This window comes from Paenibacillus humicus NBRC 102415, from assembly GCF_004000905.1.
Taxonomy (GTDB): Bacteria; Bacillota; Bacilli; order Paenibacillales; family Paenibacillaceae; genus Paenibacillus_O; species Paenibacillus_O humicus.
Map to the genome: position 1 here is coordinate 1 of NZ_BIMD01000043.1, position 42658 is coordinate 42658.

Sequence of the window (42658 nt, forward strand, 5' to 3'; positions counted from 1 at the left end):
CCTCCGCCGCCGAAGCCTTTTCCGCCGCCCCCGGGGCCGCGGCCTCCGCCGCCGCCGCCAAATCCGCTCGGCGCCGTCGTGACGCCGGACTCGTTGACATAGGTGACCTTGTCGCCGAGGGTGAAGCTCACGACCTTGGTGCCTACGCTGTAGGCGCCGCTTTCATAGAGGCCATCCTTCTGAGCGGCGTCGGAGCTGCCGCCGGTGCTGATCGTGTAGCTTTCTCCCGCCTTCAGCTCCGGCGCCGAGATGACGATGCTCTGGATCGCCTTGGCCAGGGCGAAGGTCGCGACGGACTTGCCCGCGCTGTCGGCCAGCGTCACCAGCGTGCCGGCCTGGACTTGGGCCGGGAAGGTCATCAAGACAGCGCGCTGGGAGGAGGTCTCGGATGGCGCCTGCGCCATGCCGGAGCTGCCCGCGGCGATCAGCAAGCCTCCGGATTGCTCGAACGTGCCGTCGTAGTCAAGAGCGCCGTTGCCGTCCATCGTCGGCCCGTTCACGAGCACCGTGCCTCCGGACATCGTGATCGAGCCGTTGGAGTCGAGTCCGTCGCCAGCCGCGTCGACCGTCATATACCCGCCGCTGATGGCCAGCAGGGCGTTGCCTGCCGCCTCGCCGGGGCCTCCCATGCCTCCGCCGCCCTGGCCTGCCTCCATGCTCTCGCTGGAGCCCTCGGAGGCGTTGACGCCGTCGTCGCTGGCGACGATATGGATCTCTCCGTCCGAAATGGCGATGCTGGCGCTCTCCAGCCCTTCATAGCAGCCGGTGATGTTGATCTTCCCGCCGCTGATCGCCAGCGAAGCGTCCGCATGGATGCCGTCGTCACCCGTCGCGATGCTGAAATCTCCCCCGGCAATGGCGACGGCGCCGTTGCTGTGAACGCCGTCATCGGCGGAATCGAGCTTGAACACGCCGCCCGCCACCGAGATGCCTGTCGATGCCTTCAGCCCCTTGGCGCTGGCCGACTCCGTGCCGGCTGCCTCCGTCGTTCCCGACTCCGTGGCGCTCGGCGTCCGGGCCGACGCATCGCCGGACTGACCTTGCTGCGTGCCGTTCGGATCTTCCGGCATCGTGCCGCCCTGCCCCTGCTGTCCGCCCCACTGTGGAGGGCCTTCCTGCTGATGCGGCTCGGCATTGGCGCTGCCGCCGCCGGTGGCGACTTCGAACGAGCCCCCTTCAATCACCAGCGAGCTGGCGGCCTGAATGCCGTCGTTCTCCGACACGATGGAGAACGTTCCTCCCGCAATCGCCACATAACCTTTGTCGGCATCCGTATCGTTGGTCGACTTGATGCCGTCGCCGCCGGCCTTCACCGTAATGCTGCCGTCCTTGACCGCGGCCAGATCCTTGCCGACGAGGCCGTCGTCCTTGGACTCCACGGCGATCGTGCCGCTGACAATCTTGAGATCGTCCTTGCTCGTGATGCCGTCGTTGTTCAGCGCCGTCACGCTCAGCTTGCCCGTGCCGTTGACCGTCAGGTCATCCTTGCTGTAGATCGCCGCCGTCGGCGTGTCGTCTGCGGTCGTATAGCTGTCGGCGTACTTCTCGCCGTCGGCCGCCGCATTTTCCGTGCCTTCCTGGAGGGTGAGCACCGTCTTGCCCGCCGCCTTCACATAGATGGCGGGTCCGCTTGCATTGACGATCTCCGCGCCGTTCAGCACGATATGCACGATGCCGTCGTCCTTCGAATCGACGACAACGCCGCCCTCGAGCTTGCCGCTCAGCACATACGTCCCCGCCGCCGTAATGGTCACGGTCCCTCCATCGGCCGCGGCCCCGGAGCCCTCGACGCTGGCGCTTGCTCCGCTCAGCTTGACCGCGGTCGAGCTCGCCGCGTCCCATGCCGCGGAGATGTCGTCGTCATCGTACTTGACGACATCCGCCAGCTTGAGCCCGGCCAGCTTGGCGACGGCCGCAGCCGTATTCGCCGAGGCGTTCACGGCCGTGCCGCCGCTTGCATCGGCAGCCGAATCCGTCGAATTCGCATTGCTGCAGCCCGCAGCCACAAGCGACGACAGGAGAACCAGCGCAGCCAGCTTCGTTTGATAGGGATGTTTCATCGTCATCGACCTCTTTTCGCTTAGTATTCCTGCACGACGGGACTCATCGTGAGGGTAATGTCCAGATTGCCGTTGCGGGTGCGGACGGCATCGAGAAAGTCCTTCGGGTTCGTTTCCGGCCCCATTTTCACCGAATACACGAGTTCATACAGGCTGCCGAGCTCCGTCGTGCGCACCTTCTTGAGCTCATACCCGACGTTGAACTTGCGAAACACTTCGTGGAAAGCTTCTTCATACCCGAGATTTTCGGGAATCGTCACCTTCAAGGTTTTCATGGCTTCCTTATGGGAGCCGAAGTTCACGAATTTCAGGACGAACATGAGCCCGCACAGGATGATCGTGAACAGCACCGCGTAGCCGAGAGCCCCGACGCCGCAGGCGAGGCCTGCCGCCATGGAGAACAGGACATAGGAGATGTCCTTGGCATCGCCCGGAGCGCTGCGGAAGCGGATGATCGAGAAGGCGCCCGCAAGGCTGAAAGCCCTGGCGATATTGCTGCCGATGAGCAGGATGATGATGGCGACGATGACGGGCAGCACGATCATCGTGAGCGTGAAGCTCTGCGAGTACGCGGGCTGGGTCCTCATGTAGGTCAGGCTGATGACGGCGCCGACGGCGATGGCGATCAGGACGGTGAGCAGCGCGTGAGGCAGCGTCAGCGTCGTGTCGGTTGCTGTGGAGGCAAAGATGGATTCGATCATAAAACGATTCTCTCCCTTTCGATCTGCGGTGCGTTTGCATGGCGGATGGATTGTTTATATTCGTTGCCGTATTTGGAAAAGCTGGTGCGGTACATGCCGAGCTCCGACAGCAGCTGCGCGAGCCAGACGGGAATCGTCTTCTGTGCCTTCACTTCCATCAGCCACTGTCCCCGCTCCATCAGCTGCTCCCCGTAATCGCCCTTCTCGAGCAGCAGGTCATGCCGCCGGGAACGGATGTTCGTGTCGAACGTGATCCGCAGATCGCGGCTCTCCTTGCTGAACATTGCGATCCGGTCGTAGGCCAGATACGTCATCGGCTGCAGCTCGTACCGGCTCAGGAAATAGTCGATTTCATTCATCACCTGCCGGTTCATTCCTGGCCGCCAGACCGGCTGGCAGCCTGTCCGGACGAATTCGTAGGCTTCGCTCAGCTTCATCGCCGACCTTCTTTTGTTGACGAGGCCGAACACTTTTTTCTTGAGCTCCAGGTAGACCTTGGCGTCGCTCCCCGGCACCCCGTAAGCGCGGATGCGCAGCTTCTCCCTGTACTTCGGCTTCGAGAGGCTGGTGCGGATGAGCGAGTGATGCTCGGTATCATAGTAGAGATTGCTGATGGAGTAGAACTTGTCGTCGCGGTTGTATTCATCGAGCTCCATGTATGCCATCAGGCGGTTGTAGATGCCGTAGAAGGCTTTTGTATCCATCAAATACTTGTTTTCGTACCGGTTGAACACTTCGATCGCCACTGGGCAGCGCCCCTTTCCAAGTCATGTCGGGCGATGGCCTCGCCCCTTCATGTCTGTAGCTTAGTGGGTCAACCTTTAACGAAACTTAAACAATTGACGGAGAGGAAAAATAGAATGCTTTGACGTTCAAGGACTTTCCCTTCCACAGACCCTGCCCGTCCAGCGGAATCCGGAATTTTAGGGCTTGGGTGCATGTCCGCCCGAATGCTACGATTAAGGTTGATTAAAGGTTCGCTTCCTATAATGGGCGTGCAAGGCGGCTTGGAGAGGAAGAGACGGAGGGGACTTGGCTCATGCGCATATTGATAGTCGAAGACGAAGTGCATCTGGCAGAGGCGCTTTCTCAACTATTGAAAAAAAACCATTATTCGGTGGACGTCGTGAACGACGGCCACGCGGGACTCGATTACGCGCTCAGCGGCATCTACGATCTGCTTCTGCTGGATATCATGCTTCCCGGCATGGACGGGATGACGCTGCTCAAGGCGATCCGGGCGGAAGGCATCGCGGCGCCGGTCATCATGCTGACGGCCAAGGGCGAAGTCACGGACAAAATCTCGGGCCTGGACCATGGAGCGGACGATTACATCGCCAAGCCGTTCAACACCGACGAGCTGCTGGCCCGCATGCGGGCGGCGCTGCGGCGCAAGGGCGAGGTCGTGCCGGAGGACGGGCTGCGGTTCGGCAATATCGAGCTGAACACCTCGACGCTGAGGCTTTCCTGCCAGGGCAAGGAGCTCAAGCTCATCCTCAAGGAAAGCGAGCTGCTCGAGCTGCTCATCACGCGCAGGTCGGCCGTGACGTCCAAGGAGCAGATGATCGAGAAGCTGTGGGGCTTCGACTCCGAGGCGGAGCACAACAACGTGGAAGTGTATGTTTCGTTCCTGAGGAAAAAGCTGGCGTTCCTGGACGCATCGGTCCGCATCAATACGATCCGGGGCGTCGGGTATGTACTGGAGGCGACGGAATGATCTTCAATCGGCTGCGCAACCGGTTCCTGATGATGAACATGGTGATCATCTCGATCATCATGCTCGTCGCCTTCGGGTCCATCTACACGATCACCTATCAGAATACAAGCCATGACATCGACATGGAGCTCGGGCGCGTCTCCGATTTCTTTCATCAAGGAGGTCCCGGCCAAGGCGGCCCCGGCGGCGGCATGAAGACGCCGACGGGCGGCGGTGGCGGCAGAGGAATGAATCCGCCTCCCGAGCGCTCCGTCTCGTTCGCTCTGCGGACGGATGCGGAGTGGAACCTGCTGGCCAAGGACTCGCGCTTCGACATGGACGACGAGTTCTATGAGCTGGCCAAGGAGCGCGCCGTCGCGAATCCGGTCGAGAACGGCCGCTTTACGCTCGACGGCACCGACTGGGCGTACAGCACGCAGCGTACCGCGGAAGGCTATACCGTCGTTTACCTGGACGTGACCGCCCAGCAGAAAATTCTCACCACGATGATCTACACGTTCTCTCTGGTCGCTCTCGTCATGCTCGCCGTCATCTATTTTGTGAGCCGGTACTTCGCAGGCCGCTCCATCGCTCCGGTGCGGGAGGCGTTCGACAAGCAGAAGCGCTTCATCGCCGATGCCTCGCATGAGCTGAAGACGCCTCTGGCCGTCATCAACACCAACGCCGACGTGCTGCTCGCGAACAGCGACGACACGATCGCCGCTCAAGCCAAGTGGCTGCATCACATCAAGTCGGAAACCGAGCGCATGAAGACGCTGACGAACGACCTGCTGTACCTGACCGAGATGGAGGATGCCCGCGACCGGGTGCTCCAGGTTCCGTTCAACCTGAGCGAAGCGGTGGAAAGCGTCATTTTGACGATGGAGGCGGTCATCTACGAAAAGGACCTGGAATTCTCGTATGAGATTCAGCCCGGCCTGACTGCCGTCGGCAGCAGCGAGCAGATCCGCCAGGTCGTCATGATCCTGTTGGACAACGCCGTGAAATACACCAACAAAAAAGGCTCCATCAACGTCGAGTTGATGAAGCAGCATAACCAGATTCAGTTGAAGGTGTCCAATACCGGGGATGGAATCCCCCCCGAGCATCTGGAGAAAATATTCGACCGCTTTTACCGGGTCGACGCCTCCCGCTCCCGCAGCGGCGGCGGCTACGGGCTGGGGCTGGCGATCGCGAGGTCGATCTTGGAGCAGCATGGGGGACGGATCTGGGCGAAGAGCGAGCCCGGCAGCTCGACGTCCTTTTATTTCATGGTGCCCTCCGTTTTTTAAGCTTTCGAACATCCAAATCCAAGGCCGTCTTCCCCGTGCACAATGAGGTGGAATGACGGTGCGTAGCGCTCTCTATGACTGAATCAGAAAGCCATGCCAAAAACGCAGGAAGCGTCTCGAAAGAGCGCCTCCTGCGTTTTTTCTTTTCCATCCCTGCGTCAGTTCAATTCCACCGTCTTGTTCAAATCCATATGCTCCTGCTTGCCCGTCATCTTCTTGAACAGCTGGGTCACCATCTTGGCCTTGCTGCCGGTTTCCCAGTATTCCGCCGTCTCGGCCTTCACCTTGATCAGCACCAGATCCGGATCGTCGCTCGACATGCCGAGCAGCTTCTCGTAGGTCGGATTCCAGATCTCCTTAATCTTGGCCCGGTCGTTCACCAGCTCGGCTTCGCCGCGGACCGACACATACGATTTGCCGACGTAGGCGACGTTGACGTTGCGATTATGCTGAAGCTCCTCGAACTTGTCCGTTTCCTTTGTGGTGATGAACCACAGGTCTCCGTCGAACTCGACCTCCTGGGTCTGCATCGGACGGGACACCAGACCTTCGTCCGTTACCGTCGTGAGCATCGCGATATCGATTCCTTTGATCAGATCCCGGACCTTCTCGACAGCCTCTTGGCTTGCGGTATGTTGATTCGACATGCTGGTCACCTCATTCATTTAGTTTGATTTCCGTTGCTGCTCCGACAAGCGGATTCGGCCTGCACTCTACAAGCCTTCCCAAGTGATATCTTCTTAAACGAAATGAAGGACAGCCAAACCAGCCGTCTCCCCCGCTGCATGGAAGGATTTACATCCTTTTGGATATGCAATAGACTTTACGAGAACCTCATTTACATATTCTTAACCATTCAAAAGGAGAGATTCCTACCTTGTCCAATCCTCTCAAGCGCAGCGCCAAGCTCCTTCTCGGCCTCGCGCTGTCAGCCGCTGCTCTTGCTGCACCGCTTACGGCTCCGACCGCTCACGCGGAGGAGGCGGCAGCCGATACGACGACGATCTCGCTGCTCGGCACCTCCGACATTCACGGCCGCTTCATGCCTTGGGATTACGCCCTGGACGGTCCCAACCCCGCGGGGAGCATGACCCAGCTGTACACGATGATCAAGAAGGTGCGCGCGGAGAATCCCAATACGATTCTGCTCGACGCTGGAGACATGATCCAGGACAACTCGGCCGAGCTGTTCAACGACCAGCCGCAGTCTCCGATGATGGTCGCCATGAACGAAATGAACTATGACGCCTGGGTCATGGGCAACCATGAATTCAACTTCGGCCTCGACGTGCTGGCGAAAATTTCTTCCCAATTCCACGGCCAGCCGCTGGTCGGCAACATCTACAAGGAGAACGGCGAACGCTACATGCCGGCCTACACGATCATCGAGAGAGGCGGCGTGAAGATCGGCGTTGTCGGCATGAACACGCCTATGATCACGGAATTCGAGAAAGGAACCAACCATCTGGACGGCGTCGTCGTCAAGGATCCCGTGGAAGAGACAAAAAAAGCCATCGCCGAGCTCGACGGCAAGGTGGACGCCATCGTCGGCCTCATGCACATGGGCCTGGAGAATGAGAATGGCAAGCCCGGCACAGGCGTGAAGGACGTGGCCAATGCCAATCCGCAGCTCGCCGCCATTTTCGCCGGACATATGCATACGCTCGTCGAATCCGAGACGGTGAACGGCGTCATCATCTCGGAGCCGAACAAGTACGGCTCCCATCTGTCCCGGATCGACCTTACGTTCGAGAAGCAGGGAGACAGGATGGTGCTGAAGGAAAAGCAGGCGTTCGCGCTTCCGGTGAAGGCGGCAGACGGCACGTTCGCCGTGTCCGACCCCGGCCTCGAAGGCAAGCTGCAGTCCTTCCATGAGTTCGCCCGGGCGGATGCAAACACCATCGTGGCCCAGCTGAAAGGGATGAACATGGTCCCGGCCGACGAGATCAAGGGCATTCCGGCCGTTCAGGTCCAGGAGACGCCGCTGTCGGACTTCTTCAGCGAAGTGATGCTCCATTACAGCAAGGCGGATGTCGTCGCCCATCAGATCGACAACGACAAGGCGAAGCTCGACGTCGGCCCGATCAAGAAGAAGGACATCGCCTTCAACTATCAGTTCGCCCTCGGCGAAGTCACCGTCTACGAGGTGACCGGCAAGGATCTGAAGGACTACATGGAGTGGGCGGCAGGCTACTTCAACTCCACCCGTCCGGGCGACGTCACGGTCAGCTTCGACAAGAAGCGGCGCGCCTCCAAATACAGCACGAACGATTTCTTCGGCGGCGTGACCTATGAGATCGACCTGACCGAGCCTTACGGCAGCCGAATCAAGAATCTGGCCGATCTCAAAGGCAACCCCATCCTGCCAGGCGATACGCTGAAACTAGGCATGAACGCCTACCGCATGGATGCTCTGAGAGCTCCTGGAGGAGCGCTTGCAGGCCGTACCTTCAAGCAGCTGTGGTCTTCCAAGGATGCGACCGCATTCGGCGAGGACAAGGGCACGATCCGCAACCTGTCCATTTCTTACCTGAAGGAAGTCCAGAACGGCGTGTATGAGCCGCAGCCGGCCCAGCATTGGAAAATCACCGGCGTCGATACGGCCGCTCCGGTCCGCGCCGACATCGTGGAGCTGATCAATGCCGGCATTTTGCCGGTTCCAGCGACGGATGACGGCAAGTATACGAATGTGGCCTCCATCAACGTCCGGGATGCCGTCAGCGCGGATGAAATCGCCCAGCTGTCCGCCAAAGCGGGCGTGAGCAAAGCTCTGTTCGAAGGGCTGAAAACCAAAGGCGAGTTCTATCAAAGCCTGAACAAAGCGCGGAAGGATGCCGCGAGTCCGGCTCCGACCAACCCGCCTGTCGTTCCGTCCGTCTCGCCGACGCCTTCTCCGGTGAATCCCGCGACTCCGGCTCCGACGGCTACGGCGGCTCCTAGTCCGGCGACTCCGACTCCGACGGCTGCAGCGACTCCGGCTCCGACTCCGGCGGCTACAGCAGCTCCGGCTCCGAAACCTCCACTTGCGGTAAAACCGGGCAAGCCGGCAACGGTGAAGCCCGTCCCATCACTTCAGAAGAAAGCCAAGGTGACCGCCGCTTTCCTGAACGTGCGCGCCCAGGCGTCCTCGAAGGCGAAGATTTTGGCCACGGTGCCAAAAGGTACGGTGTTCACCGTTACGGGCTGGAAGCAGGGCTGGATCGAGGTAAGCTACAAAGGAAACAAAGCTTTCGTATACGGCAAGTACGTCGCCGTCATCAAGTAAATCGGTAGGATTCAAAAAGGCTGCCCTAGGGGGCAGCCTTTTCTCATGCAAGGAGGGTCTATCCGCGACGATCACAGCCTGCAAAACGCATGGAAGGAACTTGCCTTTCAAGCAATCCATCTTCCGGGCGCTTATCTCTGCCTCAGCCGCTCTAGGCATAAGCCAATAGCCGTTACCTTATCCATCGCCGCTGCTTGACCATGAGCGGCTTCAATCGCATCTCCCGCTATATCGGTGAATATGTGGATAAACCCGTTCATAAACTCGCCGTCTCGAATATCCACATGTGGATATCTCCTTAACTCAAGCTACCTCTCTTATCCACAGCCGGACTCTGGTTGGATTCCATCGCCATCCACAGAAAAAAGCCTCTCTCCCGCCTGGGGAAAGAAGCTCTTCGGAACGTCCCGCCCTGCCGGCAGTCCGTGCGGCCTTACAATCTCATCCGGATTATACGATCAAGAATTCCGCTTTCTCTTCGCACAAGTCACATTTCACCGGCGGGTCCCAATTCGCAAAATGCGTTTCATTCAGATTCACCATATCCGGCGCATCCTCGTACTCATCCACGAACTTGTCCAAAGCCAGCTCAATATGCTCCTTGCACACGCAATACATTCGATGACCTACCCCGCTTCGTATCTTGTAAGTTTACCTTCGTCCCTACCATTGTACCACATCCCCGGCAGAGGCATTCAATCCCCTGCTTCCGGGAAATAAAAGAAAATCCGGCCTGCAGGCTGCAAGCCGGATCGATCCCACGTTCTCTATCGCTCCAATCACGCTACTCGTCGTCGTCCGCCTTGTCCTGGAGCTTGAACGTGACGCTCTCCTGCTTGGAGTCGCGATAGAACGTCACCTTGATCTTGTCGCCGATCTGCTTCTTGCCGTACAGGTACTTGCGCAGCTCCATCGTGCTGCTGATCGGCTGATCGTCCAGCTGCACGATGACGTCGTTGAACTGCAGCCCCGCATCCAGGGCGGGACCGACCGATTCCAGGACGATGACGCCCTTTTTCACCTCGGCGGGAAGCTTCGGACCGGAGCCCTCTGCCTCGCCGTCCGATCCCTGCGCGGAGCCTTTGCTGCCCGGCAGGCTCTGCTGTGCGAAGTAGGAAGCCAGATCCAGCGTGTAGACGCCGAGATACGGACGCGGAACCTTGCCGCTTGCCATCAGCTGGTCGACGATCGGAATGACGTTGTTGACCGGAATCGCGAAACCGACCCCTTCAACCCCGACATCCGCGATCTTCATGCTGTTGATGCCGATTACTTTGCCCTGCATGTCGATGAGCGGACCGCCGCTGTTGCCCTGATTGATGGAAGCATCGGTCTGGATGACCTCCTGCTCCCAATCGTAGTTGCCGTCCTGGCTCAGCGAGACGGGAATGATCTGCTTCGTCTTGCTGACGATGCCCATGGACAGGGAGTCGCCGAGGCCGAGGGGGTTGCCGATCGCCATGACCATCTCTCCGGACTGGAGCTTGGAGGAATCGCCGAGCTCCGCCACGATGTCGATGCCCTTGCCGTCGATCTCCAGCACAGCCAGATCCGTAATGTAGTCGCTGCCCACCAGCTTGGCGGGACGCGATTCGCCGTTGATACGGACGGCCTTCAACGCCGATGCGCCTTCCACGACGTGGTTGTTCGTGATGATGTACGCCTTGCCGTCCTTCTTGGCGAAGATGACGCCGCTGCCGACGCTGGCCGGCTGCAGCTCGCCTTCCGGCGCGTCCTCTGCCTGGCCTTCCGGCGTATCCGGCTGCATCGCGCTGCCCCCGTCTGCATTGTCCGCAGACCCGCTGCCGCTCTGGCTGCGGTCGGGAGCCGCCTGCTCGTTGACGATGCTGACGACGGCCGGACGCACCTTGGCGGATGCGGCGACGGTCTGCTGGATCGCGTCGCCGGGAGCGACCAGTCCGGCCGCTGGCGGCGATGCCGCTTCGCTGACGGCGGCAGCCTGAGTGCCGCCGCTGCCGATGGCAAGCGTCAGCACCAGGACGATGACGGCCCCGCTGGCGGCCGATACGGCGACGAGCCGGCCCGCTCCCCAGCTTCTGCGGCTGCGCAGCGGGAACCCGGAGATTGGCTTGCGGTTTTTTTTGCTTGTGCGCCGGGATACTGCTGTCGAATAAAACTCATCGTCGAACAATCCCACTGTAACCCGCTCCTCCCGTGATATGCGCACGCGGTAACTGCCATATAGTTAAGCATACGTGCCTGCCTGATTTTCAACTACAGGATGTTTTTTCTCTACTTGGAATGATTTCGGAAGATTCGTCTAGAATAATAATAGAGAGCCGGTCTGCCTGTTACCTATTCAACGACCTCAAGGCACCGAATGTTGCAGGTCCGCTCCAATCTTGGTCAAAGGAAGAGTGATTCCGACATGGATATCAAGCTTGTTCAACCGCCGGCTGGAGTCCCTAACGCCTGGGACCAGGTAACCCTGCACGCCAAGATGGGAGATCTGGCCGACAACCAGTACCGCACCCTCCTCGCGCTGAGCGCCATGCTGGAGCTGCTCGTCGAGAAGGGCCTGCTTACCCGGCAGGAGCTGGAGGCCAAGTCGGCTCAGCTGGAAGCCGCGGACAACGAGCCGCTCAAAGCGCTTTCCGCTTTATTTGATCCCATGGAGTAGGCTGGTCGGGATACGTTCCGCGCAGCGGATGCTCGTCCTGCCGGAAGAAATGTCCCTTGTCCTCCATGACCTGGTTGACCGTCAGCCTGGCCAGGTCCGGCATGTTGTGGTTCAAGCTGAGATGAGCCAGGTATACCCGCCTCGTCCGGTCCGTCATGAGCTCGCACAGCGCCTCTCCGGCGGCCTCGTTGGACAAATGGCCGATATCGCTGAGAATCCGGCGCTTGATGTTCCATGGGTACCGGCCCATGCGCAGCATCTCCGGATCATGGTTCGATTCCAGGACGAGCACGTCGGAATCGATGATGTTGCGGCGGACGATGTCGCTGACATAACCGAGGTCCGTCGCCAGACTGAGCTTGTAGCCGTCATCCGTGAACGTATAGCCGACCGGCTCGGCCGCGTCGTGGGAGATCGGATACGAGCGCACTCCCATGCTGCCGAACCGGATCTCCTCGCCGGTGCCCATCACGATGCGCCTCTCTTGCGGGACGTTGCCCGCATGCCGCTCCAGAGCCGCCCAGGTCGCCTCGTTGGCGTATACAGGCAGCTCATATTTGCGCGCCAGCGCGTTCAATCCCTTGATATGGTCCGAATGCTCGTGCGTGATCATCAGCGCGTCCACGTCATGCCCTGTCACGCCTTGAAGATACATGAGCTCCTCCAGCTTCTTGAGGCTGAGCCCCGCATCCACCATCACCGTCTTGTCCCCGCTCTGCACCAGCGTCGCATTGCCCGTCGAACCGCTCGCCAGCACAGTGAATCTGAATTCCATTCCGCATGTTCCTTCCTTACGCTCCAGGCGTTGCTCCTGCAGGCCTATCCGCTCTATCGCATGAAGCAGACGGCCTCATGCCGCTGCAGAGCCTCTCGGCTCGCCATTTCACTATGAAAACCTATTGTACCATACCAATGACGGCATGCCTTTCCAAGGAAAAGAAAATTCCGGCCGAAAGGAATGTGCGTCCCGGCGAAAGCCCCTTGGCCTCCCATGCTTCGCGGGATGCCGGTCCTCGTGCCGCGGCCGCCGTTGGCGCCAGCCATAACGCCTTGTCCAGAGGCGGCCGCCTCTCTATTTGCCGGTGCCCGGCGAGGAAGGCGGCTGCGGCTGAGCCGCGTCCGTCAGCACCTCTCCGCTGTACGCCTGAAGGTAGATGACGCTGCCGTCCTCCATCAGAATTCTCCAGGACGGCGTGGATACCTGCGTCTCGGAGTCGAACAGCTGGCCTTCCTTGTAGCCGAGCCGAATTTCCTTGATGACGGCATGCTCGGGAACGTAGCGCTCGATGATTTCCGTGCGGATGACCTTGGAGGCGGGCAGGACGGACTGCGGCGGGCTCTGCTGCTCCGAGGGGAGCAGCTCGATCCGCTGCTGCCGGTAGCCGGTAATCCGCTGATTGCTGTAATAGAGCTCCAGCCGGACGTTGAACATCGGCCTTCCTTCCGCCATCCGGTACAGCACGAACTTGCGGTCGTCATATACCGCCGTGTCCAGATCGTATTTGCCGATTTCGGGAATGACGCCTCCCAGAGCCTTGCTCAGCTCCTTGGGGTCGAACACGACGCGGCTGTCTACGGGGGTCTGAAGCTCCGTGATCTCGCCGCCCTGCGCCTCTCCCCCAGAGGCGTCTCCATTCTGCTCGTCCGCATCCATGTCTACATAACGATAGGTCAGGTTTTGCAGCTCCGGCGTTTCCTTCGGAATGCCGCCTGTCAGCTCGATGCCTTTGCTCTTCATCGCTGCCAGCGTGTCGGGGGACAATCCAGCCACCGTATTGTTCGGCTGCAGCCGCTCGCGCACATCCATCCAGAGCTGATAGCCGAGCAGCATGTTAAGCAGCAGAAAAGCTAGAATCAGAACGCTTTTCGCCCTTCCCCAATCCATCAGCCGCTTCCCCCTTTCCCGGCGCCGGCAGCGGGATCCGCGGCCGCGCCGCCATCAGCGGTGCTGCCGCTTGCCAGCGGACCCTGGAGCCCTTCGGAGCCGCCCGGGGATGGCGTCGGGCTGGGGGTCGGCGTCGGCGCAGCCGCCGAGAGATCGGTTCTCGTTAGATCCGATCCGTCGTAGCTCTCCGCGAGCGGCCCGATCAGCGTCTGCTCCGTGCCGTCCTTGAGACGGACGGCCCACACCGGGGTGAACCGGATGCTGCCTTCATCGGCTCGATACGCCTTCACCGCCGGGTACAAGGAACGAATCTCCGAACGGCGCTCATACCCCGAGATCGCGGCCTCCAGCGAGCTTCCGCCGGGCAGCCAGCGCACCGCCTTGCGTGTCGGCGAGCCGCTGAGGGTGATCAGCGAGCGCTCATAAGCGGTGACATTCCCTTGCTGGACCGTCAGTTGAATATAGCCGAAGCGGAACTCCGGCGACGGAACGATCGGCAGAATCCGGTTCTCCCCGAAACGGAAGTACTGGCGGAACAGCAGGAAATGCTGATCCGCTCCGGCGCTTGAGCCGTTCGCCGCGCCGCTACCGCCCGGCTGAGGCGTGCGGTCCGGCCTTCGGGGCTCGGTCATCCCCTCGAGCTGATGCAGGCCGTCCCAGCCGCCATGCTGGTTGACGAACAGCACCGAGCTTGAGATGCTGCCGGCCGGAGTCGTCCGGCTTGCGCCCGTCCCGGCTCCGCTGAGCGGCGCGGCCGGATCCGTATAGCTGATCCACTGCCCGTCCTGCTCGACCTGCAGCGTCCGCTTGCCGTCCGTATACACCTGCGAGCCCGTCCGGTCTTTGCGGCTGCGCGTCATGCCGGGGTCGAAGAACAGATTGCGCTGCAGCAGATCCGGTGAGTACGTCTGGTAATTCGTCTCCGCCTCGGCCGCTTCAACCGGCTGCTGCGGCAGGTAGACGCCGTAGATATTAGGCTTGTAGGGAGTCCAATATTCGCCGAGGCCGACATCATCCTCCACATCCCGCACGGTCAAGTCGGCTTGAGTCGCCTCATACGCTGCGCTGCCGTCGGTGCTGAAGAAGAACGTCCTCACTTCCTCGCTGCCGGCGCTGCGGAAGATCCAGATCCGGTCGATCGTGTCCGACTGGAAGGTGCCGTCGCTGCTTTCCAGCTGAAGCATGCGCGAGAGCAGCTGAACCGGAAGCCCGCTGCCGAGCCTCAGCTCGATGCCGAGGTTGCGGTCGCGGATTTCCAGCCAGTTCACGATCTCGGCGCTCGTCCGCTGGAAGCCGCCGAACTGGCGGCCCTTCAATTTGCTCATGATCAGGCTGTAGAAAGGGAGATCGCCCGGATTGAGCACCGTATGGTTGCCGTTGCCGAAATGCAGGATCATCTGCTCAGGGAACAGCACGTCCTCGGTTTTGCTTTCCGGTCCCATCTGCTCCGTATTGACGTAGTTCTGCGGCGTCCGCACGGCAGTTCCCGGCACGCTGTAGGAAAGCATGTAGCTCTGGACGAGGCTGAGCACGACAAGCACGGCAAGCATCCATGTTTTGGCTCTTTCCATTAGGCCGGCTCCCCCTTCTCCTGCAGTCTCGGCACGAAGAACGTCACCGTCGTGCCGACATCAAGCTCCGACTCCAGAGCCATCGACCCGCCGTGCGCCTTGATAATTTCCCGGGCAATGGACAGGCCGAGCCCCGTGCCGCCCATTTCCCTCGAGCGGGCTTTGTCGACCCGGTAGAAACGGTCGAATATCCGGCTCAGATCCCGCTTCGGAATGCCGATTCCGGAGTCCTTGACGCTGACGGCGAGCATATCTCCCTCATGCTCGCGCGCCGCCAGCTCGATCCGGCCGCCCTCCAGCGTGTATTTGATCGCATTCGACATCAGATTGTCCAGCACCTGGTCGATCTGGTCGCGGTCCAGCACGGCGGTGTGCACGCCCGGCTCGACGCGGACGACGGCGCGGATTCCCTTCTTGCGCATCTGGACGGAGAATCGGTCCGCGACCTCATCCAGCATGTCCGCGATTTCCGTCTCCCGGCGCCGCAGCGTCGACTGCTGGGAATCCAGCCGCGACAGATGGAGCAGATCGGAGACGAGCCGGATCATCCGCTCGGTCTCGTTGCGGATGACGCCGACAAAACGGCCGGCCAGCTCCGGCTCCGCAAGGGCGCCGTCATCAAGCGCCTCCGCATAGCTGCGGATCGTCGTCAGCGGCGTCCGCAGCTCATGGGACACATTCGCGACGAATTCCCGCCGCGACTGGTCCAGCTTCTCCTGCTCGGTAATATCCTGGAGCAGCGCGATCGTCCCCGTAATGCCGCGGCCGCGCCGGTGGATCGGACTCAGCGTCACGCGCAGCACCCAGCGCTCCTCGCCGTCCGGCGACTCCTTCACGAGCACCGCGGCCAGTCCGCGCGACCTGCGCAGCGCTTCAAGCCGCTCCTGCGGCAGCTCCAGCAGCTCCGAGAGGCTGCAGCCTTCGCATGTATCGACGCCGAGCAGCTCGATCGCCCGCTGGTTGGACACCATGACCGTGCCGTACTCGTCCGCGGCGATGACGCCGTCGCTCATGTTCGAGAGGACGGACTGCAGCTTCTCGTTCTCCTCCTCGTTGACGGAGAGAGCTTCCCGCAGCCGATGCGTCATCTCGTTGAACGCCTCGCTGAGGCGGCCGATCTCGTCGTCGGCGAGCACCGGCACCTGCTGGTCGAAGCGTCCTTCCGCCACGGCCTCCGCCTGGCGGGTCAGCCCTTTGATCGGGCTGGTGATCGTATGCGCCAGCACGACGCCAAGCACGCCCGTAAGGCCGAGCGCAATCAGCGTGCCGGAGACGAAAATCCGGTTGACGCGGTCGACCGTAGCGTTGACCTCGGTCATCTGAGCGACGATGTAGACCGCCCCGACGATCCGGTTGTCGGAGGATTTGATCGGCTGCGTGATGATCTTTTTGCGCACGTTGTCCTCGTCGAGGATGTCCTGCTCGTTGTCGGGAATGCCCTGCAGCGCCTGGCTGACCATCAGGGAAGTGTTTTTCTTCCCTATGTAGCCGCTGTAGGCATCCGACGCCGCCAGCACGCGGCCGCTGGCGTCGAGCACCTGCAGCTCCGAGCCGCTGCGGCTGAACAGGCTGTTGACGTATTCCGACAGGGACGAGGCTTCCTTGCCGCTGTCGGCGGGCGCGGCCAGGCTCTCCTCCGTCAGCTTGTCCGCCGCCAGCACGGCCAGAGCGCGCGCCTGATCGTTCAGGCTGTTCGTGAACGTCTCGGTCAGCGACGTCTTCACCGAGCTGACGAAATACACCGCGATCACCTGCATGGAGATCAGGATGAGCAGCATGTAGATCGCGATCAGCTTGACCTGGATCGTGCTGAACCAGCGGCGCCCCTTCATCAGCCGCCGAAGCCGCCGTGCTTCGGATTGCGCATGAGGTAGCCCAGTCCGCGGCGGGTCAGAATGTATTCCGGACGGCTCGGGTCATCCTCGATCTTCTCCCGGAGCCGGCGGATCGTCACATCCACGGTGCGGACGTCGCCGAAATACTCGAAGCCCCATACCGCCTGCAGCAGATGCTCGCGGGTCATGACCTTGCCGCTGTGGCGCGCGAGGTAATAGACCAGCTCATACTCCCGGTGCGTCAGATCGAGCGGCTGGCCGTCCTTGTAGACGACGTACATATCCGTATCGATGAACAGGTTGAACAGCTTCAAGCCCTGCTGCTCTTCCCCTCCTTCTTCCTTGCTTCCCGGACTCGTCCCGGAGGAAGCCTCCTGGATTTTCTGCGTGCGACGCAGATGGGCCTTCACCCGCGCGAGCAGCTCGCGCGTCCCGAACGGCTTGGTCACATAGTCGTCCGCGCCAAGCTCAAGCCCGAGCACCTTGTCGATCTCCGTATCCTTCGCGGTCAGCATGATGATCGGCGTCTGCAGGCGCGTACGCACCTCGCGGCATACATCCATGCCGTCCTTCACCGGCAGCATCAGATCCAGCAGAATCAGATCCGGCTGCTCCTCGAATGCCATGCGCACCGCTTCGCCGCCGTCAAAGGCGCAGATGACCTCGTAGCCTTCCTTCTCCAGGTTGAATTTCAATATATCCGCGATGGGACGCTCGTCGTCCACCACCAGTATTTTGCCGTGCATTCCCGTCACCGCCTGCCTCTTGGACTGTTGATTCCGTTACCTTCTAGTTTACCATAAAAGAGCACGGGCACGCCTTGCATGGCCGTCTCGTCCGCAACGAAAAACACCCGGACAACCCTTGCGGGCATCCGGATGCTGTAGCTTGTTATAAGAATTTGAGCGGATTTTGCAGCGCTCCGTTCTTGTAGATCTCGAAATGCAGATGAGTGCCGAAGGAATGGCCCGTATTGCCCATGACCCCGATGGCCTGGCCGCGGTCGACGACCTGGCCGGTGCGCACCGACAGCTTGCTCATATGTCCGTACAGCGTCTTGTAGCCGTTGCGGTGATTGATGATGATGGCATTGCCGTATCCGCTCTTCTGGCCCGCGAATTCGATGTACCCCTCGTCCGCCGCCTTGATCGTGCTGCCGCCGACGAGGTCGATGCCCTTGTGCAGCTTGCCCCAGCGGGTGCCGTACGTGCTCGTGATGCGATGGCCCGATACCGGCCAGATGAAGTCCCCGCTTCCTTCCCCGACGACGACCTTCGTGCCGCGCACGACGATTTTCGGAACGGATTTTCGGATGACGTCGATGCTGACGAGATCCTCGCTCATCTTGTAGCCGTTCTGCTTGACGACCGAATAGGTGAGCCGCTTGGAGCCCGGCTGTCCCTGCTGGATGACCTTCGACTCGCCGGCTTTCATCGTCGCTTTTTTCTGGATGATCACCTGCGGCTCGGTCGTAATGATCTCCGACTGGCTTTCCGTCGTGACCACGTTGATCGCCGGCTTTTTGACCGTCAGGTCCAGGATGTCGCCGGCCTTGATCATATCGTCTTCGATCGTCGGGTTGTTCTGATAGATGACTTCCTTGGAAATGCCGAACTTGGACGCGATGCAGCCGACGCAGTCGCCCTTGAGCACCGTATACTTCGTGTCGGTCGATGTGCCGCTCGTCAGAATGCGCTGCAGCTGGTCCTGGCCGAGGATCTCGGAAGGATCCAGCTCCGCCGCCTCATCCACCGTCACGTCCTCGGCGAATTTGACGCCGCTGATGCCGTTGGCAGGCGCGGCGGCCTTCGTCGAAGCCGACAGAGTCATGACCTTGAGGGCGCTCTTCATCCGCTGAGGAGGCGCGTATTTCCTTTGCAGCTGATCCAGCACGGTTCTGGCCGTCTCCTCGTTCTTCACGATTCCGATGACTTTGCCGTCCACCTTGACCGCCGCTCCCGTCGCCGTCGCCGTGAAGCCCTCCGCCAGCTTGTCCAAGGTCGCTTCGCTATCGGGCTTCCCCTTGTATTCCCGGACCTTCTCGTAGGAAATCGTTCCCGTATGCAGCGTCATGGTCAGGTTGGGATGCGACTCTGCGGTTTCCCGCTCCTTCTTCTTGACCATCGCGGCCACCGTGGACGGCTTGTCTACCGTCCCTACCGGCTTGCCGTCCAGAAGAACCTGGTAATATTCGTTCGTATGGGTGTTGACGTAATGGGAATAGCCCCAATAGGAGCCTCCTGCCAAAACGGCGAGCAGAAGCGCCGCCGCTCCGATCCAGCCCCATTTTTTTCGCGTTGGCCCCGGTGCGGGCCTCATATCCTTAAGCGGTTCTTGTTGGTTGTAAGCAATCACTACCGTGTCTCCTTCTTCGCATGCTCGATTGCATTTGCTTTTTTGGTCCTATGTATCTCGCCAGGTCCCGGGCAACTATGCCGCTGGGCTGAACGAGCAAGGAATCAGCAAGGGAATCGGCTTGATCAGTCAAGCAATACGGCTTCCGCCCCTAAAGGGCGCACATGCAGAGCAATCCGAACCTCTTTGCTCGGCTCCGATGGTCGAATCGAATGAAGTCAAAAAAAGACGAATGCTCCGATTGGAGAATTCGCCTTTAACTTTACCATAGGTTCATTTTAACGGACAACCGAGGCTTGGACGGTGCGAGATTAAGATTTTTTCAGAATGGCCGGCATCTTTCGGCAACAGGCGGCAGGACGCCGTTTAACCGCGGACACAATTTCGCCACTCGAATCATAACCAGTATGGTCGAGTAACACTTTGAACCACCGCTAGGATTCAATTCATATATTTTGCGGCTGGCCCGACGCTCCTCCTGCGTCATCGGAACCGGGATCGGCCGACGGCTGCGCCTGAGGAGATGCTGCGGAAGAACGATCCGTCGAGGGAGAGGGGGAGGCCGCAGCGGAGGGAGCCCCGGCAGAAAAATCCGGTGCGGATGCTCCACTGCCCAAGCTTCCAGATCCTCCGTCTCCTCCCGCTGCGGAGCTTCGCGGCATTCCGCTTCCCCCGGAAGCTCCGCTGCCCGCAGGAGGCATTCCGGACTCGCCGCCTCCACTGGCGGCGGGCGACCCGCTGCCCGCCTCCCAGGACGGGCTGGAGCCGTCGTTCGCGGCATCGCTTCCGCCCGCAGCCGGGGCCGTTCCGCCCTCGGCTTCGCCTCCCATGCTGCCGTTGCCGGCCCCGGCTGCCGGTATCCAGTCGCCGGAACCGACGGCCTCGTCCGCGCTCCCGCTGCCTGCTGCCGGCCCGTTCCCGCTGCCATCCGCTCCAGAGCCGATACCGGACGAATCACGATCGGCATGTCCGCTGTCCGGCCTATCTCCGCCGCCTTCATTCGATGTTCCGGACGGAACGGCCCCCTGGTCTTCGCCGGAGTTGTCCGCAGGCGGCGAATCCAGCGGCGCTGTCACAGGAGCCGATGCCCCTGCGGGCTTGTCCGCTCCCCAGAGCATGCCCCAGACGCCGGACATGGACAGAGGCTGCACCTGGACGGGGACATGGAATTGCTTGAGCAGCGTCTCGACATAGCTCGTCACGATGTATCCCGTCGTCCACAGCGTCAAAAAGCTGGCCAGCAGCGCGGTCGCTGCCGTCTTGCCCAGCCAGACCGCAATCTTTTTATAGTTCATTTATGATTCCTCCCTCGACAGAACGGCTATGTTCTACCAGTATGGGCATATTCGGGAGAGGGCATTCACTAGAGTGGAAGAGAACCGACCCGGTTTCACAACGGTCGGAGGTCCTTCCGTTGAGCAGTCAACAAAAAAACACGCAGCTCCGGCTTAGCCGGACAGCTGCGTGCTCGTCTTCCTATTCGTAAATCGGACGAACCGGATTCGTCTGCTCGCGGTTGCGGCCGACGGAGAAGATCGCGATCGGGATGCCGGTCAGCTCGGATACCCGCTCCACATAGCGGCGGGTGTTCTCCGGCAGGTCGGCCAGCGTCTTGGCCCCGCTGATATCCTCGGACCATCCCGGCAGCTCCTCGTAGACGGCTTCGCATTCCGCCAGCATCTTCAGGCTGGCCGGATAGTGCTCGATGACCTCGCCGCGGAACTTGTAGCCCGTGCAGATTTTCACCGTTTCCAGGCCCGTCATGACGTCGAGGGAGTTGAGGGACAGGCCCGTGATGCCGCTGACGCGGCGGGCATGGCGCACGACGACCGTATCGAACCAGCCGACACGGCGAGGGCGGCCCGTTACCGTGCCGTATTCATGGCCGGTCTCGCGGATCTGGTCGCCGATGGCGTCATGCAGCTCCGTCGGGAACGGACCGTCGCCGACGCGGGTCGTGTAGGCTTTGGCTACGCCGATGACCTGCTGGATTTTGGAAGGGCCGACGCCGGAGCCGATGCAGACGCCGCCGGCGGTCGGATTGGACGACGTGACGTACGGGTAGGTTCCTTGGTCGATATCGAGCATGACGCCTTGAGCGCCTTCGAACAGCACGCGCTTGCCGGAATCGATGGCATCGTTCAGAACGACCGACGTGTCCGTCACGTAAGGGCGAAGACGCTCCGCATGAGCGAGGTATTCCGGCAGGATGGCGTCTGCGTCGAGCGGCTCGCCGCCATACACCTGCTGGATGACCTGGTTCTTCTCTTCTACCATCCGGCGCAGCTTGCCTTCGAACTCCTCCGCATCCATCAGATCGGCGATGCGGATGCCGGCGCGGGCCGCCTTGTCCATGTAGCAGGGGCCGATGCCCTTGCGAGTCGTGCCGATTTTATTGTCGCCTTTGCGCTCTTCCTCAAGACCGTCCAGCACGAGATGGTACGGCATGATGACATGGGCGCGGTCGCTTATTTTCAGGTTGTCCGTCGAGAACCCGTTTTCATGGATATAATCGATTTCGTCAAGCAGCGCGGCTGGATTGATGACCATCCCGTTGCCGATGACGCAGGTCTTATTATGATTGAAGATGCCGGATGGAATCATCGTCAGCTTATACTTCTTGTTGTCGATCAGAATCGTGTGGCCGGCATTGTTTCCGCCTTGGTAACGGGCGACCACTTCCGCTCCGTCCGCCAGATAATCGGTAATTTTGCCTTTCCCTTCGTCTCCCCACTGCGTGCCGACAACAACAACTGTAGACATGATCATACCTCCGCTTTACTGCCTGAATTTACTGTCTTATGCTTCGCCGCGGAACATGCTCTCATGCAGGCGCTTTCGCACGTTACTACGTGCAAGCAGCTGGGCGGCGAAAAAAGCAGCAAACCCAGTGTACCAGCCCTGCCATGGGATGTCAACAAATAAGGCGAACGATACCATTGCAGTTTCGTTTAATGTTCGGATTTAGAGGGCATTCCTGCTTTGCCTCAAAGCATTTTGCATCACAGAGATGCCGGGGTCGGATCGACCCCGGCACAATTCCGAAGATCAGGTCAGATGCAGGCAGCGGGCTGAGCCATTTTCCGTATTGGACCATCTAGAATCTTTAATACGGCACAAAAACTCTACGGCTTCTTGCCCGATATGAAAAAAAATCCGGACCCCCATGCGTCCTGTGCAAGCAACGCCGGTTATCCGGAAGGTTTAATCACCTGATCGAACCCGCAAGCCTATGACGCTGGCTCGTGGGTTCGATCTAAGCTGACAAATTTATTGAAATTTTTCAAGAAAGCAAGCTCCACCGTACCGACCGGGCCGTTACGCTGCTTGGCGATGATGATCTCGATGATGTTCTTTTTCTCGGTTTCCTTGTCATAGTAATCATCCCGGTACAGGAACGCGACGATATCGGCATCCTGCTCGATCGATCCGGATTCCCGCAAGTCGCTCATCATCGGTCGCTTGTCCTGCCGCTGCTCGACGCCCCGGCTGAGCTGGGACAGGGCGATGACGGGAACCTCGAGCTCCCTCGCGATCTGCTTGAGCGTACGCGAGATCTCCGATACCTCCTGCTGGCGGTTCTCGCCGGACTTGCCGCGGCCCTGGATCAGCTGCAGGTAGTCGATCAGAATCATCCCGAGGTTGCGCTCCTTCTTGAGGCGGCGGCATTTGGCCCGGATATCGCTGACGGTGATGCCCGGCGTGTCGTCGATATAGATTTCCGCCTCGGACAGCGCTCCGATCGCCATCGTGAGCTTCTCCCAATCGTCGCCTTCGAGGAAGCCTGTCCGCATGCGGCCGGCGTCGACATTGGATTCTGCGCACACCATACGCTGGACGAGCTGGGCCGCGCTCATCTCGAGGCTGAAGATGGCGACCGTCTCACGCGAGCGAACCCCTACGTTCTGGGCGATATTCAGCGCGAAGGCCGTCTTGCCGACCGAAGGGCGCGCCGCTACGATAATAAGGTCGTTGCGCTGGAAGCCGCTCGTCATCTTGTCGAGATCGACAAAACCCGATGGAATACCGGTGGAACCGCCTTTGTTCGTATACAGAAACTCTACGCGTTCAAATACTTCCATCAGAACGTCGCGGATGGAGACGAAGCCGCTGCTGGAGCGCCGGTTGGCGATCTCCATGATGCGCGACTCCGCCTCGCTCAGCATGAGTCCGATATCGTCGGAAGCTCCATAGCCGTCGGAGACGATCGTAGTCGCCGTCCGGATCAGACGCCGCAGCATCGATTTTTCTTCGACGATCTGGGCGTAGTACTCCACGTTGGCGGCGGTCGGAACGACCGTGGCCAGCTTGGCCAAATAGCTGACGCCCCCGACCTCGTCGAGCTGCTGGCGGTCGCTGAGATACGCCGTCAGCGTGACGAGGTCGATCGGCTGGTTGTTCTCGCCCAGCTCGATCATCGCTTCGAACACGATCTGATGCTGGTTCAGGTAGAAGTCTTCGGGACGGATTTTCTCCATCGCCGTGATCAGAGCTTCCGCCTGCAGCAGGACGGCGCCAAGCACCGCCTGCTCGGCTTCCGTATTCTGCGGGGGAACCCGGTCAAACATCAATCCGTCCTGGCTCATCCCCGTAGTCCCTCCGTTCTCATTCTTCCGCCGCCTGCACCTTCAGCTTGCCCTTCACCTGAGGGTGCAGCTTGACGTCCAGATTGCTGAACCCGAGCGCGCGGATCGGCTCCTGGAGCTCGATCTTGCGCTTGTCGATCTTGATGCCTTCCTGCTTCTCCAGCGCTTCGGCGATCTGCTTCGTCGTGATGGCTCCGAACAGGCGGCCGCCTTCTCCGGCTTTGGTCCGTACAACGATCGTCAGCGTTTCGAGCTTCGCGGCCAGCGCCTCGGCATCCGCCTTCTCCTGGGCCTTGCGCTTGTCCTCCGAAGCCTTCTGCATCTCCAGGTTCTTGATGTTGCCTGCTTCAGCCGGCTTTACGAGCCCTTTCGGGAGCAGGAAATTGCGTACGTAGCCTTCCGACACTTCCTTGATTTCGCCGCGCTTGCCTTGGCCTTTTACGTCCTGCAGGAATATGACTTTCATTCGAACAACTCCTCTTCCTCATTCATTTGGCTCAGCACAGCCCTGAGCTTGGCTTCCACCTCGCGCACGGAACCGTCCATCTGGCAGGCGGCATTCGTGAGATGACCGCCGCCGCCCATCCGTTCCATGACGACCTGGACGTTCATCTGGCCGAGCGACCTCGCGCTGATGCCGACGAGTCCGTCCTGCCGCTCCGCGATGACGAAGGATGCATAGACGCCCGTCATGTTCAGCAGCGTATCGGCCGACTGCGCGATCAGCAGCTGGGAATAGCGCTGGCCCGGCTCCGTGACCGCCAGGGCGATGTGGTCATGCACGATTTCGGCATGCTTGATGATATCGGCTTTTTTCAAATACTCTTCCAAATCTTCCTTCAGCATCCGCTGCACCATCGACGTATCGGCGCCGTTGCGGCGCAGGAACGAGGCCGCCTCGAACGTGCGGGCGCCCGTGCGCAGCGCGAAGCTTTTCGTATCGACCGTGATGCCTGCGAGCAGAGACGTCGCTTCGCGGATGTCGAGCACGAGACGGTCGTGAATATACTGAAGCAGCTCCGTCACCAGCTCGCAGGCCGATGAAGCGTAAGGCTCCATGTAGATCAGCACCGCATTGGAGATGAACTCCTCTCCGCGGCGGTGATGGTCGACGACGACGATCCGGCCGGTCTGGCCGAGGATGCGCGGCTCCTTGAGCATCGACGCCTTGTGCGTATCCACGACGACGACCAGCGTCCGGGCATCGACGAGCCCGAGGCTCTGCTCCGGCGAGATGAAGCGGCGGTACAGGCGCTCGTCTTCCTTGAGCAGCTCCATCATCTTCTGGATGGACGGGTTGATGCCCTCCAGGACGATGAACGCTTCCTTGCCGAGATGCTGGGCTGCCTTGGCGACGCCGATCGCAGCGCCGATGGCATCCATATCCGGCATCTTATGGCCGACGATGACGACCTTCTCGCTCTCGCGGATCATGTCGCGCAGCGCATGGGCGATGACCCTTGCGCGCACGCGGGTCCGCTTCTCGACCGCGTTGGATTTGCCGCCGTAGAAGCTCTGCCGCTCTCCCACCTTCACGGCCGCCTGGTCGCCTCCGCGGCCAAGCGCCATGTCCAGGCTGATCTGAGCCCACTGGCCAAGCTCCGATATGCTCGAAGCACCCGCAGCGAAGCCGATGCTGAGCGTCATCGGAATCTTGAGATCGCCGGTCATCTCCCGAACCTCGTCCAGGATGATGAATTTGGACAGCTCCAGCTGCCTCAGCGCCTTCTGATCGGTGATGAGAAGGAAGCGATCGGAGTTGAGCCGCTTGATATACAGGTTCTCCTGCTGCGACCATTCCGTGATTTCCGTCGTGACACGGGACAGCAGCGTCGTCCGCTGCTGATCGTCCATCGACTGCGACACCTCGTCGAGGTTGTCGATGAACACGATACCGAGCGCGAGCTTCTCTTCTTCATAAGCCTTGGACAGCTGCCACATCTCCGTGATTTCACGGATGTACAGAAGCTTTTCGCCCGGCTTGAACAGCAGCTCGTAAATATCGGCGCCGACGGCGACCTCCATCTTGCCCGGCCTATCCTTGGCCTGGGCGAGCGCGGGGAACAGGTCGAGCAGCGGAACGCCGACAACCGAATCCCGGTCCATCATGTCCGCGACAAAAGGATTATGCCACTCTACGATACGATCCTCATTGAATAGAATGATGCCGAAAGGCAGCTCGTTGATGACTTCGCTGCCGACTTTTTTGACACGGTAGGACAAGGTGCCCAAATATTTCTTGAGATCCTTGCGGAAAGCTTTTTCCGCCAGGAACATATAAACGCCGCAGAGGATCGTGAGGACGAACGCGGCCGCGCCAAGCGGCCACTCGAACCAGAACAAGGCCGCCGACAACGCGATCATGAGGACGAGAGCCAGCACCATATGGGTCCCGTGCCAGCGCTTAAGAAGCAACTTCGGCATAGTACACGCCCCTGTTCAATGTTTCTGGAACGACTTGCGGATCGGGAAGGCCGCATCCAGCACTCCGATCAGGCTGAGCGGAGGGAAGATGAGCAGGATGATGCTGATGATGACCGGAACGGGCTTCGCCCAGCCCTTCTGATGCGCCAGGAAGAAGAAAAAGCCCATCGCCTGGACCGTGAAGGCCATGCGAAGCAGCGGAACCAGGTTCATCAGAGCGACCGACAGGAACGAGCTGTCCCCAGCCGGGATGAACATCTGCACGACCAGCGCTATCAGATAGTACGTGACGAGCACCCGGGGCAAGCGCCATTCATGGGCGGGCGGCATTCCGGGAACGGCCATGCCGAAGCCGGCCAGCGCCCTCCGGGACAAATACTGCGCGACAGCCGTTGCCGCGAACGCCATCAAGAGCAGCGCCTGAGGAATCGCCTGTACCGTCATCTTCACGACCATATCGGTATTCTCCGGCGTCCAAATATCCGACATCAAGCCTTGGCTCGCTATGTTGCCTAGCATATCCTGCATCCGGTCCTGCATCTCGCGGATCAGAGAGACGCCGAATACCGACTCGAACACGAGCAGCTCGACCAGCGCCAGCCCGAGTATCGTGAGCAGCACCGCCGTCATGGTCCTGCGGACGGGCTTGCCCTGCCGGTAATGATGGCCCATTACGATAGCGGGCACGAGGAAGAAGAGTCCGATAATGACAGAGGCGGGTCCGCTGCCCGGCACGAAAAAGGCGATCAGCAATACCGGCACGATATGAGCGGCGAACATTCCTCTGGACAAAGTGGCGTATAGAACCACGAACGGCACCATGATCAAGGCGACGGTCAGCCAGTTCAGCAGCGGCACTCCCATAGAGAGCAGCAGCAAGAGAGCAATAGCGCTCCACAGGATGGATTTCCCACCGAATTTCAAACCCGTTCACCTCTTGGATTAATAAAGGTCTATCAATGCGCCTCCCGCCAAAAAACGCAGGAAGCTGTACCTCTCATTATAACACAAATCCGCCCGGTGCAAGCTACGCCCGTACGGCTGGGATTGCCTGCCTCTCTCCTCCCGGGGGACTCTCCGCCGTTCCAGCCGTCATCCGACAGGCTCTCTGGACGGCCGCCAGGCGAGCTCCGGCCCGCCCGCGCTGCAGCGGCGGCTTGGATCCGCGCAAAAAATGCCCTGCCGCAAACGCGGCAGGGCATGCAGGAAGCTTGCTTCAGGATTTCTCCTGGAAGATGGACTTGGCGCAATAGTCGATGATGTCGCTGCGCCGGACGATGCCGATATAGCGCTGCATGTCGTCGACGACCGGCACGAAGTTCTGCACCTTGGCAAGCGAGATGAGATCCTCCATGTTGGCATCGATGCGGACCGGCTTGTTCCTCACCCGCATCGGCACCTCCGACAAGGTGACGCGGCTCGTCTGCTCGAAGCTGAGATTCTCGTTCTTCATGAACCAGAGAAGGTCGCCCTCCGTGACCGTGGCCGCATACGCGCCGTTCTTATCCAGGATCGGCACCGCCGTATAGCGATGGTATTCCATCTTCTCCAGCGTCTGCCGAAGCGTCGCTTCAAGCGTCAATGTAATCGTCTCTGCCTTGGGCAGAAGAAAAAAAGCAATATTCATTTCTCAGCTTCTCCTATCTTGGAGAAGGTCACTGGTTCTCGTCATCGGAAGAAGCCGTCGTGACCTCCGGTCCTTTGCCGGATTCGCTCTTGGCATCGTTGGTCGACCCCGAAGAGGCGTCCAGCGTTTCGCTGTCCTTCGATGCGGCGCCCGTCAGCTGCTCGATCGTCAAGGATTTGTTCATCCAGTCGGCGATCAGCTTCTTGCTCGCCTCGACGTCTTTCTCGTCGGCAAAGTAGTACCAGGCCCCATTCTCGCTAAGCTTATGCCCTTCGCCCTTGAGCGTATGGGTATAGATGGCGCGGTTGCCGCTCTGCAGCATCGCCTTGGCTTTGTCGATCATCTCCGATGGCGGAATGTCGGTCGCGAAGTTTTTGCCCATGATGCCGACGAATTCCGGAATGCGCGTCCATGAGGATACGCTGGAAGCCTCGTCCATGATGGATTCCACGAACGCCTGCTGGCGCTCGGTGCGGCTGATGTCGCCTCCGGCGTCTTCGCGGTAGCGGACGAAGTTGAGCGCGTCGGTGCCGTTGTACTTGCTCTGGCCGGCCTTGACGACGAACTTCTCATGATCGGCTTCCTTGTTGACGAGATCCTTCTCGACCGGCAGCGGAATGCCGCCCATCGCGTCGATCAGGTTGCGGAAGCCCTCGAAGTTGACCGCGGCATAATAATCGACCTGGTTGCCCAGCAGATTCTCCACCGTATCGACGGCCATTTTGGCTCCGCCGAATGCATAGGCATGCGTAATTTTGTCCTTCTTGTCCTTGCCGACGATCTCCGTGTAGGTGTCGCGCGGCATGGAGACCATCAGGATCGCTCCATCGGATGGACGAACGACCGTAAACATCATCGTGTCCGAGCGTCCTTGCTCGGCGCCGCGCGCATCCACTCCAAGGAGGAGGACGGAGTACGGGTCGGCTTTTTGGTATTTAACGGGATTGGCTGCGGGCGGCTTGCTGTCTACGGTCGGCTGGTACGAGCCCTCCAGCTGCTTCTCTACTTTTTTGGAAAGAAACATATCAAAGCCCCATAAGGCGAGAGTAGTCCGGTTGAAATAGCCTACGGTTCCCAGGACGAGAAGGACGGCCAGGACGGAAGCCGTCCATGTCCACGCCTTGCGGGCGCGAGATTTTTTGGGTTTCATGATTGAATTCCTTTCTGCTGAGGGTGCACGGCTCCATTCATTTTAGCCTAACTGTAGACGAGTAACCTTAAAGAATAGTTACAAATTGCTTAAAACTTGATCGCAAATAGCCCTGTATCCATCGCATACCCGCGCGCCAATGCACATAAACATGGCCTAATGACTGTATTTTATGGAAAAGGAGCCTGGACATGCACCCTTCTCCAAGAAGACCCGATCCGTCTTCCACCGGCCTCGATCCGCGTCTGGCCGCATTCCTCGGTTATCTCGGCAGCTTCGTCGGAGCCTTCCTGCTCCTTCTATTGGAAAAGAAGAGCCGGTATGTCCGCTTCCATGCCGTGCAATCCATCCTTTTCTCCGCAGCTTACCTATGCCTGAGCATGGTTTTCGCCCTCATCCCCGTCATCGGCTGGCTGCTTGGAGGCTTGCTCGCTCCGCTCGCCCTGCTGGTCTGGATCGGCCTCATGATCGTTTCCTTGCAGGGCAAGCAAGCCCGGCTGCCCGTGCTCGGGGACTGGGCCGAGATGATCAGCGGCGAGTTCTAGCCCAATCAGTTCAGGAACAGCGTGGCGTTGCAGTACCTTCTCGACAGGGAATGGAAATAGGCGGCTTGAACGGAGAACACGGCGATCAGCAGCAGATTGCCGAGCGCTTCGGCCTCCGCTTCATCCAAGCCGGACAAGCCGCTGATATAGCGGCTTGCCCCTTCCCTTGCCTTGGTCTCCAGGCTGCTCTCCATGCCGTTGCCGGCTGCGGTCTCCGAGGGAGCCGCATCAAGAATTTGATCTCCGTCGGCATCCAATTCTTCAAATAGAGCAGAATAAGCCTGGTAAAAGTCCACGGGGCTGAGAAGGCTTTTCTCTCCTCCGCAGCCGAACAGCCGGCCCAGAAGCTTGCGGATGGATTCAAAGTCCAGACTGGCCTTCAAGTCATCGATAATGAATAGAAGCGCCGCCTGTTCGAGCGAGTACTTCTTGCCGGCTTTGGGCGATTCAAAGTACCGCTTGAAGTCCCGCTTGACCCAGTTCTGCATGGCCGTGATGGAGAGGCCCGCATATGGAATCAGCTGGCCGAGAGCCGCAGCCTCCTGGAGGGACATTCCCTTGAGTCCCTGTCCCTTCATTAGCTTCTCCAGAACGGCCGGCCAATCCGTGGACAGGAACGCCGGCAGTGCCCTGCCCGAGCTTACTTGCTTGCGATGGCCCTTTTTCCAGGCCTGCTGGACGATCTGAATCGGGGTGAGTTCGCCCTTCCCGTCCAGAGACATGAGCAGCGCCGCCATTTCGCTGCGCTTAAGCAGAAATGATTCCACTGCCGCTTTCCTCCCTTCGGATTCGTTATCCGATCATATGAACCTATCATAAAGCCCGCAAATAGGCCTGTAAAGGCAAGCGCGGGCATGAAAAGAGCTTATTTCTGCGTGACAAAGACCGCTAATGAGCTTATACCGTCCGGCAAGGCCTTTTCAAACAGTTGAAGTGAGATCCTCAAGTTCGTTATACTGGTTCATAAGAACTTATTCTAAGATGAAAAGGATGTCGATGTACACGAATGGACAGTATAGGCTTAAATTTGGCTTTGGTGGCTTTGCTTATCTTTTTGACCGCCTTCTTTGTAGCAACGGAATTCGCCATTATCCGAATCCGCCCCAGCCGCGTCAACCAGCTGGTGCTTGAAGGCCGCAAAGGCGCCTTAGCCGTGCAGCGCGTTACCAGCAACCTGGACGGTTACCTGTCCGCCTGTCAGCTCGGTATCACCATTACCGCCCTCGGTCTTGGCTGGCTCGGCGAACCTACTGTAGAGGAGCTGCTGCATCCGCTATTCACTCGATTCGAACTGAATGAGAGAGTGAGTAGTCTACTGTCCTTCCTGATCGCTTTTGTCATCGTGACCTATCTTCACGTGGTCGTCGGCGAGCTGGCCCCTAAATCCTGGGCGATCCAAAAAGCCGAATTCATCAGCTTTCTCGTTGCCAAGCCAATCATCCTGTTCCATAAAGTGCTCTACCCGTTCATCTGGGTGCTGAACGGCTCCGCCAACGGCCTGATCCGCCTGTTCGGCCTGCATCCCGCCAAGGAGCATGAGGATGCCCACTCCGAAGAGGAAATTCAGATCATCCTGAGCGAAAGCCTCCAGAGCGGCAAGATCAACACGACCGAATACGGCTATGTCAGCCGGATCTTCGCTTTCGATGAGATGGTCGCCAGAGAGATCATGGTGCCGCGCACCGATATGGTCTGCCTGTTCACGAACCATACCCGCGAAGAGAACCTGGCTGTCATCCAGCGTGAACAATATACCCGATTCCCTGTCGCTACCGAGAGCAAGGACAACATCGTCGGCATGATCAACACGAAGCAGCTCTTCCTGACTTACCAGGAAGACAAGGAATTCAAGATGAAGGATCTCATTCATCCCGTCCTGTCGGTGCCGGAGAGCATCCCGGTCAAGCAGCTTCTGCAGCGCATGCAGCGCGACCGCGTCCATATCGCCATTCTTGTGGATGAGTACGGCGGCACATCCGGCCTCATCACGATCGAGGACATTCTGGAGGAGATCGTCGGCGAGATCCGCGATGAGTTCGATGAAGACGAGCGCCGCGAGATCGAGAAGCTTGAGGAGAACTGCTACCTGCTGGACGGCAAGGTTTCCCTCGATGAGCTTGGCCATATGGTCGGACACGACTTCAACGACGAAGACACCGATACGATCGGAGGCTGGCTCTACGCCCGCATCCCTTCGCCGAAGCCCGGATTCCGGTACGAATTCGACAACATGACCTTCATCATTCGCGAAGCGACCAAGAACCGGATCCGCAAGGTCGAGATGATCATACGCGATTCGGCCGATGAATTCGAAGATACTCCTGAGCTTCACGATCAGGAAGACTGATCCCGCTTCAGCCCTGCTCTTATGAGCGGGGCTTTTTTTTGCATGCCGAAGCGGCTGTCCAGGCAAACTAAAAACAGCCCCTCCGGAAATCCGGAAGAGCTGTTGTCGCAACGGCTTAGTTGTCCGTCGTATATGGCAGCAGTGCAACTTGACGCGAACGCTTGATAGCGGTCGTCAGGGCGCGCTGGTATTTCGCGCTGGTGCCCGTTACACGGCGTGGCAGAATTTTGCCGCGCTCGCTGATGAATTTCTTGAGCAGATCCGTGTCCTTGTAATCAATGTGCTTGATTTTGTTCACGGTGAAGTAGCAGACTTTACGGCGCTTGTTACGGCCGCCTTTGCGGAATTTGCGTTCTGGACGCTCGCCGCCGTCTTCTCTTTGCTTGAATCCCATGGTTTATCCGTCCTTTCTAGTTAGAACGGGAGTATTGAAGAACGCATACTGTGTAATTCCCCAATACTCCTTGTTCTAATTGAGTTTTTATTGGTTACACACCGTCCCTGTGTAAACCGTGAATTCACTTTTCTAAAATTACCACAAATACGTCTAGAAATCAAATGTTTAAATCGGACCTCGTTCCGACTCGATAATTGTACTTAAACAACCTCCTCGGTATATATACTAATGGTGGGGTACAGTCCCCTCCTTGCACTTAGAGCAAATAGGCTGCCACGATTGGTTGTTCTGGTAGTCTATTTGTCTCTCCAGAACTAAACATGCAGAATTTAAACTTTTCCAGACGAGAGATGCATATGTAAATTTTTGTACTAAGCCCTCGTTGTCCCTGTTATTTTTCTTACTCTAAGGATTTAGCTGTTTATGATTATTCGCTTCGTCATTACTGCCAATTTCAACATAATATACGCTAACGTTCCGTAGACGGTTTCCTGTTCTTCATCCTCTCCCTCGGTGATACTTTATTTCGGAGCGAAACCATGCAGCAACAGCAGCTCATATGTCGCAAGGATGCCATTAGAGTCGCCGTATCGCGTCTCGTAGTGCTGGAACATGTCGTGAAAAAGGCGGCGTAGGCCGATTCGGCCGGAAGGGGAGGCTACCGAGGCGCTGGCGCCGATCGCTTTTATCGCATGGAGAAAATCGCGCACCGTCGGGTACCGTTCGATGCGGACGTTTTGGCGGCGCCGCGGGTTCATAAACCCGGCTGCGGCCAGCATTGCGTTCCACTCCTTAGCTGTATGCAGCGGCAGGCCGTGGCGCTGCGGCTTCAAGCCCTGCGCACGGTAAGCGAGCTCGAATGCGGTATGCAGCTCTCGAAACGTCTCCAGGCATTACAGGTGAGCGTTACTCCTAGTTCTTTACACAAATCGTCATAAATCTGTTCTGTAGGATGCTCCTCTATGAAATGTCTTGTAAGAAATTCATACCATACCTGGTGCGTTAACCCGCGAGCTATAACAGCGAGGCAAGCAGATTGCTCCGTGAGTTCCCGCGCTACGCCGGCGCTGTACAAAACTTCGCACACCTTGTAATTGAGGCGATTGCTTCTTAAAATCATAATTCGCCGAACATACCACAGCCGTTTCCTCATCGACGACCATCACCTTTGCGTGCAGCATCCCTTTTTCGTACATGTAAATCTGTACCCGGCTTCCGTAGTAGGTACGGCTCCTATCTTAGAAGCCGGGCACATGCTTTATCCACGAGGCTTTGCTACGAGCGACGCAAGAAAAGAGAAAATGATCGCTGCTGAAACGCCGGCGCTCGTTAACTCAAAAATCCCGATGATGATGCCGATCCATCCATCCTGCTGCAGCTCCTGAAGCGCACCATGAACCAGAGAGTTTCCAAAACTGGTGATCGGGACGGTCGCGACGGCGCCCGCAGCTGAAAAAGACATCTTATCTTATATGAGAGATAATCAGGAAAGGAGGGATTGGGGCAATGACTGTAGCTACTCAGGTCAAAACTTGCCTGGCTTCGCTGAAAAGCACCCAGGGAAGAACCGCAATTCAAGGGCTTCTAGTCCATCCATGAACAAAACCGGAAGCAGATCCCGGCTAGGGCAGCAAATGATCCGCAGCTGTACCGCCGATGTACTGCTGCCGATCCGCAAGGCAGACTAAATGAAGAATGGTGTCGGATACACTGCCTTCCGCTGCCGCCTTCGTATCCTCCCGCTCTTCAGCCCCGCAAACCTTGCATACGCTGATCACGATTACTGCTCCTCGCGAAATTTTGCAGTTGCCATGCCTGTATCCCTCCCAAATCTTGCGCAGCTTGCTTGTCAGGTCGCCTCCCAAGCCAAGGCGCGCTGGTTGGCTCGGGAGGCTGAAGGCGCTAGGCAAGGCAGGGGTGCAAGTCTCGTTCGGCATGTTGCTGAACCTTTTGCGCGGCATTTGGGACTTATTTGCAAAGAAAATCGGCTGAATGGTTTTGGGGTATACGCATCGTCAAGTGAAAAAACGACCGCCTTCTTTTTAAAGCGATCGTTTTTTCACTTGCTGTTCTATTGATACTGCCGTGGCTGCAAATTCTGATTCTGCCAGCTCTGAGCCATTGGCCAGCCCGCATTCTGCACGCCGGCTTGTTGTTGCGCTGTTTGTTGAAGCTGAGAACAAATTTGCATCGCCTGCTGCATCTGCTGTATGGCAGTTTGATGTCCTTGCAGAACAGATTGAATGGTTTGAACCGCTTGACGTTCTTTCTGGGCCAGCTGATCCAGTTGGGCGGCGTTTTGCTGCTCCTGTTGCAACATTTGTTGATACATGTTGCTCGATTGCTGGGTTTGCTGGATCAACTGTTGAATAATCTGCGCGCATTGGCTTGCTTGCTGTGAAAGGTTTTGTTGATACACGATTTTTGACCTCCTTCAATATGGTAGGACTTCATCCCCCAAAGCTTATTATGTGCAAGCGCCCATTTTTCATGTAACGCCTATATTGTGATCTCACAATTCATTTTAATGAAACTGCACATCAATTTGCCGTTGGGTATCGGCTTTTAATTTCGGCATGCGAACTTCAAGGACACCGTTGCGGTACGTGGCTGTCGTTCCTTCCGTTTGAACGCGTGATGGCAAAGACACCGACCGTTGGAACCGTCCGACAAACCGTTCTTTGCGATGTATTTGTTCCTGCTTCACTTCATTCGCTTGCTTTATGGTCCCACTAATTGTAAGCATGTTTTCATCCACATCGATATGAAGGTCTTCTTTTTTATCCAAACCAGGGATTTCACAAGAAGCAATCACTTCATGTTCAGTCTCAAATACATCAATACGAGGGGTAGCAAATCCCAGACGCGCGCCTATTTCAGGAAAACCTTCGTTAAAAATTTTTTCCAAATCCCTTCTCCATAGATCGGTATTGCGAAACGAATCCCAAGGAATGAGCGGCATGTAAGTTCCTCCATTGTCACATTATCTTTTTTTCAGCTTTATTTTGTACTCTTCGGAAAATATTATTCTTTGCTACCCTGCATAGTTGAATTGGAATATGCCTTTGGTCAGAAACTCCCGGCAATAGCCCCCGAAAAAAATTTTTGAGGGTTTGTTGTGTAGCCATTGGCATTTACAGCAATGTTACCGACAATTTTAAGTTGTTCCCGTAAATGTCGGTAATTGAACGATAACATTTGTGCCGACCTCCGAGCTTTCGAAATTCAAAGAGCCCCCCATTTTTGCGATCATAGCATGACTGAAACTAAGCCCAAATCCGATAGCGTCCGGTTTACTTGTAATAAACGGTAGGATGATTCGGGACTGCAGATCTTTTGGAATTCCTGCTCCTTGATCGCGAACAATGATGTGGATATGATTATCCGTAATGTTTATTCGGAGCGTTAAGACAGAACCTGGGGGACTTGCATCTAATGCGTTGTCAATGATTTCTTGCAGCGCCGCTCGCAGCAGCTTGGGGTCTCCTAACACAAAGCCGTTTCGCTCCGGATATTCCAAAGCGAAACGCACTTTTTTGTCTAGTGCTTGGATTTGTATACCGGGAACCCATTCCTGCATGAACGAAATGACGGAAACAGGAACAAATTTCAATTCGGAAGGCTTTCCAAAGAGCAAAAACCGCTGCAACGCTTTGTCGATCGTCTGAATTTGCTCATCGAGCAGCTTAAAGTATCCTGTCATTTTCTGATGAGGCAGAGATGCCGCAAATTGCAAAACGGAAACATGATCCTTCGAACTTTTTTCCAGAAGTTGAAGCGTCCCTTTGATTACCGCTAAAGGATTTAAAATGATATTGGCTGTGCCCGCCGCCATATGCCCAATCGTTTCCCTTCTTTCTTTCTCACATTGAATTTGCACGTACTGTTGAAAATCTTGGATATCGGCCATTAGAACAAAACATTCCCCTTTTAACTGAGGGTATACATAGGCGATCATGGATCGCACTTTGCCATCTAACTTCTCTTGTACGAGTACTCCCGGGTAATTCTTTTTATCCTGCAATACTTGCCCCACGATCGCTTGTATTGCCGAGTGTGCAGGGAATTCTTCTTCGGGGGTTACTGAGTACCATGTGTTCATGGTTGTATTTAACCATAAAATTCTGGCTTCTGAATCAACGACAGCCAGTCCAATATCCATTTGATCGGAATTCATAAGGAACTCTACGATTTGCTTCATCTCTATTAACGTCCTCCATTTGCTTCCTCCATTAACTCCCTTCCCTGCCACTTATCATATGCAAACTGCAGTAAACAAGCGAGCGAATTTCTCGTCACGAAGTGGATGGGTTATGAATAAAATTAAACCCACTTTCAAAGAAGTTATTAAATTCGTTGTTACAGAGCGACGGGAAACGATACGGTGAAAGTTGTACCTTCACCAACCTCGCTTGCAACCTCAATATTCGCATTGTGATACTCTGCAATCTGATAACAAATGGATAGCCCGAGACCCGTTCCTGTCTCTTTCTGCGTAAAAAAGGGTTGTCCGATCTTTTGCAACAATTCTTGCGGAATTCCAACCCCGTTATCCCTTATGCTTACTTTAACCCATTCATCGCATCGCATTTGTTCGATCCAGACAGTTCCCCCTTCAGGCATCGCTTCAATGGCATTCTTAATCAAATTAATAAATAACTGTTTGATTTTATTTCCATCGCACCGGATCTGCACGGATTCCTTGGTTGGATGAAAGTGAATTTCAACATTATGTAAAGTGGCCTGCGCCTGAAGCAGCACGACGATATCCTGAATCAGCTCGGAAAGATCATGCCGCGTCATGTTCATCTCTTGCGGTTTGGCTAAGGCCAGCAGTTCATTTAGAATAAGTTCGATACGAGTTAATTCATCCTTCATAATATCGTAGTACTTACTTCCATTTTCGTTGCCGGCGCTTAACAATTGCAGAAATCCTTTCAGCGCGGTAAGCGGGTTTCGAATTTCATGCGCAATTCCCGCGGCCATTTGACCCGCTATGGATAATTTGTCTGCCTGATGAGCAGATTGCTTGGCTGCATCAAATTCGGTAATATCGTGCATGACACAAATGCCGCCCACAATTTTATTGTGAACAATGATCGGCTTCCCATGACAGAGAACGAGGCGATGCTCGCCATTCGACTTTTTAACGACCATTTCCAGATCGCGGAAACTTTCGCCCCGATACGCCCGATAAAGCGGGACGCGTTCCTTGCTCAACAGCGTTTTTCCATCCGATTCATACCATCCGTATGTAGAACTCCAGTGTTCGGGAGAAAGAGGTATCTGTACGAATTCGTGCAATTGTCTTGCGGCTCTATTCATGCTTGTCAATATCCCATTTTCATCACAAATCACAACGCCGACATCCATCATTTCGACAATACCACTCATGACACGTTCTTGAGTAGCCAGGACGTCTTCCAGCGTCTTTCGGCTCGTGATATCTCGAAAAACCTTAACTATTTCACGAACATTGCCCGAATCGTACCGTAGCGTGTTGCTTACGACCTCCACCCAAACAAAGGAGCCGTCTCTTCGACGTAATCGCAAAATGTTGACATAACCGTCTTCATTCATCCACTCTTGCGAGTTGTCCAATTTTTCTATATCGGGAGGATAGAACAGTTCCCAGACAGGTCTTCCTATCAATTCCGTCGCATCATAACCCAGCAATGGTTTGCACGCCGGCGATATGTAGTAGATAATGCCATTGATATTCAGTGTAGCAATCATTTCCCCCGTGTGGTCCGCTAACAAACGATACTTTTTCTCGCTGTGCTTCAGGGCCTTTTCCATACTGGATTGCAGGGTAATATCCCTTGCGATGCAATGCAGCCCTACGAGTTCATTCTGAATGAAATTCGGGATATGCAATACGCTGAATTTTAATATTTGGCCGTCTTTCGCTTCAATTGAAGTTTCCATTTCAAACCGGGCATTGGTATACGTTTCCGTCACGTGCTCCAGACTTTTCCAAATGATGTCTCCAAGTGTTCTTTCCAATTCGTATAAGTCATAGCCCAATAATTTCGTGCAGGCGCGGTTCACATAGCTGATACTTCCATCCAACATGACGTCGTAAACAAGATCGGAATGATTGTCAGCAAGCATTCTGAATTTATCCGCGTATTCCTCGTTCAATTCAACAAGCCTTTTGCGATACGTGATCTCCTGAATCTGGATCAAGAATATCCTTTCCGGATATTCCTCCACTTCGATGATCGATAGGGTTGTCGTTCCCCATTTGTGTCTGCCGTCAAGACAAATATAACGGTTTTCCATTTCGACATAATCGGAATTACCGCCTAACAAGTCATTGATGGATCCGTTATATAATGGAACGTCTTCCGTATAAATGATATCATGTATTCTCATTCGCAGCAGTTCTTGTTCTGTATAGCCCAGCATGTTGCATAGCGAGCGATTGACCATTTCCACTTCCCCGCCGAGCCGAACCATAGCTTTTCCGACAAGTGTATAATGAAATGCGTGGTGGGCGACAGGATGCGAAAGCAAATCTGAAATATCCATTGTGCAAGTAACCTCCGACTGTGCAATAAGCGTATAGTTGCATACGTAACGTTCTTCTGTTAAGAACCTATGTATGTACTCTATTATATAGGTCATTTGTAACAGTTGGAACAAGATTCCGAGACCAACTTAACTTGGAGTCCCCGAACGCTAGCCATGGAAACGGAACCGACTTGTGATCTGCGAAAGAGCCGCTTCACCACGCACTTCATCATCCGAATTCTTACGAAAATAAGACGGAGGCCGGCAAAGTTGCCAGCCTCTATGATCAAGTATACACAAGTAATCACACCTTCAATTGATTCGTTATTCAGTGTTCACGATCTCATATCCCGGAAGGACAGGAAAGTATGTCCATTTGCTCTCGGTTTCGACTCCGTTCGTCCTGGATCAATTGACATAACGTACTCGCCAATATACGTCCAGCCGTTCTTGGCGCGACCAATCCCGGTAAACTTGGTGCCAACAAGGCCTTGATTCCACGTTTTTCGGCAAAACGAAAATCAGTCCCACCAGGTTTGGAAGCCAAATCAATAATGATAGCGTGATGCGGAATACGGGTTAAAACACGAGAACTAAGAATATGCGCCGGAACTGTGTTAAAAATAATATCCACATTTACGCCTTCATCGTACAAATCTTTCGTATTAAACGGCTCAATCCCCATCTCCCAGGCACGTGCAAACTCCTCCGGTTTCTGCACACCCGCTTTGACGCGTGCCCCCAGGCGGTGAAGCATACCGGCTAACGTAAGACCGATTCTCCCCAAGCCCAGCACCATACAACGCGAACCATGTATGGTAATGTCCGTATGTTGAATGGCCATCATTAAGGCGCCTTCCGCAGTGGGAATGGAATTGAAGATGGCAACATCGTCCCTGCTGAATAATTCAATCAGATCGATCCCCAGTTCCGCGCAAAGGTTCTTCAAGTAGGACTTGGCTATGCCAGTATAGACTTTTGCGTGTTTCGGCAAGGAAGACATATATTCCTTGTTCAGCAATAGCGTTTCAGCTGAAAATGAAGATTCTACTCTGCCATGGTCGTCTGTACCGACAACCGGTAATATCAATATGTCCGCTTTGCGAAGAACCTCCTTCGTAAGCTTGGAATAATGGACTTCATGAAGTTGTTCGTGCAAATCTTCAAAACCGATTACCGCAACATTTGCATCCAGGTCAGTGAATGACCGAATGATTTCAAGATGCCGGGCATCGCCTCCAAGGAAGACAATATGCAGACCCGTTAACAAAAAATCCCCCTACTTTCCTTAAGAATGGACTCAACAATTACCTGCCCCCGCTTACCATCTTTAAAAGCGCATCTGCTCCTTTCATTCCAGGGCGAATTCCGCGTAATTCCGCCTCTGTAGTAACCATATCGAGTGGGGCATCCAGCAATTGCTCTATGGTTCGCACCCCGGTTGCGCGTCCTGCGACAATGCGGCGATCGTTTAATTTCTCATTTAACAAACGGATATCCAGCGCGCCGCACATGATATATCCGTGATCGGTTGTGATGGCAAGAAGTGTTGTTTTGGGCAGGGCGACCTCGATACTTATAACCTGATGACCTTCCACTTCAATCGGTTTCATCATGATCATCTATGATGCAGCTCCTTTTTTTCTACACTATATGCCGGGCGTGATATTTGCACCATAGACGGTAGCCCAAATCCGATATTACTTGTCTTCGTTGGAAGCCTTCTCCCCTTTCGCCAGTGGAAACTGGACTTCGATTCAATTCCATGTAACTTTTGAGATTTATAACAAAGGAGACAACAAACGCGCCGCTTGATCAAGCATGCGCTCGGAAGAAGTACGATGTATATGATCTTCCAAACGATATGGAGTAGCCTCGGCGAGATCCCGTTCGAATTGTTCCGTAAGCTCCCGGGCCACATCGGAATGATACATCACTGCACACACTTCGTAGTTTAAACGGTAACTACGGAGATCGTAGTTGGACGAACCCACTTCGGCAATCTCGCCATCGATAATCATGACTTTCGCGTGCAATACCCCTTTGTTGTACTGAAACACATCGATCCCTGCTTCCACGAGTTCGCCATAATACGTACGGCTTGCAGCTCCTGCAACTTTAGGAATCACTTGGCGCGGCACCAGTAATCGCACTCGAACGCCACGCGCCGCGGCTGTTTTGATGGCCATCATGATATCCGCATCTGGTATAAAATAAGGGTTGGTCACGTCGATGGTTCGGGTCGCCTGCGTCAGGCAGATGAAATGCATTTCCCGAATGACCGGAGTAGGCAGCCCGGGATTGCCTTCGAATATCTGTATATAGACGTTATGCGAATCCTTGGACGGGGAAGCTTTTCCCATGAGGGTGCCTTCCATCGTTCCCAGCTCCGATCCCCATTCCCATCCGTATCCGGATCGTTCTGTTTTGCCGGATAGAAATGGATGAATGGCTTTATCGTCTGAAAGTTGGGCCGATTCAGGGATAAATTTTGCCTTTCTCGTTGAATGGAGCATGTCCGGTGACGCCATTTTCCAGTGAGCCTCAAAAACGGCTTTCACATCATCCGCTGTTTCGCCGGTTAACCGCATATGAGTGTCGCGCCAAAAACCGACATCCGGCTTCATTCCAGTATACTCGTCCCCAACGTTGATTCCTCCCATGAAGGCTTCCTTTCCGTCGACGATGACGATCTTGCAATGATCCCGGTATGTCAAGTTGGATAGTACCCAGGGGATTCGCAAGGGAAAGATGGTCCTGCATTCAATGCCTGCTTCCATCATCCGGCGAACCGCATGTTTGGGAAACGACCGGCTTCCCCAGCCATCCCTTATAAAACGAATGTTCACACCGGATAAAGCCCGGTCAATCAGCACATCTGTGATACGTTTACCGATATGGTCATTCCGGTATATGTAATATTCCAGATCGATTGACTTTTGTGCGGCCTGAATTGATTGAAGGAGTTTTCCGTAGGTTTCCATCCCGTTCGTGAGGATTTGGACGGAACCGGTTCGAAGGCCACTGACAGACAAAGGTTGCAAAGCCCGAGCGATAACAAAAGCGGAGTCACCACATGCTGTAGGCAACGCTATTGGGTTATTGTGCGAAGAAACGAGCTTGTCCCGCCGCATTTGCACAGGATTCGTGACGAACAGGTAACAAACGAATCCGATAATCGGTAATACAAGTCCGACTGATATCCAAGTCAACGCTTTGGCGGGGCGGCGCACCTCCCGAACCGCAATGATGATCAATAGTGCCGTATTTACTAGCCATAATCCTGCTATCCATGCCAAGAAAATCAGCCTCCCAATCCAGTCATCTACGAGGGAATAAAGGGGCAGCCATGCCGAGAAGAGATCGGCATGGCCCTTTATTAGAAACCTTTATACTGCGGTTCTTCCTGTTCAATTTGTTGTAACCGTGGAGTGACCTGGTCAATGATGTTTTGTGTCTGTTGCGCTGCATTTGTGAAAGTGGTTTTGGCCTGTTGGTTTTGTGTGTTTAACGCAAACTGTTCAAAGCTGGCCTGCGCGCTTTTTAATGAAGCTACAGCTGTTTTCACTTGAGAAGCTACCGTCACGTTGATCACCTCCTGAAATGGCATCCATATGTAATATGTCAACCTGTCAGAAAATTAATGAATGGTAAAATTTGATGATTGGCTATTGTCAGGGGTTAGAGTCTTCCTGAAAAGACTTACCGCAATCTATGCCCTTCTTGGCAATGCTTGAAGCCAGCAGGTACAGCCCTACATAGATT

The 42658-nt window shown here is 56.5% G+C and carries 38 protein-coding genes and 2 pseudogenes; 6 read left to right on the top strand and 34 right to left on the bottom strand.

The window, feature by feature from the left end; genetic code table 11:
* The 3 genes from PHU01S_RS20245 to PHU01S_RS20255 form a co-directional block, all read right to left on the bottom strand.
* Positions 1-2060: carbohydrate-binding domain-containing protein (locus PHU01S_RS20245; protein WP_127509595.1), on the bottom strand; the 2060-nt coding region annotated here is incomplete at its 3' end.
* Positions 2061-2080: 20 nt separating this feature from the next.
* The gene (locus PHU01S_RS20250) at positions 2081-2761 is read right to left on the bottom strand and encodes a DUF4956 domain-containing protein (RefSeq protein WP_048745318.1); all 681 of its coding nucleotides are present in this window, start codon (positions 2759-2761) and stop codon (positions 2081-2083) included.
* Positions 2758-3507 (bottom strand): polyphosphate polymerase domain-containing protein, encoded by a 750-nt coding sequence (locus PHU01S_RS20255; protein ID WP_049868597.1) that lies wholly within the window; start codon positions 3505-3507, stop codon positions 2758-2760. Before PHU01S_RS20255 ends, PHU01S_RS20250 begins: the two co-directional genes overlap by 4 nt.
* A gap of 293 nt (positions 3508-3800) precedes the next feature.
* Between PHU01S_RS20255 and PHU01S_RS20260 the strand changes: the two genes are divergently transcribed.
* On the top strand, positions 3801-4478 hold the full coding sequence (locus PHU01S_RS20260) for a response regulator transcription factor (RefSeq protein WP_021880299.1): 678 nt from the start codon (positions 3801-3803) through the stop codon (positions 4476-4478).
* Positions 4478-5749 carry a sensor histidine kinase gene (locus PHU01S_RS20265; RefSeq protein WP_049869773.1) on the top strand — a complete coding sequence of 424 codons (1272 nt, stop codon included), beginning with the start codon at positions 4478-4480 and terminating at the stop codon, positions 5747-5749. The genes PHU01S_RS20260 and PHU01S_RS20265 overlap by 1 nt, the downstream gene beginning before the upstream one ends.
* Before the next feature lie 158 nt (positions 5750-5907).
* On the opposite strand, the gene PHU01S_RS20270 is transcribed toward PHU01S_RS20265, so the two are convergent.
* Complete coding sequence (locus tag PHU01S_RS20270) at positions 5908-6396, bottom strand: pyridoxamine 5'-phosphate oxidase family protein (RefSeq protein ID WP_049869774.1); 489 nt, start codon at positions 6394-6396, stop codon at positions 5908-5910.
* 221 nt (positions 6397-6617) lie between these two features.
* Between PHU01S_RS20270 and PHU01S_RS20275 the strand changes: the two genes are divergently transcribed.
* Positions 6618-9014, top strand: a complete 2397-nt coding sequence (locus tag PHU01S_RS20275) for a 5'-nucleotidase C-terminal domain-containing protein (protein ID WP_373864549.1) — start codon at positions 6618-6620, stop codon at positions 9012-9014.
* 450 nt (positions 9015-9464) lie between these two features.
* Here PHU01S_RS20275 and PHU01S_RS20280 read toward each other — a convergent pair whose 3' ends face one another.
* Together PHU01S_RS20280 and PHU01S_RS20285 are read right to left on the bottom strand one after the other, a co-directional pair.
* The gene (locus PHU01S_RS20280; protein WP_021880303.1) at positions 9465-9632 is read right to left on the bottom strand and encodes a CxxH/CxxC protein; all 168 of its coding nucleotides are present in this window, start codon (positions 9630-9632) and stop codon (positions 9465-9467) included.
* A gap of 166 nt (positions 9633-9798) precedes the next feature.
* On the bottom strand, positions 9799-11172 hold the full coding sequence (locus PHU01S_RS20285) for a S1C family serine protease (RefSeq protein WP_049868600.1): 1374 nt from the start codon (positions 11170-11172) through the stop codon (positions 9799-9801).
* A gap of 231 nt (positions 11173-11403) precedes the next feature.
* Between PHU01S_RS20285 and PHU01S_RS20290 the strand changes: the two genes are divergently transcribed.
* The gene (locus tag PHU01S_RS20290) at positions 11404-11655 is read left to right on the top strand and encodes a hypothetical protein (protein WP_021880305.1); all 252 of its coding nucleotides are present in this window, start codon (positions 11404-11406) and stop codon (positions 11653-11655) included.
* Here the strand turns inward: PHU01S_RS20290 and PHU01S_RS20295 are convergent.
* The 14 genes from PHU01S_RS20295 to PHU01S_RS20360 all read right to left on the bottom strand — a co-directional run bounded on the left by PHU01S_RS20295 (position 11618) and on the right by PHU01S_RS20360 (position 29088).
* On the bottom strand, positions 11618-12430 hold the full coding sequence (locus tag PHU01S_RS20295) for an MBL fold metallo-hydrolase (RefSeq protein WP_048745321.1): 813 nt from the start codon (positions 12428-12430) through the stop codon (positions 11618-11620). The genes PHU01S_RS20290 and PHU01S_RS20295 overlap by 38 nt on opposite strands.
* A 297-nt stretch (positions 12431-12727) precedes the next feature.
* Positions 12728-13540: a two-component system regulatory protein YycI gene (gene yycI, locus PHU01S_RS20300; protein ID WP_048745322.1), complete on the bottom strand. Its 813-nt coding sequence runs from the start codon at positions 13538-13540 to the stop codon at positions 12728-12730.
* Positions 13540-15111 carry a two-component system activity regulator YycH gene (gene yycH / locus PHU01S_RS20305; RefSeq protein WP_127509602.1) on the bottom strand — a complete coding sequence of 524 codons (1572 nt, stop codon included), beginning with the start codon at positions 15109-15111 and terminating at the stop codon, positions 13540-13542. The genes yycI and yycH overlap by 1 nt, the downstream gene beginning before the upstream one ends.
* On the bottom strand, positions 15111-16943 hold the full coding sequence (gene walK, locus PHU01S_RS20310) for a cell wall metabolism sensor histidine kinase WalK (RefSeq protein ID WP_127509605.1): 1833 nt from the start codon (positions 16941-16943) through the stop codon (positions 15111-15113). The genes yycH and walK overlap by 1 nt, the downstream gene beginning before the upstream one ends.
* Positions 16943-17692 carry a response regulator YycF gene (yycF, locus tag PHU01S_RS20315; protein ID WP_048749826.1) on the bottom strand — a complete coding sequence of 250 codons (750 nt, stop codon included), beginning with the start codon at positions 17690-17692 and terminating at the stop codon, positions 16943-16945. Before yycF ends, walK begins: the two co-directional genes overlap by 1 nt.
* A gap of 145 nt (positions 17693-17837) precedes the next feature.
* The gene (locus PHU01S_RS20320) at positions 17838-19301 is read right to left on the bottom strand and encodes a M23 family metallopeptidase (protein ID WP_021881642.1); all 1464 of its coding nucleotides are present in this window, start codon (positions 19299-19301) and stop codon (positions 17838-17840) included.
* Positions 19302-19747: 446 nt separating this feature from the next.
* Positions 19748-20596 (bottom strand): hypothetical protein, encoded by an 849-nt coding sequence (locus PHU01S_RS20325; protein WP_127509608.1) that lies wholly within the window; start codon positions 20594-20596, stop codon positions 19748-19750.
* Between the two features lie 181 nt (positions 20597-20777).
* Entirely contained in the window at positions 20778-22064 is a 1287-nt protein-coding gene (locus PHU01S_RS20330) for an adenylosuccinate synthase (protein WP_048744288.1), read from the bottom strand.
* 467 nt (positions 22065-22531) lie between these two features.
* The gene (gene dnaB, locus PHU01S_RS20335; protein WP_049868604.1) at positions 22532-23887 is read right to left on the bottom strand and encodes a replicative DNA helicase; all 1356 of its coding nucleotides are present in this window, start codon (positions 23885-23887) and stop codon (positions 22532-22534) included.
* A gap of 19 nt (positions 23888-23906) precedes the next feature.
* Entirely contained in the window at positions 23907-24353 is a 447-nt protein-coding gene (gene rplI / locus PHU01S_RS20340; RefSeq protein WP_048744292.1) for a 50S ribosomal protein L9, read from the bottom strand.
* Positions 24350-26311: a DHH family phosphoesterase gene (locus PHU01S_RS20345; protein ID WP_076357186.1), complete on the bottom strand. Its 1962-nt coding sequence runs from the start codon at positions 26309-26311 to the stop codon at positions 24350-24352. Before PHU01S_RS20345 ends, rplI begins: the two co-directional genes overlap by 4 nt.
* A 15-nt stretch (positions 26312-26326) precedes the next feature.
* The gene (locus PHU01S_RS20350) at positions 26327-27235 is read right to left on the bottom strand and encodes a DUF2232 domain-containing protein (protein ID WP_076357184.1); all 909 of its coding nucleotides are present in this window, start codon (positions 27233-27235) and stop codon (positions 26327-26329) included.
* Between the two features lie 292 nt (positions 27236-27527).
* On the bottom strand, positions 27528-27938 hold the full coding sequence (locus PHU01S_RS20355; RefSeq protein WP_076357182.1) for a CBS domain-containing protein: 411 nt from the start codon (positions 27936-27938) through the stop codon (positions 27528-27530).
* Positions 27939-27966: 28 nt separating this feature from the next.
* Positions 27967-29088: an LCP family protein gene (locus PHU01S_RS20360; protein WP_076357180.1), complete on the bottom strand. Its 1122-nt coding sequence runs from the start codon at positions 29086-29088 to the stop codon at positions 27967-27969.
* A gap of 191 nt (positions 29089-29279) precedes the next feature.
* Between PHU01S_RS20360 and PHU01S_RS20365 the strand changes: the two genes are divergently transcribed.
* Positions 29280-29633, top strand: a complete 354-nt coding sequence (locus PHU01S_RS20365; protein ID WP_076357178.1) for a DUF4870 domain-containing protein — start codon at positions 29280-29282, stop codon at positions 29631-29633.
* A gap of 5 nt (positions 29634-29638) precedes the next feature.
* Here the strand turns inward: PHU01S_RS20365 and PHU01S_RS20370 are convergent, their stop codons facing one another.
* Complete coding sequence (locus tag PHU01S_RS20370) at positions 29639-30400, bottom strand: DUF1836 domain-containing protein (protein WP_076357176.1); 762 nt, start codon at positions 30398-30400, stop codon at positions 29639-29641.
* A 239-nt stretch (positions 30401-30639) separates the two neighbouring features.
* On the opposite strand from PHU01S_RS20370, the gene PHU01S_RS20375 reads away from it, so the two are divergent.
* The gene (locus PHU01S_RS20375) at positions 30640-31980 is read left to right on the top strand and encodes a hemolysin family protein (protein WP_076357174.1); all 1341 of its coding nucleotides are present in this window, start codon (positions 30640-30642) and stop codon (positions 31978-31980) included.
* A 115-nt stretch (positions 31981-32095) separates the two neighbouring features.
* On the opposite strand, the gene rpsR is transcribed toward PHU01S_RS20375, so the two are convergent.
* The 13 genes and pseudogenes from rpsR to PHU01S_RS20435 form a co-directional block, all read right to left on the bottom strand.
* Positions 32096-32374: a 30S ribosomal protein S18 gene (gene rpsR / locus PHU01S_RS20380; protein ID WP_076357172.1), complete on the bottom strand. Its 279-nt coding sequence runs from the start codon at positions 32372-32374 to the stop codon at positions 32096-32098.
* Between the two features lie 524 nt (positions 32375-32898).
* Positions 32899-33210 carry a hypothetical protein gene (locus PHU01S_RS20385; protein WP_127600892.1) on the bottom strand — a complete coding sequence of 104 codons (312 nt, stop codon included), beginning with the start codon at positions 33208-33210 and terminating at the stop codon, positions 32899-32901.
* 203 nt (positions 33211-33413) lie between these two features.
* Positions 33414-33609: pseudogene (locus PHU01S_RS26730) on the bottom strand (phospholipase D-like domain-containing protein); the annotation flags it as partial.
* A gap of 26 nt (positions 33610-33635) precedes the next feature.
* A pseudogene (locus PHU01S_RS20395) lies at positions 33636-33824 on the bottom strand (SpoVA/SpoVAEb family sporulation membrane protein); the annotation flags it as partial.
* Positions 33825-33999: 175 nt separating this feature from the next.
* Complete coding sequence (locus PHU01S_RS25925) at positions 34000-34155, bottom strand: hypothetical protein (protein ID WP_159067864.1); 156 nt, start codon at positions 34153-34155, stop codon at positions 34000-34002.
* Positions 34156-34448: 293 nt separating this feature from the next.
* Positions 34449-34796 (bottom strand): hypothetical protein, encoded by a 348-nt coding sequence (locus PHU01S_RS20400; RefSeq protein ID WP_023559073.1) that lies wholly within the window; start codon positions 34794-34796, stop codon positions 34449-34451.
* A 105-nt stretch (positions 34797-34901) separates the two neighbouring features.
* On the bottom strand, positions 34902-35339 hold the full coding sequence (locus PHU01S_RS20405) for an Hsp20/alpha crystallin family protein (RefSeq protein ID WP_054943631.1): 438 nt from the start codon (positions 35337-35339) through the stop codon (positions 34902-34904).
* A gap of 195 nt (positions 35340-35534) precedes the next feature.
* Positions 35535-36578: an ATP-binding protein gene (locus PHU01S_RS20410; RefSeq protein ID WP_107338603.1), complete on the bottom strand. Its 1044-nt coding sequence runs from the start codon at positions 36576-36578 to the stop codon at positions 35535-35537.
* 158 nt (positions 36579-36736) lie between these two features.
* Positions 36737-38911 (bottom strand): PAS domain-containing protein, encoded by a 2175-nt coding sequence (locus PHU01S_RS20415; RefSeq protein ID WP_107338602.1) that lies wholly within the window; start codon positions 38909-38911, stop codon positions 36737-36739.
* Between the two features lie 325 nt (positions 38912-39236).
* Positions 39237-40163, bottom strand: a complete 927-nt coding sequence (dpsA, locus tag PHU01S_RS20420; RefSeq protein ID WP_054943629.1) for a dipicolinate synthase subunit DpsA — start codon at positions 40161-40163, stop codon at positions 39237-39239.
* 37 nt (positions 40164-40200) lie between these two features.
* A complete protein-coding gene (locus tag PHU01S_RS20425; protein WP_023559069.1) occupies positions 40201-40515 on the bottom strand; it encodes a YunC family protein in 315 nt (104 codons plus the stop codon).
* A 159-nt stretch (positions 40516-40674) separates the two neighbouring features.
* The gene (locus PHU01S_RS20430; RefSeq protein ID WP_127509612.1) at positions 40675-42192 is read right to left on the bottom strand and encodes a phospholipase D-like domain-containing protein; all 1518 of its coding nucleotides are present in this window, start codon (positions 42190-42192) and stop codon (positions 40675-40677) included.
* An 80-nt stretch (positions 42193-42272) separates the two neighbouring features.
* The gene (locus PHU01S_RS20435) at positions 42273-42479 is read right to left on the bottom strand and encodes a DUF1657 domain-containing protein (protein ID WP_029197844.1); all 207 of its coding nucleotides are present in this window, start codon (positions 42477-42479) and stop codon (positions 42273-42275) included.
* Positions 42480-42658: the final 179 nt, after the last annotated feature.

Bases quoted from the DNA above. Each gene is read 5' to 3' on its own strand.
- PHU01S_RS20250 (WP_048745318.1), bottom strand. From the start codon at position 2,761: ATGATCGAATCCATCTTTGCCTCCACAGCAACCGACACGACGCTGACG.
- PHU01S_RS20260 (WP_021880299.1), top strand. From the start codon at position 3,801: ATGCGCATATTGATAGTCGAAGACGAAGTGCATCTGGCAGAGGCGCTT.
- PHU01S_RS20270 (WP_049869774.1), bottom strand. From the start codon at position 6,396: ATGTCGAATCAACATACCGCAAGCCAAGAGGCTGTCGAGAAGGTCCGG.
- PHU01S_RS20280 (WP_021880303.1), bottom strand. From the start codon at position 9,632: ATGTATTGCGTGTGCAAGGAGCATATTGAGCTGGCTTTGGACAAGTTC.
- PHU01S_RS20290 (WP_021880305.1), top strand. From the start codon at position 11,404: ATGGATATCAAGCTTGTTCAACCGCCGGCTGGAGTCCCTAACGCCTGG.
- PHU01S_RS20295 (WP_048745321.1), bottom strand. From the start codon at position 12,430: ATGGAATTCAGATTCACTGTGCTGGCGAGCGGTTCGACGGGCAATGCG.
- yycI (WP_048745322.1), bottom strand. From the start codon at position 13,540: ATGGATTGGGGAAGGGCGAAAAGCGTTCTGATTCTAGCTTTTCTGCTG.
- yycH (WP_127509602.1), bottom strand. From the start codon at position 15,111: ATGGAAAGAGCCAAAACATGGATGCTTGCCGTGCTTGTCGTGCTCAGC.
- walK (WP_127509605.1), bottom strand. From the start codon at position 16,943: ATGAAGGGGCGCCGCTGGTTCAGCACGATCCAGGTCAAGCTGATCGCG.
- yycF (WP_048749826.1), bottom strand. From the start codon at position 17,692: ATGCACGGCAAAATACTGGTGGTGGACGACGAGCGTCCCATCGCGGAT.
- PHU01S_RS20325 (WP_127509608.1), bottom strand. From the start codon at position 20,596: ATGAACTATAAAAAGATTGCGGTCTGGCTGGGCAAGACGGCAGCGACC.
- PHU01S_RS20330 (WP_048744288.1), bottom strand. From the start codon at position 22,064: ATGTCTACAGTTGTTGTTGTCGGCACGCAGTGGGGAGACGAAGGGAAA.
- dnaB (WP_049868604.1), bottom strand. From the start codon at position 23,887: ATGAGCCAGGACGGATTGATGTTTGACCGGGTTCCCCCGCAGAATACG.
- rplI (WP_048744292.1), bottom strand. From the start codon at position 24,353: ATGAAAGTCATATTCCTGCAGGACGTAAAAGGCCAAGGCAAGCGCGGC.
- PHU01S_RS20345 (WP_076357186.1), bottom strand. From the start codon at position 26,311: ATGCCGAAGTTGCTTCTTAAGCGCTGGCACGGGACCCATATGGTGCTG.
- PHU01S_RS20355 (WP_076357182.1), bottom strand. From the start codon at position 27,938: ATGAATATTGCTTTTTTTCTTCTGCCCAAGGCAGAGACGATTACATTG.
- PHU01S_RS20360 (WP_076357180.1), bottom strand. From the start codon at position 29,088: ATGAAACCCAAAAAATCTCGCGCCCGCAAGGCGTGGACATGGACGGCT.
- PHU01S_RS20365 (WP_076357178.1), top strand. From the start codon at position 29,280: ATGCACCCTTCTCCAAGAAGACCCGATCCGTCTTCCACCGGCCTCGAT.
- PHU01S_RS20375 (WP_076357174.1), top strand. From the start codon at position 30,640: ATGGACAGTATAGGCTTAAATTTGGCTTTGGTGGCTTTGCTTATCTTT.
- rpsR (WP_076357172.1), bottom strand. From the start codon at position 32,374: ATGGGATTCAAGCAAAGAGAAGACGGCGGCGAGCGTCCAGAACGCAAA.
- PHU01S_RS20405 (WP_054943631.1), bottom strand. From the start codon at position 35,339: ATGCCGCTCATTCCTTGGGATTCGTTTCGCAATACCGATCTATGGAGA.
- PHU01S_RS20410 (WP_107338603.1), bottom strand. From the start codon at position 36,578: ATGAAGCAAATCGTAGAGTTCCTTATGAATTCCGATCAAATGGATATT.
- PHU01S_RS20415 (WP_107338602.1), bottom strand. From the start codon at position 38,911: ATGGATATTTCAGATTTGCTTTCGCATCCTGTCGCCCACCACGCATTT.
- PHU01S_RS20425 (WP_023559069.1), bottom strand. From the start codon at position 40,515: ATGATCATGATGAAACCGATTGAAGTGGAAGGTCATCAGGTTATAAGT.